The sequence below is a fragment of the Streptococcus sp. Marseille-P7375 genome (assembly GCF_902460365.1).
Taxonomy (GTDB): Bacteria; Bacillota; Bacilli; order Lactobacillales; family Streptococcaceae; genus Streptococcus; species Streptococcus cristatus_I.
Map to the genome: position 1 here is coordinate 1 of NZ_CABPTR010000007.1, position 57,671 is coordinate 57,671.

Below are 57,671 nucleotides of genomic sequence, written 5' to 3' on the forward strand. Positions count from 1 at the left end.
CGTCGGGCTCATAACCCGAAGGTCGTAGGTTCAAATCCTGCTCCCGCAATTTGGCTCGGTAGCTCAGTTGGTAGAGCAATGGATTGAAGCTCCATGTGTCGGCGGTTCGATTCCGTCTCGCGCCATATATCTTTAGAATTTCGGAAGGGTAGCGAAGAGGCTAAACGCGGCGGACTGTAAATCCGCTCCTTCGGGTTCGGGGGTTCGAATCCCTCCCCTTCCATGCTTAACGGGCATAGTTTAAAGGTAGAACTAAGGTCTCCAAAACCTTCAGTGTGGGTTCAATTCCTACTGCCCGTGTTTTGGAATATGGCGGGTGTGGTGAAGTGGTTAACACACCAGATTGTGGCTCTGGCATGCGTGGGTTCGATCCCCATCACTCGCCTATTTCTTTTGATTATTGGGGTATCGCCAAGCGGTAAGGCAAGGGACTTTGACTCCCTCATGCGTTGGTTCGAATCCAGCTACCCCAGTTACTTTGCCGGCGTGGCGGAATTGGCAGACGCGCTGGACTCAAAATCCAGTGTCCGCAAGGACGTGCCGGTTCGACCCCGGCCGCCGGTATAGTAATAAAGACAAGGTTTTCGAATCTTGTCTTTTTTTACAAATTTTTATTTTTGATTTGTTTGAGATTATTTATTTTATGATCATTCTTTTGCTTTATCTACAAATTTTTTCTGGCTGTTTAGATACAAGTAAGGATTCTTGTTTGTAATAGTAAATGACTTATCCAAGTCTTTCTAAGGAGAGAAGCATATGGCAATGATAGAAGTAGAGCATCTTCAGAAAAATTTTGTGAAGACAGTGAAGGAACCAGGATTGAAGGGGGCTTTGCGCTCCTTTATTCATCCTGAACAGCAGACCTTTGAAGCGGTCAAGGATTTGACCTTTGAGGTTCCCAAGGGGCAGATTTTAGGCTTTATCGGGGCAAATGGCGCTGGGAAGTCGACAACCATTAAAATGCTGACAGGAATTTTGAAACCGACATCTGGTTTTTGTCGGATTAACGGCAAGATTCCGCAGGATAATCGCCAGGATTATGTCAAGGATATTGGAGTGGTTTTCGGACAACGTACTCAGCTATGGTGGGATTTGGCTCTGCAAGAGACCTACACGGTCTTAAAAGAGATTTACGATGTGCCGGACTCGCTCTTCCACAAGCGCATGGACTTTTTGAATGAAGTCTTGGATTTGAAGGACTTTATCAAAGACCCCGTGCGGACTCTTTCACTTGGTCAACGAATGCGGGCGGATATTGCGGCTTCCTTGCTCCACAATCCTAAGGTTCTCTTTTTAGATGAGCCGACTATTGGTTTGGATGTGTCGGTCAAGGATAACATTCGTCGGGCCATCACCCAGATCAATCAAGAAGAAGAAACAACCATTCTCTTGACCACTCACGACCTGAGCGACATTGAGCAGCTCTGTGATCGGATTTTCATGATTGACAGGGGGCAGGAGATTTTTGATGGGACGGTGAGCCAGCTCAAGGAAACCTTTGGCAAGATGAAGACTCTTTCCTTTGAATTGGTGCCAGGGCAAAGTCACCTCGTCTCTCACTATGAAGGCCTACCTGATATGACCATTGATAGACAAGGAAATAGCCTCAATATTGAGTTTGATAGTTCCCGTTACCAGTCAGCTGATATTATCAAGCAAACCCTGTCTGATTTTGAAATCCGTGATTTGAAGATGGTGGATACGGATATTGAGGATATTATCCGTCGCTTCTACCGAAAGGAGCTCTAAGATGGTCAAATTGTGGCGACGTTATAAACCCTTTATCAATGCAGGGATTCAGGAGTTGATTACCTATCGAGTCAACTTTCTTCTTTATCGGATTGGCGATGTCATGGGTGCTTTTGTTGAGTTTTATCTCTGGAAGGCAGTCTTTGATTCCTCGCAGGAGTCTTTGATCCAGGGTTTCAGTATGGCGGATATCACCCTCTACATCATCATGAGTTTTGTGACCAATCTTTTGACTAGGTCGGATTCTTCTTTTATGATTGGGGAGGAGGTCAAGGATGGCTCCATTATCATGCGCTTGCTGCGACCAGTGCATTTTGCGGCCTCATATCTCTTCACCGAGCTTGGTTCCAAGTGGTTGATTTTTATCAGTGTTGGCCTTCCATTTTTAAGTGTCATTGTTCTGATGAAGATCTTTTCTGGGCAAGGTATTGTAGAAGTGCTGGGACTAACTGTCATTTATCTTTTTAGCTTAACGCTAGCCTACCTGATCAATTTTTTCTTTAATATCTGCTTTGGGTTTTCAGCCTTTGTTTTTAAAAATCTATGGGGCTCTAATCTGCTCAAGAATTCTCTGATTGACTTTATGTCGGGGAGTTTGATTCCCTTGGCTTTCTTCCCTAAGATTGTTTCAGATATTCTGTCCTTCTTGCCTTTTTCATCCTTGATTTATACTCCAGTTATGATCATTGTTGGGAAATACGATGCCAGTCAGATTCTTCAAGCGCTTTTGCTACAGTTCTTCTGGCTCATAGTGATGGTGAGCTTGTCTCAGTTGATTTGGAAAAGAGTCCAGTCATTTATCACCATTCAAGGAGGTTAGTATGAAAAAATATCAACGTATGCATCTGATTTTTATCAGACAATACATCAAGCAAATCATGGAATACAAGGTGGATTTTGTGGTTGGTGTGCTAGGAGTTTTTTTGACCCAAGGCTTGAATCTCTTGTTTCTCAATGTCATCTTTCAACACATTCCATCCCTAGAAGGCTGGACCTTTCAAGAGATTGCCTTCATCTATGGTTTTTCCTTGATTCCCAAGGGACTGGACCATCTCTTTTTTGACAATCTATGGGCACTGGGGCAACGCTTGGTGCGAAAAGGAGAATTTGACAAGTATCTGACTCGTCCTATCAACCCTCTCTTTCATATACTCGTTGAGACCTTTCAAATTGATGCCTTGGGCGAACTTTTGGTTGGTGGCATTTTACTAGCGACAACGGTGTCTAGCATTGCTTGGACTCTTCCCAAATTCCTGATTTTCCTAGTCTGTATTCCCTTTGCGACCTTGATTTATACTTCCCTGAAAATCGCGACTGCCAGTATCGCTTTTTGGACCAAGCAGTCAGGGGCTATGATTTACATTTTCTATATGTTTAATGATTTTGCTAAGTACCCGATTTCGATTTACAATTCCCTTCTTCGCTGGTTGATCAGTTTTATCGTGCCTTTCGCCTTTACGGCCTACTACCCTGCCAGCTATTTCTTGCAGGACAAGGATGGACTCTTTAATATTGGTGGTTTGATTCTAATTTCCCTTGTCTTCTTTTTCATTTCCTTGAAACTCTGGGATAGGGGCTTAGATGCCTACGAAAGTGCGGGTTCGTAAGAGGGAATATATAAAGTGTGAGATTTATATAGAAAGTCTATGAATAAGAGATCAATTAGATACAGTATAAAGACAGGGTTTGCTACCTTGTCTTTTCTAATATATTTTAAGATCTCTATCTTTCAAATTTTTATTTTTGCAATGAATAAATTCTACTTATCTTGCTAAAATGGTAGAATAGATTTAAGATTTGATAAGAAGGAGAGTCTAATGAAATTGAGATTGGAAAATAAAGAATCTGAACGTGTCCAAGAACTTGGGAATTTAATCCGAGCTTATAATCGCTCTAAACGGGAAGCTTCAACAAGTGATCCTCTCAATATCTTTGTCGAAGATGAGGACGGAAATTTAATGGGAGGCCTGGTATCCGAAACATTTGGTTATTGGCTTGAAATTGAGTATTTATATGTGTGTGAGGATTTACGGGGGCAAGGGCTTGGCTCGGATATTTTGCAAAGGGCGGAAGAGGAAGCTCGTGCCAGGAAGTGTAAGTATTCATTTGTGGATACCTTTCATTTCCAAGCGCCAGATTTTTATAAAAAGCATGGCTATGAGGAAGTGTTTAGATTAAAAGAATATCCCTATACAGGTGAGAGATACTATTATACGAAAGAGTTATAATTTATCAAAGGACAGATAGCAGATTTCTACCTGACAAATGTAGCAATTTTTGGTATAATATCATGAGGTGATTTTATGGCAAATTTGAATAGATATAAGTTTACATTTGGAAGCAAAACCTTAACTTTAACAACAGAACACGATAATCTTTTTATGGAAGAAGTGGAGCGGGTTGCCAAGGAAAAATATAAGGCTATTAAAGAGCAGATGCCTGCGGCAGATGATGAAGTCTTGGCCATTTTGCTGGCGATTAATAGTTTATCTACCCAGCTCAGTCGCGAGATTGAGTTTGATGATAAGGAAAAAGAATTGGAAGGCCTTCGTCACAAAATGCTCAGTGAGCTGAGAGAAAAGTCAGCTAATACAGGGGAAAGATAGTGTTTGCGATTATTATTTTACTAATATTGGCCTGGAGCTTTTATATCGGCTACTCGCGTGGTATTGTTTTGCAGGGCTATTATGCTACTGCAACCATGGTTTCCATGCTAGTGGCTGGAGCTTTTTATAAGAGTTTGGCCAAGTTTATCAGCCTTTGGGTGCCTTATGCTAGCGCTGCTAAAGGTAGCTCGACTTATTTCTTTGCAAGTTCTCAACTTTTCCATTTGGATAAGGTTTTTTATGCGGGGCTGGCTTATCTTCTTGTTTTCAGCCTTGTTTATATAGTAGGCCGCTTTTTGGGGATTTTTGTAAATTTAATTCCCTATCCGAATAAGTGGGATACGAAAGTTTTTAATATGGTCAGTGGGGCAATTGCGGTCTTCATCGCACTCTTTGTTATCGAGATGGGACTGACTATTTTAGCTACTGTGCCCATGTCCTTTATCCAAGAACGCTTAAATTCGAGTTTGCTGATTCGGTTTATTATCAATCATACGCCTGTAACTTCATCCATTTTACATGACCTTTGGGTCACAAAAATTATCGGATAATTAAGACTCAGTTGCCCTGTAGCTGAGTTTCTTTTTCAGTTTAAATCATATAGAAATAGAATGAACATGATGAATCATAAAATTTTAGAAACTTTGGAATTTGATAAAATTAAGGAGCTTTTTTCTCCCTATCTACTGACTGAGCTGGGAGAGTTAGAGTTAAAGCAGCTCCAGCCAAACAGCAAAAAAGAATCAATTGCTGCTGCTTTTTTGGAAATGTCCGATATGCGGCAGATTTTTGTGCAGCATCCGCACTTTAGTTTGGGAGCCATTCAGGATATTAGGGGTTTAACCAAGCGCCTAGAGCTGGATAGTGACCTGAATATCGAGGAGTTTCTGGCCCTCAAGCGGGTCTTGGCTGTGACGCATGAGCTGGTATCTTTCTACGGGGACTTAGAAAATATCCAATTGGAGCGTTTGGATCGTCTTTTTAACAATTTAGTAGAGTTTCCTAGTATTCAGGGAAGCCTGCAAGCTATCAATGATGGGGGCTTTCTCGAAAGTTTTGCTAGTGAAGAGTTGAGTCGTATTCGCCGGAAAATCCAAGAAAATGAAGTTCAGGTTCGAGATATTCTGCAAGAAATTCTCAAAACCAAGGGTGACATGCTGGCAGACCAAGTGGTGGCCAGCCGGAACGGCCGTAATGTACTGCCTGTGAAAAATACCTACCGTAATCGTATTGCAGGCGTCGTTCACGATATTTCAGCTAGCGGGAGTACTGTTTATATTGAGCCGCGGGCGGTGGTTAATCTCAATGAAGAGATTGCCAGCAGTCGGGCAGACGAGCGCTATGAAATTCAGCGGATTTTGCAGGCTATGTCGGATATGATACGGCCTCATGCGGCTGAAATTGCCAACAATGCTTGGATTATCGGTCATCTAGATCTGGTGCGTGCCAAAGTTCGCTTCATGCAGGAGACGGGAGCTGTGGTGCCAGACCTGTCGGAAAAGCAAGATATCCAACTGCTTAGTGTTCGCCATCCCCTGATTGAAAATGCAGTGGCTAATGACCTGCATTTCGGGCCAGACTTGACAGAGATTGTCATTACCGGGCCTAATACGGGTGGTAAGACCATTATGCTGAAGACTTTGGGCTTGGCTCAAATCATGGCCCAGTCAGGTCTGCCGATTCTGGCGGACAAGGGCAGTCGCGTCGGGATTTTCAGTCAGATTTTTGCAGACATTGGTGATGAGCAGTCCATTGAGCAGAGCCTGTCGACTTTCTCCAGTCACATGACTAATATCGTCTCTATTTTAGAGCAGGTTGATAGCGAGAGTCTGGTTCTGCTGGATGAGCTAGGAGCTGGAACTGACCCGCAAGAAGGAGCAGCTCTGGCCATTGCTATCTTGGAAGATTTAAGGCTACGACAGATTAAAACCATGGCGACAACCCACTATCCTGAGCTGAAAGCCTATGGGATTGAGACGGACTGGGTGGAAAATGCCAGCATGGAATTTGATACAGATAGTTTGCGGCCGACCTATCGCTTTATGCAGGGAGTACCTGGCCGCTCCAATGCCTTTGAAATTGCTCGGCGTTTGGGCTTGTCGGAAGTTATCGTTGGCCACGCCCAAGAGCAGACTGATACAGACAGTGATGTCAATCGGATCATTGAGCGCCTGGAAGAGCAGACGTTGGAAAGCCGCAAGCGCTTGGATAATATCCGCGAGGTGGAGCAGGAAAATCTCAAATTTAACCGAGCCCTAAAAAAACTTTACAATGAGTTTAACAGAGAAAAGGAAACCGAGCTCAATAAGGCACGCTTGGAAGCACAGGAAATCGTAGATATGGCCTTGTCAGAGAGTGAGAGCATTCTCAAAAATCTCCATGCTAAGTCCAGTCTCAAACCGCATGAGATTATTGAAGCCAAGGCTCAGCTTAAAAAGTTGGCACCAGAAACGGTTGATTTATCAAAGAATAAGGTGCTCAAGCAGGCTAAGAAAAATCGGGCGCCCAAGGTGGGAGATGATATCCTAGTCACCAGCTATGGTCAGCGGGGAACCTTGGTCAAGCAACTCAAGGACGGCCGTTGGGAAGCTCAGGTCGGTCTCATCAAGATGACTCTAGAAGAGCAGGAGTTCAACTTACTCAAGGCTGAAAAGGAGCAGCAACCTAAGCGCAAGCAGGTCAATGTGGTCAAGCGAACCAATACCAAAGGTCCAAGAGCCAGACTAGATCTGCGTGGCAAACGCTATGAAGAGGCTATGGAGGAGCTCGATGCCTTTATCGATCAGGCCCTTCTCAATAATATGGCTCAGGTGGACATTATCCACGGTATCGGAACGGGTGTCATCCGTGAAGGGGTGACCAAATATCTCCGCCGCAACAAGCAGGTCAAGTCCTTCGGCTATGCCCCGCAAAATGCTGGCGGCAGTGGCGCGACGATTGTAGTCTTTAAGTAAGAAGGATAAAGAAAAATGGCTGGTTAAGCCATTTTTTGTGCTATAATGTAGGCGTATAATAGATTGGAGGAAGAAGCCATGAGATTAAAACACGCATCAGATTCCTGCACGACTATTTTGGTGGGCAAGAAGGCTAGTTACGACGGTTCAACCATTGTGGCTCGTACAGAGGATTCACAAAATGGGGTTTTTACGCCCAAGAAATTTGTTGTAGTGGAGCCACAAGACCAGCCTCGCCATTATCAGTCAGTTTTGACATCCTTTGAGATGGATTTGCCGGACAATCCAGTCCGCTATACGGCAGTGCCAGATGCAGTTCCCAAAGATGGGATTTGGGGAGCTGCTGGGATTAACAGCTATAATGTTGCTGTCAGCGCAACGGAAACGATTACAACCAATAGCCGCGTGCTGGGGGCTGACCCTCTATTAGAATCAGGTATCAGCGAGGAAGATATTCTCACGCTGGTTCTTCCCTATATCAAAACTGCTCGAGAAGGGGTTCTTCGTCTAGGGAAAATCTTAGAAGAATACGGTACTTATGAGTCCAATGGGATTGCTATCTCAGATGTCAATGAAATCTGGTGGCTGGAAACCATTGGGGGGCATCATTGGATGGCGCGGCGCGTTCCGGATGATGCCTATGTGACCAACCCCAATCAGCTGGGCAGTGATTATTTTGAATTTGACAATCCTGAGCACTTCCTCTGTCATCCAAATCTCAAAAACTTTATCGAGGAAAACCATCTCAATCTGAATTACTCAGATGAGGGCTTCAATCCACGCTATGCTTTTGGCAGCCAGAAGGATAAGGACCGCCATTACAATACACCGCGAGCTTGGGATATTCAGCGTTTTCTCAATCCAGAAGTGGAGCAAGATCCAAGGAGTTTCTTCATCCCATGGTGCCGTAAGCCATACCGCAAGATTACGATCGAAGATGTCAAGTATGTCCTGAGCAGTCACTATCAGGATTCGCCTTATGATCCTTACGGAGCAGAGGGAGATCACAACAGTAGACGGGTCTTTCGGACTATTGGGATTAATCGGACAAGTCAGACAGCCATCTTGCAGCTACGCCCTAATCAACCGCAGGAAACGACTGGGATCCAGTGGCTGTCCTACGGCTCCATGCCTTACAATACAGCCGTTCCTTTCTTTACTCAGGTCTCAACTACACCAGACTATTTTGCCAATACGACGGACAAGGTTTCGACGGATTCTTTCTATTGGGCCAATCGTCTGATTGCTGGGCTGGCTGATGCTCATTTTAGCAGTCATGTCGGAGACTTGGATGAATATCAGGAAAAGACTATGGCCTGGGGTCATGAAATGATTGGTCGGGTAGACCGAGCTCTGGCTAAGGGCGAGGATGTGGACTTTGAAGCTGAAAATCAAGCCATGAGCGACAAGGTGCAAGAAGCGACAGACCAGCTCTTGGAGAAAGTTCTCTTGGATGCCAGCAATCTCATGACCAACCATTTCTCATTGAGTGATTAAGGTCCTACCCGTAGCAAATATTTTCTTTTCCTCTGGGTTTGGTGTACAATATTATCAAAAGTAAGCTATTCAAAGGAGAAGATTTATGGTAGCAGCAGTTACAGATGCAACATTCGCTAAAGAGACAAAAGACGGACTGGTTCTGATTGATTTTTGGGCAACTTGGTGTGGCCCATGTCGTATGCAGGCGCCTATCTTAGAGCAGTTGGCAGAGGAAGTTCATGAAGATGAACTGAAAATCCTTAAAATGGATGTGGATGAAAATCCTAACACTGCCCGTGAATTCGGCATTATGTCCATTCCAACCCTTCTGTTCAAGAAAGACGGTCAAGTCGTTAAGCAAGTAGCTGGTGTTCATACGAAGGAGCAACTGAAGGCGATTTTGTCAGAATTAAGTTAAGAAAGAAGCCTCAGGGCTTCTTTTTGCATTAAAAAACGTTTACATATTTAAAGTTTGTTATAAAATATTGACAAAAACCGAATATTATTTTAAAATAATAGAAAATTTAGAATAAACACCGAATGAAGTTTTTCAGAAATAAGTATTTGAGCCTTATGACTGTGAAATGGACGGAACTCTGGAGAGACCATGATTGGCACCGAAGGGGCAAGGCAGGCAACTGCTCAAACTCTCAGGTAAAAGGACAGAGCAAGGGAAGGACAAGAAACGGTCGTTCTCAGGCATCCAGAGTACATGTTTACACATGTACTTTTCTTTTTCTCGGTGTGGAAAAGGAGCAGAAGATTTATGTTGAAATTGCTGAATCAAATTGATTCTCTGGTCTGGGGACCTCCCCTCTTGATTTTATTAGTTGGAACGGGGCTTTATCTGACGCTTCGTCTGAGGTTGCTACAGATTTCGCGCCTTTCTCGCGCCTTTCGCTTAATTTTTGTTTCCGGTGAGGATCATCATGGAGATGTGTCTAGCTTTGCAGCTCTTTGTACAGCATTGGCAGCCACGGTTGGCACGGGGAATATTATCGGTGTAGCGACTGCCATAAAAGTTGGTGGACCGGGCGCCTTATTTTGGATGTGGCTAGCAGCTTTCTTTGGAATGGCAACCAAGTATGCCGAAGGTTTATTAGCGATTAAGTATCGTTCCAAAGATGCCCACGGAGCCGTTGCTGGTGGTCCCATGCACTATATTCTTTTGGGAATGGGCGAAAAATGGCGTCCGCTGGCTATCTTCTTTGCTGTAGCGGGTGTCTTGGTGGCTCTTTTAGGGATTGGGACCTTTACGCAGGTCAATTCCATTACAGAAGCTATGCAGAATACGATTCAGTTCCCTCCAGCTGTGACTGCCTCTATCTTGGCTATTTTGGTGGCTCTAGTTATTTTTAGCGGCATCCAGTCTATTGCTCGAGTGTCGACCAAGGTTGTGCCCTTTATGGCGGCTATTTATATCTTGGGGACTGTGACTGTCTTAGCGGTCAATCTAGATCGTTTGCTGCCAACTCTTCAGCTGGTCTTTAGTTCTGCATTTAGTCAGACGGCTGCTGTTGGTGGCTTTGCTGGTGCAACCATCCAGATGGCGATTCAAAATGGGGTCGCACGCGGGGTATTCTCCAATGAATCTGGTTTAGGATCAGCACCTATTGCTGCGGCGGCAGCCAAGACCAAGGAGCCTGTCGAACAAGGCTTGATTTCTATGACGGGAACCTTTATTGATACTCTGATTATTTGTAGTCTGACAGGTCTAACAATTTTAATCACAGGAGTTTGGGATGGCAATCTCAATGGTGTGTCCTTGACTCAGGCAGCCTTTGCGACTGTCTTTGCTAATTTTGGTCCAATCCTTCTATCCGTTTTTCTAGTTCTGTTTGCTTTTACCACTATTTTAGGCTGGAACTACTACGGTGAGCGCTGCTTTGAGTTCCTGTTTGGTGTCAAATATATTCGCTTGTACCGAATTATCTTTGTTGCTATGGTGCTCTTAGGGGGCTTTATTGAGCTAGAAGCAGTTTGGGTCATTGCCGATATTGTCAATGCCTTGATGGCCTTGCCAAATCTGATTGCTCTTTTGGCCTTATCTCCTGTTATTATTGCTGAAACCAAAAAGTATTTTGACAAGAAGGGCTAAGTTTCCATTTGCTGGATTTTTGAAAGAAGATTTTCTTGCTAAAGCTGCTTTGCCAGCTTTAGTTTTTTTATGGGTGAGAAATCTCTCGTCTTTTGTTATTGGTCAAAACATGGTATAATGAAGTATTAAGATTCTAGGAGGAAATGACATGCGTTGTCCCAAATGTGGCGGAAGCAAATCAAGTGTGGTTGACAGCCGGCAGGCAGAAGATGGAAATACAATCCGTCGCCGCCGTGAATGCGAGGAATGCCAGCATCGTTTTACAACTTATGAGCGCGTGGAAGAAAGAACCCTAGTCGTTGTCAAAAAAGATGGAACGCGTGAGCAGTTTTCTCGGGATAAGATATTTAATGGAATCATCCGTTCTGCTCAGAAGCGTCCAGTCTCAAGTGACGAGATCGAAGAATTGGTCAATCGGATTGAGCAAAAACTTCGCAGTCAGAGCGAAAATGAAATTGCCAGCGAATATATTGGCTCTCTGGTCATGGATGAGCTGGCCGAGCTGGATGAAATTACCTATGTCCGTTTTGCCAGTGTTTATCGGAGTTTTAAGGATGTTGGCGAGTTGGAAAGCCTTTTGAAGCAGATTACCAAGGGTTCTAAGAAGAAAAAGGAAAAATAATGGCTTATGAAACCAAATGATCATTTTTCTTTCTTGTCTAATAACCAGGTCAGTCAGGATATGAGCGGGCTGACCCGTTATTATCTACCTATTGTGGGCAAGGATGCAGTAGCGCTTTATCTTTATCTGGTTTCTTTTTGGGATGACGGAGCTCAGCAGCGACTTTTCAGCCATATTTTAAATCATCTTGATTTTGGTATGGAAGTATTGGAGAGGAGCTTGGAGCGCCTATCAGCTATTGGCTTGCTAGAGCTTCTCCAGACGGAGACGGGATTTTTCATCCGACTCTATCCAACCTTGTCCGCTGAGGACTTCTTTGCTCATCATGTGTACAGTAGTCTTTTGGAGAAAAAGATTGGTCAGGCGGCAGTAGATAAGCTACGACCGGAAAATCCAGCTGGGCAAAAGATCGGTGCTTCTTTTAGCCAGATCTATGGCATGGAAGAAGTCAGTCCGATGAGAAACAGTCGCCAGAATGATTTTGACTTGACGCATTTTAAACAGAGAATGGCTCAGGATGGCTTGCGTTTTGCAGATGAAAAATCGGATCTCTTGGACTTGTTTGCTATTGCGGAGCAGAAGAAATGGACGTGGTATGAGACCTATGTCTTAGCGCGTGAAACAGCTGTGTCACATGTGATTTCGACGAAACGGATGCAGCAAAAGATTCTGCAAAAACCAGTTTCGGGAGATTTTTCTCAGCAAGAGCAGTCTATTATCCGTGAGGCTAAAAGCAAGCAGCCCTTGTTCTTTTTGGCAGAAATCAAGAAAACCCGTCAGGCGGCCATTACGCGTAGTGAACGGAAGCTGATTCAGGATTTGGCAGAGATGGGACTGTTGGATGAAGTTATCAATATCATCCTGCTACTGACTTTTAATAAGGTAGATTCGGCCAATCTCAATGAGAAGTATGCCCTCAAGGTGGCCAATGACTTTTCTTATCAAAAGGTGACCTCGGCTGAAGAGGCAGTCCTGAAAATCCGTGAGCGCAACCAGCAGACGAATAATCGTCCTGCGCAAGTCAGCCCAGCTTCTGCTAAAAGCAATGTGCCGAACTGGAGTCAGCCAGATTACAAAAATGAAACTAGCTTAGAAAAACAAGCGGAACTAGAAGAACAAAAAAGAAGGCTTTTAGCGAGACTGGAAGAGGGAGGCGATTAAATGGAAAAAATAGGACAGAATATGCCTCATATGAATAGGGTGCGGCAGTTTGACTATCAGGAGCTGGTCAAGCAGATTATGGCCGATCCAGATGTGGCAGCCTTTATCCAGCAGGAAAAGCTGACCCAAGCTGAGATTCAGCGGAGTGTCTCCAAGTTTAACCAGTATATTACGGAGCGCAACCGCTTTTTGCTGGGGGACGAGACCTATATTGCTAAAGGATATAAGCCAATCTTGGTGAAAAATGAAGGCTATGCGGATGTTGACTATGAAGAGACGCCTGAGTTGATTGAGCAGGAGAGACAGGAGGCTATTAGAAGCCGTCTCAATCTTATCAGCCTACCAGCCAGTCTCAAGGAAGCAAGCCTAGCTCAGGTGGATTTAGACGATGTTGGCCGCTACAAGGCTTTTGAACTGTTGACCAACTTTGTTGCCGAGTTTCCGCATTATCAGAAGGCTGTTTATCTCTACGGGGATTTTGGAGTCGGGAAGAGCTATATGATGGCTGCTCTGGCGCATGATTTGTCAGAAAAACGCAGTGTTTCAACGACACTGATCCACTATCCAAGCTTTGTTTTGGATGTTAAGAATGCGATCAGTTCCGGCTTGGTCAAGGACAAGATTGACCAAGTCAAGACAGCTCAAGTGCTGATTTTGGACGATATCGGTGCAGAGCAGTCTAGCCCCTGGATGCGCGATGAGATTTTGCAGGTCATTCTCCAGCACCGTATGCAGGAAAATCTGCCAACTTTCTTTACTTCTAACTTTAGTTTTTCGGATTTAGAGCGTCACTTTGCTAGCTCTAAGAATGGCGATGAGACTTGGCAGGCCAAGCGGGTTATGGAGCGAATTAAGTTTCTGGCTCAGGAGGTACGCCTAGAAGGAGAGAACCGCCGATGAATGAAACAATTAACTTGATGAATGCTCACACGTCTGTTCGCCGCTTTACGGAGGAGCAGATTTCGGATAAAGAATTACATGCCATCATTAATGCTGGTCGAGCTGCGTCCAGCTGGAAGAATTTCCAGTCTTACTCTATCATTGTGGTGCGAAGCAAAGAGAAAAAAGAAGCTCTCTTTGACCTGGTGCCCCAAGAAGCCATTAGGCAGTCTTCGGCCTTCCTGCTTTTTGTCGGCGACCTCAATCGTGCCCAAAAGGGCGTTCACATGCATACGGAAGACTTTTATCCTGAGGGGTCGGAGAATCTCCTGATCAGCTCAGTAGATGCTGCTTTAGCTGGACAAAATACCCTGTTAGCAGCTGAAAGTTTGGGTTATGGTGGAGTAATCATTGGACTGGTTCGTTATGCTGCCAGTCAAATAGCAGAGCTTTTCAAGTTGCCGGACTACACTTATCCAGTCTTTGGGATTGCTCTGGGAACTCCCAACCAGAACCATGCAGTCAAGCCACGTCTGCCTTATGAAGCAGTGGTCTTTGAGGAAGAATATCGTGAACAGGATCGTTCAACTATCCAAGCCTATGACCGCGTTCAGACTGAATATGCCGGCGAGCGAGCTAAGGAAACCTGGAGTCAGCGCCTAGCTGCCCAATTTGGTCAGGAGCCAAATCAGGCTATTGACCAACTATTCAAAGAAAAGAAATTAGAAAAGTAGGACGGAGTTTGGCTCTGTCCTAAAGAATGAAAGAGGAAAAACATGGCCTTACCAACTATTGCCATTGTCGGCCGTCCTAATGTCGGCAAGTCAACGTTATTTAACCGGATTGCGGGTGAGCGGATTTCCATTGTGGAAGACGTGGAAGGGGTTACTCGTGACCGCATCTATGCGACGGCAGATTGGCTGAATCGTAAGTTTAGTATCATTGATACAGGCGGAATTGACGATGTTGATGCGCCTTTTATGGAGCAAATCAAGCACCAAGCTGAAATCGCTATGGATGAGGCTGATGTTATCGTTTTTGTCGTGTCTGGCAAGGAAGGTATCACGGATGCGGACGAGTATGTCGCTCGCATGCTCTATAAGACCCACAAGCCGATTATCTTAGCGGTTAATAAGGTGGATAATCCCGAAATGCGCAATGAAATCTATGATTTCTATGCGCTGGGCTTGGGCGATCCATTTCCAGTTTCTTCTGTCCATGGGATTGGTACAGGGGATGTTCTGGATGCTATCGTTGAAAATCTTCCACATGAGGAAGTGGTTGAAAATCCTGATATGATTAAGTTTAGCTTGATTGGCCGTCCTAATGTCGGCAAGTCTAGTTTGATCAATGCCATCTTAGGTGAGGATCGGGTCATTGCCAGTCCAGTGGCTGGTACCACGCGCGATGCTATTGATACGGTCTTTACGGATAGTGAAGGTCAGGAATTTACCATGATCGACACGGCTGGTATGCGCAAGTCAGGCAAGGTCTATGAAAATACGGAGAAATACTCTGTTATGCGGGCTATGCGGGCGATTGACCGCTCAGATGTCGTTCTGATGGTGCTTAATGCCGAAGAAGGAATTCGTGAGTACGACAAGCGAATTGCTGGCTTTGCCCATGAAGCTGGAAAAGGAATGATCATCGTCGTCAATAAGTGGGATACGCTGGAAAAAGATAACCATACTATGAAAGACTGGGAAGAGGATATCCGAGACCAGTTCCAATACCTTTCTTATGCCCCGATTATCTTTGTTTCTGCCCTGACCAAGCAGCGTCTCCATAAGCTGCCGGACATGATTAAGCAAATCAGTCAGAGTCAAAATACCCGTATTCCGTCAGCGGTGCTCAATGATGTTATCATGGATGCTATCGCGATTAATCCGACACCGACTGACAAGGGCAAACGTCTCAAGATTTTTTATGCGACTCAGGTAGCGACCAAACCGCCGACCTTTGTCATCTTTGTCAACGAAGAAGAGCTTATGCACTTCTCTTATCTGCGTTTCTTAGAAAATCAAATCCGCAAGGCCTTTGTCTTTGAAGGGACCCCAATTCACTTGATTGCAAGGAAGCGGAAGTAGGACTTGCTTCGGACTGTTTATAAAGAAAAAACAAGAGCGATTTCAGGGAATTCGTGGGCGGAAAGTTTATCCTTAAAACCCTAAACTTGCTAGCTCAAAATTGGAATAGACTGATGAGGGAAACTGAATTGGAAAAATTGAGTTTCTCTCATTTTTTGATGATGAGCTTTCTCCGTCTCAAGTCGGATTTGGGCTTAAAAAATGGTTTTTAAAAGAGTTTTAGCCTTAATTATGGTAAAATAATGTCTGAATACTATTAGCTATCAAATGAATTGAATGAGGTCTTTATGATGAAAATCGGAATCGATCAAATCGGTTTTGCGACCAGCAATTATGTTTTAAAATTAGATCATCTGGCTGAGGAGCGGGGCATTGATCCCAACAAGCTCAGCAAGGGATTATTGATGAAGGAGATCAGCATTGCTCCTTTAACTGAGGATATTGTCACTTTGGGTGCGACAGCGGCTGAGCAAATCTTGACTGTGGAGGACAAGAAGGCCATTGATATGGTCATTGTCGCAACAGAGTCTAGCATCGACCAAAGCAAGGCGGCTTCGGTCTTTATTCATGGTCTTTTGGGCATTCAGCCCTTTGCTCGTAGCTTTGAAATTAAAGAGGCTTGCTATGGAGCAACTGCTGCTCTAGACTATGCCAAGCTGCATATCAGACAATATCCAGAAAGCAAGGTCTTGGTTATCGCTAGCGACATTGCCAAATATGGGAAAGAGACGCCAGGCGAGCCGACTCAAGGTGCAGGCGCTGTCGCTATGGTGATCAGTCAAAATCCACGCATCCTTGAATTCAATGAAGATAATGTGGCTCAAACTCGTGATATTATGGATTTCTGGCGCCCAAATTACTCTACGACTCCTTACGTCAATGGTGTTTACTCAACCCAGCAGTACCTGGATTGTCTCAAGACGACTTGGAACGAATACCAAAAGCGTCATGGTTTAGCTTTGGGAGACTTTGCAGCGGTTTGTTTCCATCTTCCCTATCCAAAATTGGCGCTGAAGGGGCTGAATAAAATTATGGATAAAAGCTTGTCTCAGGAGGAGCAAAAGGGTCTGCAAGAAAACTTTGACAAGTCTATTCTCTATAGCCAAAAGGTTGGGAATATCTATACAGGCTCCCTCTTCTTGGGGCTCTTGTCTCTCTTAGAAAACTCTGAAGATCTTAAGGCTGGTGACAAGATTGCTCTCTTTAGTTATGGGAGTGGCGCTGTGGCCGAGATTTTTAGTGCCAATCTGGTAGAAGGTTATGAGAAACAGCTGACGACTAATCGTTTGGAGAAATTAAATCAACGTCAAGAACTGACGGTTGCTGCTTATGAAGAGCTTTTCTTTGCCGAAGCCCAGCTAGATGAAAACGGCTCAGCTGTTTTCTCTGACTACGATGACCAAATTTACGCCTTAGTTCAAATCGATCAACACCAGCGCAAGTATATCAAAGTTGAGAAATCATCATGAAAATAAATTGGACCGGATTTTCTAAAAAAACGCCTGCAGAGCGGCTAGAGTTTCTGAAAGCCCATGAGCTACTCCAGACTGAGAATTGGCAAAACCTTGCTAATCAAAGCCATTTACCGCTGGAGACAGCCAATCAAATGAGTGAAAATGTGCTTTCTATTCTGGCTTTGCCTTATTCGATTGCACCGGACTTTCTCATAGATGAGCAGGTTTATCAGGTACCTTTTGCAACAGAGGAGCCCTCTGTCGTTGCTGCTGCTAGTTTTGCAGCAAAAATCATTCAGCGCAACGGCGGTTTCAAGACCAAGATTCATAATCGGCAGATGGTTGGGCAGGTCGCACTCTATGATGTGCCCGATGTAGCTAAAGCCTTAGAGCAAATCCAAAATGAGAAGTCAGCTTTATTAGAATTGGCAAATCAAGCCCATCCTTCCATCGTCAAGCGAGGAGGTGGGGCGCGTGATTTGAGAACGGATTTCCTGGAGGGAGAGACGGACTTTCTAGTTGTCTACCTTGTCGTGGACACTCAGGAAGCCATGGGTGCCAATATCCTTAATACAATGCTAGAAGCCCTAAAAGAACGGTTAGAGGAGTTAACAGGTGGACAGAGCTTGATGGCTATCTTATCTAACTATGCGACTGAAGCGCTTGTAACAGCCTCTTGCGAAATTGATTTCCACTCACTCAGTCGAGATAAGGCAGAAGCCGAACGCACCGCCCAAAGAATCGCTCTAGCTAGTCAGTTTGCAAAGCAGGATCCTTATCGGGCCAGCACGCATAATAAAGGGATTTTCAACGGAATTGATGCAGTTCTTTTGGCGACAGGTAATGATTGGCGCGCTATTGAAGCAGGGGCCCATGCCTATGCTGCTCGCGATGGCCGTTATCAAGGATTGAGTAACTGGGAGGCCAATTTAGAGGAAAGAAAACTCTATGGCCAGTTGACTCTACCCATGCCGGTTGCGGCTAAGGGAGGCTCCATCGGTCTTAATCCAATGGTTGTCGCCAGTTTTGATTTATTGGGGCAACCGACAGCCAAAGAATTAGCTTCGATTATCGCTTCTGTCGGCTTAGCGCAAAATTTTGCGGCTTTAAGAGCGCTGGTGACTACGGGAATTCAGGCTGGGCACATGAAGCTCCAAGCTAAATCCCTAGCTTTATTGGCAGGTGCTCAGGAAGATGAGATTGCTACTGTCGTTGCAGAACTTCTTAAAGAGAAGCAATTTAGTCAAGCAAAAGCTAAGGAAATTCTAACCAAAATGCGTAAAGAAAAATGAGGCTGGGACAAAAGTCCTAGCCTCTCAATTGTCTTTGGATTGTCGAGCAAGCCGCAGTGGTTGAGTGGGCTCTACTAGGCTGATTTCATCAGTTTTTACAGCCCTACTCAACTGTGCGGAGGTGGGACGACGAAATCGAATTCTAACGAATTACCGATTTCTGTCCCACTCTCATTTTTTATAGTGAAGAGGATGTTTTTTAAGGTAGCTGTAAATCTTTAAAACAACCGTACCGCTAGCCATTCCGATAGAGATGACCAAAGCTAGGATAACGACCAAGGTAGCATTGACCATAGCATGACTGTAATCACCTGTCACAAAGAAGGCAGTTGTCCGGTAAGAAATATATCCAGGTACTAGAGGCGCTAGAATAGCCAAAATAAAGACGACAGCCGGCGTTCTATAGATGATGCTGAGGATTTGGCTGGCACAGGAACCAATGATGGCAGCCACGAAGGTTGCAATGATAACATTAGTCGGTCCCTTGAGCAAGAGATAGAGTAGCCAAGTAGCCATTCCTAAAACTCCGCCGGGAATCAGCATACTACGCTGGACATTTAGAACGATTAGAAAAGTGATGATAGCCAGTAGGCTGGCAAGGGCTTGCAGTAAGAAAGTCAAGATTGTCATAGGCTTATTTCATAAGAATGAGGGCGACAGAGGTGCCGGCGCCGAGAGCAAGGGTAATGAGGAGCGATTCGAAGAGCTTGCTCATCCCAGAATTGATATGGTTGGTCATGATATCTCTAACTGAGTTGGTCAGAGCGATTCCTGGGACGAAGGGCATGACAGCTCCTGCGATGATCAAGTCTGCTGTTGAATCGAATCCCGAATAGTAAGCCCAAATCTGGGCTAATAATCCGAAGACAAAAGCTCCAGCAAAGGCTGAAACAAAAGGAATTCGAATATATTTATCGACATAAAGAGAGAAAGAGAAGCCAAATAGAGTCGCGATACCGGCTCCAAGAGCATCGTAGAAATTTCCACCGAACATGATAGAAAAGAAAGGAGCACTGAGTGTAGCTGCTGTGATGAGTTCTCTTTTGCTATAGGGAACCCCTTTTGTTTTAAGCGCCTTTAGCTGTTCAAGAGCTTCTTCCAAATTGATTGCTCCACTGACTAATTGCCGAGAAACCTGATTGACATCGCAGACTTTCTCGATATTGTAGTTCATATGGATATTTCGCTTCATTCGAGAAATATTAGTATTTTCAATTGAAAAGAATATGGCAACGGGCATGGCTAAGGCATTGCAGTCCAGGATGCCTTGTGAATGGGCAATCCGGATCATAGTGTCTTCGACCCGATAAATCTCTGAGCCGCTTTGTAATAGCAAGGTCCCAGCTAGCATGATAACATCGACGGCCAGATTAAGATTTTTTTCATCTGTAGACATTTTCTCAGCCATTATATCCCCCTTTTTCATTTTACAATAACTCTATTATAACACAAATGCTTAAAGCTATCTCTCCAAAGTAAAAGAAAACCAGCTGATTTTCAGCTGGTTTTACAATTAGGAAAGAGGCTTAGCTAAGTGCGTCATCCATTGAAAGAACTTCGTGGAAGACACGTTGTGTCAATTCAGTTTTTTGTTCTGGAGTGAGGTATTTAGTGTTTACACAGTATCCAGAGATACGTACGATAACGTCTTCGCCAGACATGATCTTGTCGTAAACATCTTGCAAGTCCATAACGTTCAAGTTAACGTGTTGTCCACCGTTTTCAAAGTAACCATCAAGGATTGTTACCAAGTTATCAACTTGTTCGTCACGAGTCTTACCAAGAGCGCGTGGAGAAACTTGAGTTGTCAATGAGATACCGTCAGCTGCGTAACCAAAGTCTAGGCTAGCAAGTGAGTTCAAGTTTTGCAACCAGCCACCTTTAGCTTTGTTAGATGGGTTAGCACCTGGTGAGAAGAATTCAAGTTTAGACAAGTTCACAGAACCATCTTCGTTGAGGTATACACCTTTGTGGACTGGTGAGTTACCAGTTTGTTTAGAGTAAGCAACGTTAGATGTGATTGTCAAAAGTGATACAGTAGCTTCTGCGTCTTTGTAAAGTTTGTGGCTACGTAGACGAGTTGTGTAAGCTTCGATCAACCATTCTGCCAATTCGTTTGAACGTGGGTCATCTTCACCCCAACGTGGGTATTCACCGATTGTTTCGTAATCATAGATGTAGCCATTTTCGTCACGGATTGGTTTAACTGTAGCGTATTTGATAGCTGACAATGTATCAACAGTGTTAGCAAATCCACAGATACCGAATCCCATGTTGGCACGTTGTTTAGTTGGCAAGAAGGCCATTTGAACAGCTTCGTAGTTGTACTTGTCAGTCATGTAGTGGATGATGTTCAAAGCATCTACGTAAGTGTCAGTCAACCAGTCAAGAGATTTTTCAAAGTTCGCTTTAACTGATTCAAATTCAAGAACTTCGTCACGGATAGGATCGATGTCAAATACTTTGTAGTCTTTGTGAACATCGTCGTAACCACCGTTCAAACCAGTAAGAAGGGCTTTCAAAACGTTCACACGAGCACCGAAGTACTGGATGTTGTGGCGTTGATCTTCGTTTTCTGGGTCAAGTGGTGACACACAGCATGAGATACAGCTCATTTCTCCGTATCCGTCTTTAGCCATTGTTGTTACACCTTCGTATTGGATAGAAGAGTGTTTGTGGCTCATGTGCATACAGTAGCGACGGAATGAGTATGGAAGTTTGTCAGTCCAGAGAACTGTCAAGTTTGGTTCTGGAGAGTTACCGATATTGTCAAGAGTGTTCAAGAAACGGTAGTCCATCTTAGTAACACGGTGACGACCGTCGTTACCCATACCAGCCATAGAAGTGGTGATGAAAGTTGGATCACCTGAGTACAATTGGTCATAAGCTTTTGTACGAGCAAATTTAACTGTACGAAGTTTCATAACGAAATCATCAACAAATTCTTGGATTTCTGATTCAGTAAATGTACCACGAGCGAGGTCACGTTCTGCAAAGATATCCAATACGATTGGCACACGTCCTAGAGATGTTGCAGCACCGTTGATAACACGGCAGACAGCCATAAAGGCGATGTTAACCCATTGGATCGCTTCTTTAACGTTCATCGCTGGTTTACGAACATCAACTCCGTAAAGATCACCCAAGCGAACAACTTGTTGCAATGCTTGGTATTGAAGGTTTACTTCTTCACGAAGGCGGATTGTTTCTTCGTCGATTTCTTTGATTGCATTCCAGTCGTTGACTTTTTCTTGCATCAAGTAGTCTGCACCGTAAAGAGCAAGACGTGCGTAAACACCGATGATACGTCCACGTGAGTAGGCATCTGGAAGACCAGTTACAGTGTGAGCGTGACGAGCGCGGCGGATGTTAGAAGTATAAGCACGGAAAATACCGTCGTTAACAGTTGTCACATATTTTGTGAAAATTTCGTGAACAGCTGGATCAGGTTCATAACCATTTTCCTTCAAAGTTGTTTCAGCCATACGGATACCACCTTTTGGCATGAAGTTCAATTTGAAGAGTTCATCGTTTTGAATACCGTAAATTAGTTCGTTATCTCTGTCGATATAACCAGCAGGGATATCTGCAATAGATGTTGGACGAGTGTCCATTGGGAAACGAGTTTCTTCGTAGTGAGCTTTTGTTTCTTCTACGATTTTCTTGATGTGGAGTGAGCGCTCAGTAGGACCCGCCAAGAAGCTTTCATCTCCATCATAAGGTGTGTAGTTGGCTTGAACGAAGCGAGAAACACTTGCTTTCTCTTTCCAATCTTCACCTTTGAAGCCTTCCCAAGCTTTGTCAAAAATATCTTGAGCTTCCACAACTGTTTTAACAACCATTAGATTTTCCTCTTTATTCTAGCAACATAAACTGTTACATTTATAATTAAAGTATATCATAAGGTAATCGGTTTCACAAACGAATTTCAGTGCTAAAAGAGGCTTTCTTTTATAATACAGATTGATATTTTGTTGTAAACTGTTTTATAATTTTGAAAATGGTAAATGAAAATAGTAGAAAGAAGCTGATAAGTTGAATTATTTTGTACTTGCTTTGAACGTTACTATGTAGAAATGTGTCCAATACTGAAATTCCTATTTTAATACTTTGTCTATGCACCTCAGAAAGTTTCTCACATTTTCCGGTCTTGCTTTTGAATAAAAATCCTTTGAAACTTGCTTTAAAAATGATAAAATTTGCTAAAGAGCTATTCTAACTTATAGGAGACGGCATGCTAATTTTTCCGCTAATTAATGACACATCGCGAAAGATCATTCATATTGATATGGATGCTTTTTTTGCTTCGGTCGAAGAGCGGGACAATCCTAAGCTCAAGGGAAAGCCTGTGATTATAGGTAGTGATCCGCGTCAGACGGGTGGACGTGGTGTGGTTTCGACTTGTAATTATGAAGCCAGAAAGTTCGGAGTTCATTCAGCTATGAGTTCCAAGGAAGCCTATGAGCGGTGCCCGCAGGGGATTTTTATCTCGGGAAATTATGAAAAATATCAAACAGTTGGTTTGCAGATTCGAGAGATTTTCAAGCGCTACACGGATAAAATTGAGCCCATGAGCATAGATGAGGCTTATCTGGATGTGACGGAAAATAAGTTGGGTATCAAATCTGCAGTCAAAATTGCCAAGCTGATCCAGCACGATATCTGGAATGAATTGCAGCTGACGGCTTCGGCAGGCGTTTCTTATAATAAGTTTCTAGCCAAGATTGCCAGTGATTATGAGAAGCCGCACGGTCTGACGGTTATTTTACCCGAGGAGGCAGAGGCCTTTCTGGCGTCCATGGACATTGCTAAGTTTCACGGAGTTGGTAAGAAGAGCGTTGAAAAACTGCATGAAATGGGAGTTTATACTGGTGCAGATCTGCTCAAGATACCGGAAATGACCTTGATTGATAAGTTTGGTCGCTTCGGCTTTGATCTTTACCGAAAAGTGCGTGGCATCAGCAATAGTCCCGTCAAGTCCAATCGTATCCGTAAGTCTATCGGTAAGGAGCGAACCTATGCCAAATTGCTCCATGGCGAGGAGGATATAAAAAAAGAACTATCTCGTTTGGCAGCTAAGGTCGCTCTCAGCTTAGAGAAACACCAGAAAGCTGGCAAGACGGTTGTCCTAAAAATCCGCTATGCTGACTTTTCAACCCTAACCAAAAGGAGGACCTTGGAGCAAGAAACGAAAGAAGGAGAAATGATTGAGCGGGTTAGTCATGAAATCTATGACAGCCTGGAAGAGCAGCCGCGAGGCGTTCGCTTATTAGGACTGACAGTGACGGGGTTTGGATAAGATAGAAAAGAGTCTGAGGCAATTTGTCCCAGACTCTATTTTTATGGGAAATATTTGATAAGGCACTCTGTAAACTGTTAGGACAGCTTCAAAGGTAGACCTAGGCATCTGTTTCTATTTGGTTGTCATTGCCAAATATACTGTTGATATCTTCCTCGGTCAGTCCGATTAGAGGATCGATTGTTAGGATATTTTCCCCCGTCAGGATATAGTTTCCCACAGGCGATTCGCTGTTATCCACAGGAATGTGGATAAGTTCTTGAGGGGGTTCTATATCCCCAAAGCGCTCAATCAGATAGGTTTTGCGGGCTGTTCCGGTATTTTTTATGGCGTAGTCAAAGGCTGACTTTTCCCCAAGTAGGATCAGTTTGCTCTTGGCTCGGGTAATAGCAGTGTAGACCAGATTGCGCTGGAGCATGCGGTGGCTGCTTCGGGTAATGGGAAGGATAACCACGGGAAACTCGCTACCTTGAGACTTGTGGATGCTCATGGCATAGGCTAGGCGAATTTTGTACCATTCGCTGCGCTGGTAGCTAATTTCATTGCCGTCAAAGTTGATGGTTAATTCGTCCTGCTTGGACTCGGTGTACTTAGCTGGGAGCAGGTCGACGATGTAGCCTAAGTCACCGTTAAAAACATTGCTTTCAGCATCATTGACCAAGTGGATAACCCTGTCTCCTTGTCGATATTGGCAATCGGGTGCTTCAAAGGTCAGCTGGTCTTTTTCCACAGGATTGATGAGATTTTGCATGAGGCTATTAATCTGGTCAATGCCGGCCTGTCCGCGGTACATGGGAGCCAGCACCTGAACATCCTGAGCTGGGATGCCACTGCGAATAGCTGCGCTAGCAATTCGTTCAATCATGGGCGGGATGTGTTCATTTCGAGCTTCAAAATAAGAACGATCCGCTTTTTTCTCGGTAAAATCTTCTGGTAGTAGTCCTTTTTGGATTTGACTAGCCAGAGTGACAATGGTCGAATCTTGGCTCTGACGGTAAATTTTTTCCAGCTTGGTCTGGGGGATACTCGGTATTTGCAATAGGTCAGCTAATACCTGCCCAGGACTGACAGAGGGCAACTGCTCTGCATCGCCCACCAAGAGCAGTTTGGTATTGGAGGAGATATTGCTGAGAAGCTGGTTGGCCAGCCAAGTGTCTACCATGGAGAATTCGTCCACGATGATAAAGTCAGCATCCAGATAATCATCCAAATGACTGGTATCATCATCTCCAGTCATACCGAGATGTCGGTGAATCGTAGCGCTGGGCAGGCCAGTCAGCTCGTTCATACGGCGAGCAGCTCGCCCAGTCGGTGCAGCAAGGAGAATGGGTAAATCTGCCTTCTTTTTCAAATCCAAGTCTCGAAGCTGGCTATAGACGGAGATGATACCATTGATGACGGTTGTTTTTCCTGTTCCTGGTCCACCCGTCAGGATAAAGACTTTTTGTGTGATAGCGTCGAAAATGGCTTTCTTCTGAATCTGATCATAGTGGATGCCTAGGTCATCTTCAGCTTGGCTGATGGCACTGAGGATTTTTTCGTCTTCAAAGCGATCCTGATAGCCTTTTTCCAAGAGGCGGACCAGATTGCTGCGGATGCCTTCCTCGGCAAAGAAGAGGCTGTTTTCAAAAATCTTAGTCTCAACATTTTGGACTTTGTCTTCTTCAATCAGGTGAGCCAATTCATCGGCTACCAGACTAGGGTCTAGCTCTACTTGGCGCGAACTTTCCAGAAGCTCAATCGTATGAGCCAATAGGTCTCTAGCCTCCAAATAGGTGTCGCCAGTTTCCATGGACTGGGTCAGAAGGGTATGAAGCAAGCCAGCTCGAAAACGCTCAGGAGCATCACTTTCAATTCCCAACTTCTGGGCCAGCTGGTCAGCGATTTTAAAACCGATACCTTGGATATCTTCAACCAGTCGGTAGGGATACTGTTCGACAATTTCTAGCGTTTCTTCCTTGTAGGTTTCCTGAATCTGAAAGGCTAGTTTGTTGGGAATGCCGTAGGCGGCCAGTTTAGCTAAGACCAGCTCTGTTCCATAGTTGAGTTGCAGTTTGGCCACAAAGGATTCTCGGTTCTTGGCGGAAAGGCCAGTGATTTCTTTGAGTTTTTCTGGCTCAGCTAAAATCTTGTCAATGGTTTCCTCCCCATAGAGTTCCACGATTTTTTGAGCTGTCTTGACCCCGATACCTTTAAAGTTGTCACTGGAAAAATATTTAACCAGCCCCTTGCTAGTCGGTTTTGTCCTCTCGTAGCGGGAAATTTTTAGCTGCTGTCCGTACTTTGGATGTTGGACTAGGTTGCCCCAAAATGTATAATCCTCACCTTCGATAATATCGGCCATGGTTCCGGTCACGATAATCTCAAAATCATCAAAATCTTCACAATCTGTGTCTTGGATATCCAAGAGGAGGATTCGAAAGAAATTGCTGGGATTTTCAAAAATGATGCGTTCAATAGTGCCTGAAAAATAAAATTCTGTCATTGTTTATATATGCTCTTTAAAAAGCAAACCCAGCTGAGTAGTCAACTGAGTTTGGATGGGGGTATACTCTTAAGTATTAGTAAGTCTTGAAAGGTAGGATTGGCCAGATGCGGAATTTAGCTTCGCCTTGAATCTGACTGGATTTAAAGGCACCGACCTGCCGGCTATCCTTGGACACAATCCGATCGTCACCTAAAAGCAGGTACTCGTCATCTAGGAGTTTGATGGTAAAGACGGGGCTACCTTCTTTGTCCACTGTAAAGGCTTGGGCTTGAGAGGCTAGCTTGCGGAAGAAAGTTCCGTCGTCCGTGTAATCCTTGCCTACATAAGTAGACTGGAGCTTGTCCTTTTTGAATTTCTTGATGTATTCTGTTAAGTAAGATTCATCAGTTTTTTTACCATTGATATAAAGAGTGTCGTTTTCGTACTGAATGGTATCGCCCGGAAGGCCAATCACTCGCTTGACGACTTCTTTCTTTTTGCCGTCGTCATCCTTTTCAGAGGCTACAACAATATCGAAACGATCAATGGACTGGTGTTTCAAAACCATCAGATACTCCCCATTTGCTAAGGTTGGGTCCATAGAGTGGCCGTCTACCTTGACAGGTGCCCAGAGCAGCCAGCGAGTGAGTAAGATAACAGAGATAATCAGGGTAAAGACTCCCCACTCCTTGAGGAAGGCACGGAAGTCAAAGCGTTTGTTTTTCATAGTCTACCTTTCTAAGAGCTTTTTAGCTTTTTCTGTATTTTTAAAATGAAGTTTAGCGGTATGCTGGAGGCCAGCCATTCCATAGGCTTGGAGGATTTGGCTAGCAACCTGGTCACTCTTGCTTCCAGCTCCACTCGGAAGGGTGTAGCCAAGCTCTTGGCTCAGATTTTCCAGATTTTCCAGGAAGAGGTCGCGAGCGATAATGGAGCTAACAGCGACAGCTAGAAACTTTCCTTCCGCTTTCTCAATGAGGCTAACGGGATTTGGAAAATGATTCTTTTCATTTTGCAGGTATTTGTCATAATTCTGCTGGCTGGTAAAGGCATCGATGACGATTTTTTTTGGTGTCAGACCTTTTTGTAACAGCAGATAAATGGCTTGATTGTGAAGGGCCACCTTGACAGACACAGCATTGTAACCAGAGGCAATCACTTCATTATACTTTTCTGGTGACAAGAGTAGAGCTTGATGTTGGATTTCCTTTTTCAAAATCGGTGCCAGTTGGCGAATCTTGAGGTCGGTCAAGGTTTTTGAGTCGCCCACACCTAGATTATGCAGGAAAGTGTGCTGCTCTGGGCTAACGAAGGAAGCAACAACTGCTAAACCACCAAAGTAAGAGCCATTTCCGACCTCATCAGTACCGATAAGGGAGATGTTCTGAGAAGTCTTGCTGGTTTTCTCGACTTGATGGCCGAAAAAAGCAGCATAATGCCCAGCTTTTTCTCCTTGGAAAAGAACCTTGCCAGAAGTATAGATACTGACAGTTGCCTGGTTCAATTTCAGTAGATATTGGATATACTGATTTTTACTGGGCACAAGCTTGTCTCGATATTTCTGGATAAAAGCTTCAATTTCTTCTCGTTTAGGACTTAAAGTAATACTTTCCATAGCCCCTATTGTACCACAAAATGAAACTAGGGAGAATGGGAAAAAGAGGATATTTTAAATATTATAAAAAAATTACACATTTTTCTTTCAAACATGACATCGATGTCATGTTGAACCCGATAGGGTTGTTGTATAATATAGGTGTTGAAGCGATGTTTGAATAAAACTGACCACAAACAATATATTAACAAGGTTAAGAAGGCCTTGTAAAAAAGGAGAACACATATGGAAAACTTTGCTATGATGGACAACCAATTTGCTGCGTTGACTGAAGAAGAAATGATGATGATCGACGGTGGATGGTCATTCTACGGAGTCCCTGTTGATATTTTCACAGTATCATTGGCTATTTTGGGTGGCTCATTGGTTTCAGGTTTCTTTGTAGGACTTTTCAGCTAATTTAATATTTTAAATAGAAGAAGGTGAATTTCATGAACAAAGATTTTAAATCATTAGATCAAAAATTTATGCCTCTTACTGAAGCTGAATTGGTTGAAGTAGAAGGTGGATGGGTTGGTGGTGACCTTGTACGTGCCGTATTTGATATCGGTCGTGAAGTTGGTCGCACTGTACGCGGACTTGCTATTCGTGCATATGGTCGTATTCGTTCTAGAATTGGATCAGGATCTGGTTCTAGCAATCGTGGTGGTGCTAACAACGGTGGTGCTGCAAGTCCAGACGTTTTTAACTAATATTTTTTGTTTCGACATAGAGCCTCTTGTTCGTCTTGATTGGGACAAGAGGCTTTTTAGTGTAGAATGGTCTGATAAAGTTACTTTATGTCTGTTTTTTAAGTAATTTTATGTTTACATGGAGTAAATTGACTGATACCATTGGAAAAATACGCCACATTAGTGTATGATAGAGATATCTATTTTTTGCTTGTTATGAAAATTTTCCCCTAATTTATACTTGTTTTTTACTAGGGGGAGAACCGCTATGGATAAAGTTGACAAGCAGTTTGTGTTGAATAGTATGTTTACTAATTAGGAGTTTTTATGCGAGGGTCGTTCTCCATAAAAGCAAATTTACACTTTTGTGAATAAAGGAGTTTGTATGAGATTTACAAAGCGTCATTATAGGGCTCAAGTTGACGCGAGAGATTGTGGTGTAGCAGCGCTGGCCATGATATATGGTTATTATGGTTCCTATTATTCTTTGGCTAGTTTGCGTGAAATGGCCAAGACAACTTTAAGAGGAACAACTGCTTTTGGGCTAGTGAAGGTTTCGGAAGAGTTAGGTTTTGAAACACGAGCCTTTAAAGCGGATATGTCTTTATTTGACATGAAGGGCATCGTTTATCCTTTTATCGCCCATGTTATCAAAGATAAGAAATTGCTTCACTATTATGTTGTGACTGGGCACGATAAACATTCGGTTTATATTGCGGATCCAGATCCGGCTGTTAAAATGACCAAGCTTTCTAAGGAACAGTTTGCGCAAGAGTGGACAGGTGTCTCTATTTTCATCGCCCCAGCGCCAGAATATAGACCACACAAGGAAAAGAAAAATGGCCTCTGGTCTTTTGTTCCGATTTTAATGAAACAAAAGGGACTGATTGCCAATATCGTTATTGCAACGATGCTGGTGACGATTATTAATATCGTGGGCTCTTACTACATGCAGGGGATTATTGATACCTACGTACCGAATCAGATGAGGAATACCTTAGGAATTATTTCTCTCGGTCTAATAGTCGTCTACATTTTGCAACAGGTCCTAACTTATGCTCAGAGCTACCTGCTTCTCATTTTGGGCCAACGCCTTTCGATTGATGTGATTTTGTCCTATATCAAGCATGTCTTTCATCTACCCATGTCTTTTTTTGCGACGAGAAGGACAGGGGAAATCGTATCGCGCTTCAACGATGCTAATAGTATCATTGATGCCTTGGCTAGTACTATTCTGTCCATCTTTTTGGATGTCTCTATCGTTGTCGTTATGGCGATTGTTTTGTTCTCACAAAACTTCTATTTGTTCTTTATCAGTTTGCTCTCGCTGCCGATCTATATCATCGTGATTTTCGCTTTCATGAAGCCATTTGAAAAAATGAATCGTGATACGATGGAATCCAATGCCATTCTGTCTTCTTCTATTATCGAAGATATCAATGGTATTGAGACGATTAAATCCTTGACAAGTGAAGATTTCCGCTATCAAAAGATTGATAGAGAATTTGTTGACTATCTGAAGAAATCATTTGCCTATAGTCGGATGGAAAACATCCAAATCGGCTTGAAGAAGACGGCTCAGCTCTTGCTGAATGTTGCAATCCTTTGGATGGGAGCCCTTTTGGTTATGGACAATAAAATGACCTTGGGGCAGTTGATTACTTATAATACTTTGTTGGTTTATTTCACAAATCCGCTGGAAAACATTATCAATTTACAAACCAAGCTTCAGACAGCACAAGTTGCCAATAATCGCTTGAACGAGGTTTATCTGGTTGACTCTGAATTTATGGATAAAAAAGCGATCCGTGATTTGAGCATGACCAAGGGCGACATTGAGTTGAGAAATGTCAGCTACAAGTATGGCTATGGACGAAATGTTCTGTCGGATATTAATTTGACCATTGAAAGAGGCAGCAAGGTGGCCTTTGTCGGAATTTCTGGTTCTGGAAAGACGACTCTTGCCAAGATGATCGTGAACTTTTACGATCCAAACGAGGGAGAAATTCTGGTTAATAATATCAACCTCAATCAGATTGACAAGCATGTCTTGCGCCGTCATATCAATTACTTGCCGCAACAACCTTATGTTTTTAATGGTACCATCTTGGAGAATGTTCTCTTGGGTGCCAAGCCCGGAACGACTCAGAAAGAAATTATTCGGGCGCTGGAAATTGCAGAGATTCGTGAAGATATTGAACGGATGCCTTTAAATTATCAAACAGAATTGACATCAGATGGTTCAGGGATTTCAGGTGGTCAGCGTCAGCGTTTGGCCTTGGCTCGGGCTCTTTTGACCGATGCTCCTATTTTGATCCTTGATGAGGCGACCAGCAATCTGGATATCTTGACAGAGAAAAAGATTATTGACAACCTTTTAGAGTTGGACAAGACCATCATTTTCATTGCCCATCGATTGACTATTGCGGAGCGATCTGAAAAAGTTGTTGTTCTGGACAAGGGTGAAATCGTGGAGCAAGGAACGCATGAAGAGTTGGTTGCTCAGGATGGCTTCTATGCTCATCTGGTGAATAGTTAGAAAGGAGAAAGAAGATGGAAGAACATTACTTAGAGAGTGCCGAATTTTATAACCGTAGATATTCTAGCTTTTCTGTGCGCGTGATTTTACCGACTTTCTTCTTGTTGATTTTTGTGGTCTTATTCTCCCTCTTTGCTAAAAAAGAAATCACTATTACTTCAGGTGCTTCTATTGAACCTAGCAAGATTCTGGCTAACATCCAATCAACCAGTAACAATGCCATTGTCACTAATAATTTGAAGGAAAATAAAGTTGTAAAAAAAGGGGATCTTTTAGTTCAGTATAAGTCTGATAGTGAAAATACTCAAAAAGAAACCTTCTCCTCTCAAGTAGAAAGCTTGAAGGAGCAAAAACGTCAGTTGGAGCTGCTGCAAGAAAGTCTGAAGACGGGGACTAGCCAGTTTTCAGGAGAGGATCGCTTCGGCTATGAGCAAGCATTTAATGATTACAAGAATCAAGCTGCGAGTATCCGTAGCAATACCGAACAGCAAAATTCGACCATTGCTTCTCAAAATTCAGCAGCTAGCAATTCACAAGCAGAGCTGGGGAATTTGATCAATGAAACAAATGCTAAATTAGCAGATTATCAGACTCTTAGAAATGCTATCCAAAATGGGACAAGTGTCCCTTCGACTAATGCTGGCTATAGCATCTATCAGGCTTATGAGACACAAGCGGCTGCAGATAGTCAAGGTCAGCTAAAGAGTCAGGTTCTTTCGCAAATTGATAGTCAAATTTCTCAGTTTGAATCAGCTCTTGCAGGTTATCGAGTGCAGTATGCGGGCTCTGGTGCTCAGCAGGCCTATTCTGGTAGCTTGGATAGCCAGCTTGAGTCTTTGAAAGCTCAGCAGTTGACTAAAGTTGGTCAAGAATTGACGGCCTTGAATCAAAAGATTTTAGAAGTTGAAAACAATCTCAAGGTGCAAGGTGGTATCACTCAAAAGGGCATGATCACAGCAACTGAAGATGGTATTCTCCACCTAAATCCTGAAACAGCAGGAGCGAATCTAGTTCCTGAAGGGAAGTTGCTCGCTCAGTTGTATCCTGTTTTGACCAAGGAAAAAAAGGTCGTTATCACAACCTATGTGACCTCAAAAGATGTTGCTAGTCTGAAAAAAGGTGAGACTTTGCGTTTCACTGCAATGGATGGAAATAATAAAGAATTTGTTCTCAAATCTAAAATTTCAAACATTGACAACAATGCGACGAAAACGGAAAAAGGCAACTTCTTCAAGGTGGAAGCTGAAATAAGCTTAACGGATGTCCAAGCCAAGAAGATACGTTACGGTATTGAAGGTCGTGCAGTAGTCATCACAGGAAGCAAAACCTACTTTGACTATTACTTGGATCAATTCTTGAGAAAGGACTAAAGGAAGAATAGTCGATAAGTTTTGATTGAAGTTTTTATCTCGCAAATATGAAAAAACCATGGTTGTGCCATGGTTTTTGTTGTTATGAGAAAGTTTTCTATTGCCAGATATCCTGTATTTGTGAAATTTGAGCTTGGGCTTGTTTTTCGAAAATCTTGTATTTATAAGTCAAGTCTTGAGCCATTTCCTTAATATTGTCTCGCTGTTCTTGGATAATGGCGAGATTGTGCTGGATGTTAGCTAAATTATCTTGAATTTTATCCAAGATATCGGATGTTTCGACGACTTCTTGGTTAATTGCCTTCCGATTTTTGACCAAATGGTAGCTGGACCAGGCTGCGCCTGTGAAAAGCATGAGATTTGAAAATTTCATAGTCCCTCCCTAGGCTTGAGCAATCTTTTCAGCCAATTGAGCCAAGGCTGGAAAATCTGGTTCGTGGGCTTCAAAGCTGATTTGTAGACCGTCTGTCTCTTCATAGCGAGGAGCTAGGTGGACATGGGTATGAAAGACGGTCTGACCGGCGATTTCTTCGTTATTGTTGATGATATTCATACCAGCTGCACCTGTGGCTTTCATCACCTTTCTAGCAATGCCAGGTACACGAGCGAAGAGCTGACTAGCACTGTCTGCATCCATTTCCAAAAGATTTCTGAAATGCTGCTTGGGAACGACCAAAGTATGGCCTGGAGTGACCTGGGAAATGTCTAGAAAGGCGACTACTTGGTCATCTTCATAAACTTTAGAAGACGGAATTTCCCCTGCGATAATTTTACAAAAAATACAATCAGCCATAAATGATACCTCTATTCGCTAGATTTTGTTATAATATAAGAACTATTATACCAGATTTGGAGAAAATATGTTAGAAATCAAAGAGCTTACGGGCGGTTATGTAAATATCCCGGTTTTAAAGGATGTCAGCTTTGAAGTGGGCAATGGCCAGTTGGTTGGTTTGATTGGTCTCAATGGTGCTGGTAAATCCACTACCATCAATGAAATTATCGGTTTATTGACACCTTACAAGGGAGAAATTCGGATTGATGGTTTGCAGCTGCGAGAAAACTCTAGTGCCTACCGTAAGAAGATTGGCTTTATCCCAGAGACGCCGAGTCTTTATGAAGAGCTAACCCTGCGCGAGCATATTGAAACGGTGGCCATGGCCTATGATATCGAGCAGGAAGTCGCTTTTGAGCGCGTGGAGCGCCTCTTAACTATCTTCCGACTCAAGGATAAGTTGGACTGGTTTCCAGTGCATTTCTCTAAGGGGATGAAGCAGAAAGTCATGATTATCTGTGCTTTCGTGGTGGATCCTAGTCTTTTTATCGTGGATGAGCCCTTTTTGGGACTGGATCCAGTAGCTATTGCAGATCTTATCCAGCTCTTGGATGAGGAAAAGAAAAAAGGTAAGTCCATCCTCATGAGTACCCACGTTCTGGATTCGGCTGAGAAGATGTGTGATAGCTTTGTGATTTTGCATAAAGGGCAGGTGCGTGCTAAGGGCAATCTAGCTGAGTTGCGAGGACAATTTCAGATGCCGGAAGCTAGTCTCAATGACATCTATCTTGCCTTGACGGAAGAGGCTGCGCTATGAAAGAAGTATTTGCTAAACGCAAGCAAGATTTCCGTCAGCGGTGTCTGAAGTATCTGCGCTATGTTCTCAATGATCACTTTGTTCTGTTCTTATTGATTTTTCTCGGATTTTTGGCGGTTCAGTACAATCAATTGCTGCGGAATTTTCCTAGTCAGTCTTGGCCGATCGTAGCCGGATTAGTCTTATTCTCTGTGCTCATTCTTCCTTTTGGGAATACCGCAACCTATCTGGAAAAGCCAGATATGCTCTTTTTGCTGGTGCAGGAGCAGGCGGTCATTGAGTTTGTCAAGGGACAAATCCAGCGTTCGTATATTCTCTTTGGTCTGCTGCAAACCTTGTTGCTGATCTTGTTAGCGCCGTTGTTTTTGGCCTTAGGTTTGCCAATCTGGGGCTTTGGGCTGTACTGCCTCCTTATGTTATTGCTAAAATGGCTAGTCTTTCAGTTCAAGGGGCGTCGCTTTTTCTTGTCTGACTGCCTTGATTGGCAATATGCAATCGCAGCTGAGGAAGGTCGTAAGCAGAAAGTTCTTCGTTTCTTTGCCCTCTTTACAAATGTAAAAGGCATTTCTAATAGTGTCAAAAGAAGAGCTTACTTGGACGGGGTGACGAGGTTTTTACCTAAGACCCATGCCAAGACTTGGCAAAATATGTTTCTGCGCTCCTATCTTCGCAATGGCGATTTATTCCCTCTGACCTTGCGTCTTCTACTTTTAGCCCTCTTAACGATTGTCTTTGTCAGCCAGTCTTGGATTGCTGCAGGTTTTGTCGTCCTTTTCAACTATCTTCTGCTTTTTCAGTTGCTGGCTTTGTATGAAGCCTTTGATTATCAGTATTTAACCCAGCTTTTCCCGCTGGATAGTAAGTCTAAAATCAAGGGAGTAAGACAGGTTATCACAGGGGTTGGACATAGTGTTTTGCTTTTTGAAACGCTAGTGGCAGTGCTCTTTTTTCAAGATAAGATGGCAGTGTTAGCAATGCTTGGAGCGACGATCTTTTTGTATCTAGTCTATTTGCCATATAAACTAAAAAGATTGGTTGACTAAAAGAATGAAAATTAGTAAAATAGTGAGGAAACTTTTTAAGGAGGGGAATCATGGTCTTGGTTGATAACGAGCTAGCCCTGACACCAATAGCTGGTAAGAGCGGAAAGGCCTATATGGGAACTTATCCAGACGGGGGGCGAGTTTTCGTCAAGATGAATACGACCCCGATTCTGGCAGGCTTAGCCAGAGAACAAATTGCTCCGCAACTTCTGTGGAGTCGACGCTTGCCAGACGGCAATGTCATGAGTGGGCAAGAATGGCTTTCAGGTGCCATTTTAACTCCTAATGATATGTCTAAAAAGCAAGTGATCAATATTTTAACGCGTTTGCATCGATCGAAGCCTCTGATGACTCAGTTAGCCAAATTGGGTTATATTTTAGAAACGCCAATCGATCTAATCAATAGCTGGCTCAATCAAGCGCCGGTCGTTTTGAGGAACAATCAGTATCTGCAGTCTATTATTCGGGATTTGCGGCAAACGGTACCTGCTTTTCGTGAGGACTATGCGACGATTGTCCATGGTGATGTACGGCATAGCAACTGGTTTCAGACGGATAGTGGCTTGATTTATTTGGTGGATTGGGATTCGGTTCGCTTGACGGACAGGATGTTGGATGTTGCTCATATATTGAGTCACTATATCCCAGATACCAATTGGCAGGAGTGGCTGACCTACTACGGTTATAAGTACAATGACAAGGTTATCAAAAAACTGTATTGGTTTGGTCAATACTCTTATCTGATGCAGATTGCTAAATATTACGAAAACAATGATTTAGAAAATGTGAACCGGGAGATTTACGCTCTACGCAACTTCCGTTCTAAGTATGGAAAGGTAAGATGAGAGTAAGAAATCGTAAGGGAGCAACAGAGTTATTAGAGGCTAACCCCCACTATGTGGTTCTAAATCCAGTTGATGCCAAGGGAAAGTGGCAAGAAATTTTTGGAAACGACCATCCGATCCATGTTGAAGTTGGAAGCGGTAAAGGGGCTTTCATTACAGGGATGGCTAAGGCTAATCCAAACATCAATTACATCGGGATTGACATTCAGAAGTCTGTCCTTAGTTACGCCTTGGACAAGGTTTTGGAAGCTGATGTACCCAATATTAAGTTGCTCTGGGTGGATGGTTCGGAATTGACCAACTATTTTGCAGATGGAGAAATTGACCGACTTTACCTGAATTTCTCTGATCCATGGCCTAAGAAACGGCATGAAAAACGTCGCTTGACCTATAAGTCTTTCTTGGATACCTTCAAGCAAATTTTGCCAGAAAAAGGTGAAATCCACTTCAAAACGGACAACCGTGGCTTGTTTGAGTACAGCCTGGTCAGCTTTTCGCAGTATGGCATGGTTCTCAAAGGTGTTTGGCTGGATCTTCATGCCAGCGACTTTGAAGGCAATGTCCTAACCGAATATGAGCAAAAATTCTCTAGCAAGGGTCAGGTTATTTACCGAGTCGAAGCAGAATTTCAATAAAAATAAAGAGAGTCCTAAATAGATTTTCTATCTCAATGTCGGGTTTTATGACCGATTTTTGTTGAATAGAGCCCTGTGGGGGCTCTTTTTTATTTTGTTTTGATCATCAAACTATAAAGATTATTTTTGTTGTTTTCATTCTCTTAAAACGGCGTCGCTAAAGCTTTTTGCTATCCCTATAATATGATATTACACTTTTGTTACAGAAAAAAATTAGATAGTAAAATCCTTGATATAATAGGAAAAAAGCGGTATAATTATTGGTATGGTTTAATGTCTAAACTTTGACATTAGAACCACCAATCATATGTTATAAAATACTTTGCTGCTCAGGCGTTAAGGTGTTGAGTAATAAGTGGTTGAACTATATTTTAAAAAGGAGAGATGTTCATGGATAAAAATGCGAGACGCAGATTAAACCGTGCGAGTGCTGAGAAACGACTTCGATACTCAGTCCGTAAGTTTAATGTGGGCGTGGCTTCTGTAGCAGTCGCAGCTTTCATGTTCTTTGGGGGGAATGTCGTTTCAGCCGATACGTTAGCTAAGACGGATTCTTCAAGCACCTCTACGGAGAAAACGACCTCTGTGCCAGATTCAGGAGAAGATTCGGGAGCGAATGATTCTGACTCCGAGTCGGCCATAGAAAAGAATTCTACCGTAGCAACTGTCGCTGAAAGCAACGCAGTTTCAAGTGTAGCATCTACAGCATCTTCTACCTCTGCTGAAGACCTATCAAGCAAAGTGGAAGAAAAAACTGTTAAATCAGAAGTTGCTTCAAAAAGTGAAGCAGCTTTAAAAGAAGCTACTTCACAAGTATCTAAAGCTTCAGTAGCGACTAGCCAATCAACTGCTGCAACTCAGTCTGAGGCTCGAGTTAGCCCAGCTACTTCAGCTACTGCAGAGTCAACTGCAGTTTCATCTGAAGCAGCTACAGAATCAGCTGCCGCTGTAGAACCTGCTAAGGTATCAGTTGAAAAGGCAGCTAGTCAAGCAGCTAGTTTGGCAACAGCTAGCCAAGCAACAAATGCAGTAGCCAAAAGTGAAGCTAATTCAACATTAGCAGCTGCTCAAAGCGAAGTAAATAAAGGTTACGCTGATTTCCGTAAATCAGGAGAAAGTGGCTTCCGTTCGTTTGACCCACAAACAGGAAAAACAACTGTAACGAAAGAAAACTTCCTTGACTACTTCAGATTGAATGGTTCAGCTACCTATAATTCATACGATGGTATCGTAACCCTTACTCCAGATGAAGAACACAAGACAGGTAACTTCAGTCTGAAGAGTAAGATCAATATGAACCAAAGCTTCAAGCTGACTGGTGGAGTTAACCTTGGTGATAAAACTCAAGATCGTTATGGTGCCGATGGTATCGGTTTTGCCTTCCATACAGGGAACACAACAGATCTAGGGGCAAATGGTGGTAACCTGGGTATCGGTGGTTTGCGTAACGCAACTGGTTTCAAACTGGATACTTTCTGGAACGTCTTCACACCACCAAGAGGGAATCGTTTTGATACTAGCAACACGGACTCTTTCCAATATGGTTGGGATAAAGACCCTCAACTGGGACAATTTGGTGCCTGGGTAAATACCACTCATAAAAAGGTTCGTGGTGGTGGTATCTTCACTGGTGGTGAATATGATCGTTGGTGGGCTGAGACAGATGCTAATAGTGCTCAACGTCTGGACTCAAGTGACCTAGATGGTCGTTTCCACAGATTTGCTATCCAGTATGATGGTGTAACCAAGGAATTAACTATCTCTTACGAAAGTAATCTTGGTATTAAGCAATGGAGGAAAACAGTTTCTACTCCAGAAGAGCTGATGTCCATGGTGGTTACGGCTACGACTGGTAACTACAAGAACTTGCAACAGTTCCAAATCAAACGTTTTGATTTCTATCAAAGTGCCTCTGTTGACGTACGTTATGAAGATGAGCAAGGTCGAGAAATCGCTGAAGGTTCAGTAACTTATCCAAAAGGTGCCTATAAAGGTAAGCCTTATACTACTGAACAAAAAACAATCCCAGGTTATGGCTTTGTTCGGATGAAGAATGGTAGTTTGCCACCTTCAGGAACTCTGGCTGACTGGGGTACCAACGGTACAGTAACCTACGTTTACCGTAAAGGTGCTACAGATGTTAAGACAGAGAAGAAGACTGTCACTCGTAATATTTATTATAAATACAAACCAGGTGTGACAGGACCAACACTTCCGCCAACTTACACTCAAACAGCTGAGTTCACTCGAACTGTGACAGGTGGTAGACCAGGTCCATGGAGCCCTTCATCTAAGAATTTTGCGCCTGTAGATTCTCTAAATGTACCAGGATATACACCAGATATAGCGACAGTTCCAGGACTTACAGTAAATCCAGGTTCTACTCCAAGTGATGTAACGGTTTACTACGACAAGAATGCTCCAAGAGTAACAACAGAAACAAAAGATGTTACTCGTACAATCGCTTACGAATATGAAGATGGTGTGACTTCAGGTCGTCCAGCACTTCCACGTGAAGTACAACAAAATGTACAATTTACTCGTCAAGTGTCAGAAGACCCAGCGACTGGTAGAAAGACATACGGCAATTGGACACCAACTCGTCAAACTGTACCTGCAGTTGATACACCAGCAATTAAAGGCTTTACACCGAATAAAACTCGTGTAAATTCAGCTTCTGTTTCACCAACAGATCCAAGCTGGCGTGAAATCGTTTCATACCGTAAGAATGATCCAAAAGTAACAACAGAAACAAAAGACGTTACTCGTACAATCGCTTACGAATATGAAGATGGTGTGACTAGAAATCGTCCAGCACTTCCGCAACCAGTTGAACAAACAGTTCAATTTACTCGTCAAGTATCAGAAGATCCAGTAACTGGTCAGAAAACATACGGTAATTGGACTCCAAATACTCGTACTGTAGATGCGGTTGACAGCCCAGAAGTGTCCGGATTCACACCAAATAAAGCACGTGTAAATTCAGCTACTGTTTCACCAAGAGACCCAAGCTGGCGTGAAATTGTAAGCTATTCAGCTGCAGATCAAAAGGGAAGCATCGTTTACCGTACAGATGGTAAAAATGGTGTTCCAGCTAAGACCCTTCACACAGACAACGTAACTGGTAAATCAGATACACCTGTAAACTATACAACAACTGCGAAAATTAACGAATTTAAACAGTTGGGTTATGATCTTGTTAGCGACGGCTTTACTAAAGCCGGCGGTCAAAGATTTGACAGTAATAACAATGTAGATCAAACATGGGAAGTTGTTCTTACTCCACGTATTGAGACAAAACAAGAAACGAAAGATGTTACTCGTAACGTTCGTTACCAATACAAGGATGGAGTAACCACAGGTCGTCCAGCACTTCCTCGCCCAGTTACTCAAACAACAACATTTACTCGCCCAGTTTCTGTGAACAAGGTGACAGGTGTTGAAACTCCTGGTCAATGGAACAAGCCAAGTGAAGAACTTCCAAAGGTTGATTCTCCAGCAGTTACTGGTTTCACTCCAGACAAACCAAGTGTTCCAGCTTCAACTGTTACTCCAACATCTCCTAACGAAGATGAAGTAGTAAGCTACAGCCAAGATGATCAACGTGGTATCATTGAGTATGTAACAGATGGACAAAACGGTGTTCCAGCGAAGACTCTTTATACTGACGGTGTTACAGGTAAATCAGGTGAAGATGTTGTTTATTCAACTGCTAACCGTATCACTCAACTTCAACAAGCAGGTTACAAACTTGTAAGTGATGGCTTCACTCAACCAAGTGGTCAGAAGTTCGATAACGATAAGACAAAAGACCAAGTATGGAAAGTTGTCGTTACTCCGGTTATTGAAACAAAACAAGAGAAGAAAGATGTTACTCGAACTATCCAATACCAATATGGTGACGGTGTAACAGCAGGACGCCCAGCGCTTCCTAAGACAGTTACTCAAACAACATCATTCACTCGTCCAGTTTCTGTTAACAAGGTAACAGGTGTGGAAACTCCTGGCGCTTGGGATAAACCAAATGCTAACCTTCCAGAAGTAAACACTCCTGCTATTACAGGCTATAGCCCAGATAAACCAAAAGTTCCAGGTGTAACTGTTGACCCTACTACTGGAGATTCAGTTGAAGTTGTCAACTACAACTTGGATGAACAACGTGGTTCTATCAAGTACGTAACAGATGGTAAGAATGGCGTTCCAGTTAAGACTCTTTATACAGATTCTGTTGCTGGTAAGTCAGGTGAACCAGTAGCTTACTCAACTGTAAATCGTATCACTCAACTTCAACAAGCAGGTTACAAGCTTGTGAGCGATGGCTTTACTCAACCAAATGGTCAGAAGTTCGATAACGATAAGACAAAAGACCAAACTTGGACAGTTGTTGTAACACCACGCTTGGATGACAATACGAATCCAGCTGATTTGAACAGCAAGGTTACACGTACCATCAAGTATCAATACGCAGATGGTCAAACAGCGGGTCGTCCAGCTCTGAAAGCTCCTGTCACTCAAGAAGCAACCTTCACACGTACTGGTAAAATAAATGCTGTAACTGGTGAAAAGACCTTCACAGCATGGACACCAGCTACGAAAGAATTGGCACAAGAAGCTACACCAGTCGTAACTGGATTCGTGGCAGATAAGGCCAATGTAGCAGCGAAGACAGTGAAAGCTGGCGATGCTAACAGCGAAGAAGTTGTACAATACAAGAAGCTCGGTTCATATGTACCAAATGTACCAGACGGACTTCCAAAAGTACCAAACCTTCCATATCCAAACGATCCAACAGATCCAACAAAACCAGGTACTGATCTTCCAGTGGTACCAAATGTACCAGGCACAACACCAGTCGGCCCAGATGGCACAACACCATTGACACCGAAAGATCCGAGCGATCCAAGCAAGGGTTACAACCCACCACCAATTCCAAGTGATCCAACTCAGGATACACCAATCAACTACGTTAAAGATGGTCAAAAAGCGATTATCACATTCGTAGACCAAGATGATAACAACAAGGAAGTTGGTAAGGTCGTTGAAAGCGGTAAGTCAGGTGAGCCAATCGGAACAACTAACTACGCAACTCGTCTGAAAGAATTGACAGACAAGGGTTACGAAGTTGTGAACGATGAGTTCAAGGGACCTAAGACCTTCGATAACGATGATAAGAAGGACCAACAATTTGTGGTTACTCTTCGTCATGGTAAAGAAGCAATCAAGGATCCAGCAGAACTCAACAAGAAGGTTACACGTACCATCAAGTATCAATACGCAGATGGTCAAACAGCGGGTCGTCCAGCTCTGAAAGCTCCAGTGACTCAAGAAGCAGCCTTCACACGTACAGGTGAACGTAACCGTGTAACTGGTAAGGAAACCTTCGGTGCATGGACACCAGCTACGAAAGAATTGGCACAAGAAGCTACACCAGTCGTAACTGGATTCGTGGCAGATAAGGCCAATGTAGCAGCGAAGACAGTCACTCCTGATGATAAGGATAGCGAAGAAACAGTTAAGTACAGCAAACTTGGTTCATACGTACCAAATGTACCAGACGGACTTCCAAAAGTACCAAACCTTCCATATCCAAACGATCCAACAGATCCAAGCAAACCAGGTACTGATCTTCCAGTGATTCCACATGTACCAGGAACTACACCAGTAGGCCCAGATGGCACAACACCATTGACACCGAAAGATCCGAGCGATCCAAGCAAGGGTTACAACCCACCACCAGTTCCAAGTGATCCAACGAAGGATACACCAATCAACTTCGTGAAGGATGGTCAAAAAGCAATTATCAGCTTCGTAGACCAAACTGACGGTAATAAGGAATTGACTAAGGTTGTCGAAAGCGGTAAGTCAGGTGAGCCAATCGGTACAACCAACTACGCAGCTCGTCTGAAAGAATTGACAGACAAGGGCTACGAAGTTGTAACGGATGAGTTCGCAGGACCTAAGACCTTCGATAATGACGATAAGAAGGATCAAACCTTCACCGTTACTCTTCGTCAAGGTACAGAGAAGATTACAGACCCAGCTAAGCTCAACAAGAAAGTATCACGTACCATCAAGTACGAATACGCAGATGGTCAAACAGCGGGTCGTCCAGCTCTGAAAGCTCCAGTGACTCAAGAAGCAGCCTTCACACGTACAGGTGAACGTAACCGTGTAACTGGTAAGGAAACCTTCGGTGCATGGACACCAGCTACGAAAGAATTGGCACAAGAAGCTACACCAGTCGTAACTGGATTCGTGGCAGATAAGGCCAATGTAGCAGCGAAGACAGTCACTCCTGATGATAAGGATAGCGAAGAAACAGTTAAGTACAGCAAACTTGGTTCATACGTACCAAATGTACCAGACGGACTTCCAAAAGTACCAAACCTTCCATATCCAAACGATCCAACAGATCCAAGCAAACCAGGTACTGATCTTCCAGTGATTCCACATGTACCAGGAACTACACCAGTAGGCCCAGATGGCACAACACCATTGACACCGAAAGATCCGAGCGATCCAAGCAAGGGTTACAACCCACCACCAGTTCCAAGTGATCCAACGAAGGATACACCAATCAACTTCGTGAAGGATGGTCAAAAAGCAATTATCAGCTTCGTAGACCAAACTGACGGTAATAAGGAATTGACTAAGGTTGTCGAAAGCGGTAAGTCAGGTGAGCCAATCGGTACAACCAACTACGCAGCTCGTCTGAAAGAATTGACAGACAAGGGCTACGAAGTTGTAACGGATGAGTTCGCAGGACCTAAGACCTTCGATAATGACGATAAGAAGGATCAAACCTTCACCGTTACTATNGATGGTCAAAAAGCAATTATCAGCTTCGTAGACCAAACTGACGGTAATAAGGAATTGACTAAGGTTGTCGAAAGCGGTAAGTCAGGTGAGCCAATCGGTACAACCAACTACGCAGCTCGTCTGAAAGAATTGACAGACAAGGGCTACGAAGTTGTAACGGATGAGTTCGCAGGACCTAAGACCTTCGATAATGACGATAAGAAGGATCAAACCTTCACCGTTACTATGCGTCAGGTTGTAGTACCATTCGATCCGAATAATCCGCCGAAACCAGATACTCCAATGGATCCTAAGAATCCAGATGGACCTAAGTGGACAGATGATAAGATCAAGTCAGCTCAACAAGAAGCTGTGAAAGAATTGAGCCGTACGATCAAGTATGTATACGAAGATGGTAAAGAAGCAGCACCAAGCTTCACAGACAGCGCTAAATTCACGCGTATTCTGAAGATCAACGTCGTAACGAAAGCGATCGTAGAAAAAGGCCCATGGACATCACAAGATGACGTGATCAAGGGACAAACTTCACCAGACATCAAGGGTTACGTAGCGGACAAACCAAGCGTAGCAGATGTGAAGGTTACAGCAGACTCAGCTAAACCAGCTGATGAAGTCGTAACTTACAAGAAGGCTGATCAAAAAGCAACCATCACCTTCGTAGACCAAGCTAAGAAAGAATTGGCTAAGATCTCAGAAGGCGGTAAGTCAGGCGAACCAATTAGCCGTGACCAATACCTTGCGAAGTTGAAAGAATTGACTAACCAAGGTTACAAGGTTGTGAACGATGAGTTCAAGGATCCACAAAACTTTGATGATGATGCAAGCAAGGACCAAAACTTCACTGTTCAATTGGAAGAAGGCGTAGTACCATTCGATCCGAATAATCCACCGAAACCAAACGATCCAATGGATCCAAGCAATCCGGATGGACCTAAGTGGACAGATGATAAGATCAAGTCAGCTCAACAAGAAGCTGTGAAAGAATTGAGCCGTACGATCAAGTATGTATACGAAGATGGTAAAGAAGCAGCACCAAGCTTCACAGACAGCGCTAAATTCACGCGTATTCTGAAGATCAACGTCGTAACGAAAGCGATCGTAGAAAAAGGCCCATGGACATCACAAGATGACGTGATCAAGGGACAAACTTCACCAGACATCAAGGGTTACGTAGCGGATAAAGCAAGCGTAGCAGATGTGAAGGTTACAGCAGACTCAGCGAAACCAACTGATGAAGTCGTAACTTACAAGAAGGTAGAAGTTCCACCTACACCGACACCAACTCCGGAACCAAAACCAACTCCTACTCCGGAGCCAAAACCAGAACCAAAACCAGAACCGAAACCTGTTCCACCAACTCCAGCTCCGGTACCAAATAAACAAGTACCGAACAAGCCAGTGGAACCGAAAGTTCCTGGAACTACTGCTCTGCCAAATACAGGTGAGAAATCATCTTCAGCAGCAGTACTTGGTTTAGGAATTGTTGCGACACTCGCAGGTGTCAGCTTGATTAAACCAAGATTGAAAGAAGAAGATTAATTCTTTCTAGCTTGGATAGTAATCACTGAAGAGTTGTGAACGATTAGTTAACAGCTCGCAAAAATCGATAACTTCGTAAAGAAGTTATCGATTTTTTATTTATTTGATTAGCAGACTTTGGTAGTAAGAAATGAGAGAAGATTCTAGTAAAATAGGAGATTTACTGGAGAATGATAGGGATATCACCTCAAAGTTATTGGTATTATTCATTTTACTATCGAGAGAATGTAATGACTGATCTCGGTATTTTAAAAGGTATAAGGAACTAGTACTCTAATTTTTTCTATATCTAGTTCGTACTTCAGCAGATAATTTTAGGGAATTGGGGACTTTCCTGTTTTTGTTGGATGATTTTTCGCCTTTCCTGTGTTATAATAAGGAAGATTAAAAATGTAGAATAGTTAAAGGAGAAATTCCAATGGGACGTAAGTGGGCCAATATTGTAGCTAAGAAAACAGCTAAAGACGGCGCAAACTCAAAAGTTTATGCTAAATTCGGTGTAGAGATCTATGTAGCAGCGAAAAAAGGTGAACCAGATCCTGAGTTGAACACAGCCCTTAAGTTCGTTATTGATCGCGCTAAGCAAGCGCAAGTGCCAAAGCATGTTATTGACAAGGCGATTGATAAGGCTAAGGGAAATACAGACGAGACCTTTACAGAAGGTCGTTATGAAGGCTTTGGGCCAAATGGCTCTATGTTAATCGTTGATACATTGACTTCGAATGTCAACCGAACTGCGGCCAATGTCCGTGCAGCCTTTGGGAAAAATGGCGGAAACATGGGAGCTAGTGGCTCTGTGTCTTATCTTTTTGATAATAAAGGCGTTATCGTTTTTGCTGGTGATGATGCAGATAGCATCTTTGAATTGCTTTTAGAAGCAGATGTAGATGTGGACGATGTAGAGGCTGAAGAAGGAAGTATCACTGTTTATACAGCGCCGACTGACCTACATAAAGCAATTGTAGCTTTGCGTGAATCTGGTATCCAAGAATTCCAAGTGACAGAGCTGGAAATGATTCCTCAGTCTGAAGTGGAATTAACAGGAGAAGATTTAGAAACCTTCGAAAAATTGTATAGCGTCCTTGAAGACGATGAAGATGTCCAAAAAATCTACACCAACGTAGATGGATTCTAATTGAATAACATAAAAATACAGTCTGATTTAGTATAAGCTGCGTTCTAAGGCAGTTTCTAAATCAGACTGTATTTATTTTTAGTTAGTTAAGTGAAATTTTTTTAGGAATTGTTCCTGTTCCTCTTTGATAGCTTCTGTGGGATTTTTCACAGCAAGAATCATCTCAATCATTTCAGGATTGGCCTCGCGTACTAGCTGACTGAGAGCCCAGATGGCCGTAGCGATATGGATAGGATTTTGCCCTTTATCGATAATTTCTAGTAGTTTGGGAATAGCAGAGCGGTCATTGGCATTGGCTAGAGCAATGATGGCATTGCGTTGCAAGATGTTTTTTCCCCGCCAGCTACCTGCTATATGGCCAAATTTTTCCTTAAATTGACCATTAGAAAGTTCCAAGAAAGGTAGGAGCTCTGGATGGGCCAGTTCGGGGTCGATCTCAGTTGCGAGTGGATTGTCTAAACCTTTATTATAGGGGCAGCAAATTTGGCAGATGTCGCAACCATAGATGACTGTCTTGATTTTTTTGCGAAATTCTAGACCCATGATACCCTTATCTTGGGTTTGAAAAGATAGGCAGCGCTTGGCGTTCATAGTCCCATCGCCAATGAGACAGGAGGTAGGACAGGCCGTCACGCAGCGATTGCAGTCTCCGCAGTCATAGTCGACAGGCTGGTCAGGTTCGATGTCCAGATTGGTAATGAGCTCACCCAAAAACATGTAGGAACCAAATTCCTTGGAGATAACCAAGCCGTTCTTTCCGATAAAGCCTATTCCTGCTCGCCGGGCTACAGCGGTGTCGACCAAGGCTCCTGTATCTACCATGCCTTTATATTCAAAGTCGGCAGTTAACTCCTCAATTCCCTTTGCAAGCCGATCTAGCTTGTCCTGTAGGACATAGTGGTAATCCAGTCCCCAGCTGTTGGGAGTGAACTTTCCTCGTTTGTAGGCTGTTTTTTGTGGCTGTTGTTTGAGCTTGTGGGGATAGGCGACTGCGATAGAGATGATGGTCTTAGCTGAGGCCAAACTCAGCTTGGGCTTAATTCGCTCCTCGATGTTTTTATGTTCAAATCCTGAATTTCGACCTTCTTCTACAGCCAAGCGCAGCGACTTTTCCAGATAGTCAAAGTCATCCGCTGTCGTAAAACCAATTTTAGAAATGCCAATTTCTTTTGATAATTTGATAATTTCTTCTTTGATATTCATTGCTATTATTATATCGAAATTATGAGAATTATGCGAGAAACTACTTCGTGAAAATCATGATTATTTAGCAAATTTGAGTGCAAGAAGAGTTAGGCAGATAAGCGTGTAAATAGAGAAACGACAGCCTTTTAAGCCAATTGCTAAATGGATTATTTCTTGAAAGATAAGGGGAAACATGCTATAATGAGAGGAAACATTTATAAACAGAACATAGCGAGTAAGGAATAAAATGGCTAATATTTTAAAAAAAATCATCGAAAATGATAAAGGTGAAATAAGAAAATTAGAAAAGATGGCGGACAAGGTCATGTCCTATGAAGACGAAATGGCAGCCTTGACCGATGAAGAATTGCAAGCAAAAACGGTTGAATTTAAGGAACGTTATGCTAATGGTGAAACTTTGGATCAACTTTTGTTTGAAGCATTTGCAGTTGTCCGCGAAGGAGCTAAGCGTGTCTTAGGTCTTTTCCCATATAAGGTTCAGATTATGGGGGGGATTGTCCTTCACCATGGTGATGTGCCAGAAATGCGTACGGGGGAAGGAAAAACCCTAACAGCGACTATGCCTGTTTACCTGAATGCTTTATCTGGCCAAGGAGTTCACGTTGTTACAGTCAATGAATACTTGTCTGAGCGTGATGCGACTGAAATGGGTGAACTTTATTCTTGGTTGGGACTTTCTGTTGGTATCAACCTAGCATCTAAGTCACCAATGGAAAAAAGAGAAGCTTATGCTTGTGATATCACCTACTCAACCAACTCTGAAATTGGTTTTGACTACCTGCGCGATAACATGGTGGTTCGGGCTGAAAATATGGTACAGCGTCCGCTTAACTATGCCTTGGTTGATGAGGTGGATTCTATCTTGATTGACGAAGCGCGTACGCCATTGATCGTGTCAGGACCGACAGCTTCTGATACGAATCAGCTTTATTACAGAGCGGATAGCTTTGTGAAAACACTTCAAAAAGATGACTATATCATTGATATCCCATCTAAGACGATTGGTTTGTCAGATTCTGGTATTGACAAGGCTGAAAGTTACTTTAACTTAGAAAATCTATACGACCTTGAGAATGTTGCTTTGACTCACTTTATCGACAATGCCTTACGTGCTAACTATATCATGACCTTAGATGTGGATTATGTCGTGAGTGAAAAGCAGGAAATCCTCATCGTTGACCAATTTACTGGACGTACAATGGAAGGTCGTCGTTTCTCTGATGGACTCCACCAAGCGATTGAAGCCAAAGAAGCTGTGCCTATTCAAGAAGAATCAAAAACATCTGCTTCGATTACTTACCAGAACCTTTTCCGTATGTATAAAAAACTATCAGGGATGACAGGGACTGGTAAAACAGAAGAAGAAGAATTCCGCGAAATTTATAATATCCGTGTAATTCCAATTCCAACTAACCGTCCGGTTCAACGTATTGACCATCCAGATTTGCTGTATCCTAGCTTGGAAGCGAAGTTTAAAGCAGTCGTGGAAGACGTCAAGGAACGCTACAAAACAGGTCAACCTGTCTTGGTCGGTACAGTATCGGTTGACACGAGTGACTATCTTTCCCAAAAATTAGTGGCTGCAGGAATTCCTCATGAAGTTTTGAATGCTAAAAACCACTATAAAGAAGCACAGATTATCATGAATGCTGGTCAACGTGGTGCTATTACCATCGCGACCAACATGGCTGGACGTGGTACCGATATCAAGCTAGGTGAAGGTGTCCGTGAATTGGGTGGACTTTGTGTTATTGGTACAGAGCGCCATGAAAGCCGCCGGATTGATAACCAACTTCGTGGACGTTCAGGTCGTCAAGGGGATCCAGGTGAATCACAATTCTACCTATCTCTCGAAGACGATTTGATGAAACGCTTTGGTTCTGAGCGTATTAAGGCCTTGCTAGACCGGATGAATCTGAGCGAAGAAGAGTCTGTCATCAAGTCTCGGATGCTAACGCGTCAGGTGGAAGCAGCCCAAAAACGGGTTGAAGGAAATAACTACGATACTCGGAAGCAAGTCCTCCAATATGACGATGTCATGCGCGAACAACGTGAAATTATCTATTCTCAACGCTATGATGTCATCACAGCAGACCGTGATTTGGCTCCAGAAATTCATGCTATGATCCGTCGGACGATTAATCGGATTGTAGATGGAAGCAGTCATTCAGATCATGATGAAAAGATAGAAGCGATTCTGAATTTTGCTAAATATAATCTTGTAGCAGAGGATTCTATCTCAGCTGATGATTTAGAAGGTAAATCAAATCAAGAGATCAAAGATTACTTGATGGAGCGAGCTTCTGAAGTTTATGCCAATCAGGTTTCTAAACTTCGTGATGAAGAAGCAGTTCAAGAGTTCCAAAAAGTGCTGATTCTACGAGTTGTAGATAATAAATGGACAGATCATATCGACGCCTTGGATCAATTGCGTCAGGCTGTGGGGCTTCGCGGATATGCTCAGAACAACCCAGTTGTTGAATATCAGGCAGAAGGTTTCCGGATGTTTAATGATATGATCGGCTCTATCGAGTTTGATGTGACTCGTCTCATGATGAAAGCACAGATCCATGAGCAAGAACGTCCACGTACAGAGCACAGTATCAGCACGACAGCTACTCGAAACATTGCTGCCCAAAACCCAAATCTTCCAAAAGATGTTGATTTATCCTCTGTAAAAAGAAATGATTTATGTCCATGTGGTTCAGGTAAGAAATTTAAAAACTGTCATGGTCGCAAGAAGTAGTTTATAAGGAGAGAAGATGACCTTTAAAGCAACTAGTCAACCAATCAATGTAGCAGAAGTGCGTCAGCTTGCTAAGTTAGAAGGTTCTATTTTGGCTCGTAAGCAAGAACGAGATCGCCAACTAGAAGCTATTATCTGCGGTGAGGATGATCGCATCCTTTTGGTTATCGGTCCTTGCTCCTCAGACAATGAAGAAGCTGTCTTGGAATACGCTAAGCGTTTGGCAGCTCTTCAGGAAGAAGTCAAAGATCGGATCTTTATGGTCATGCGGGTTTATACAGCCAAGCCACGGACCAATGGTGATGGCTACAAGGGCTTGATTCACCAGCCTAATGCGACATCGGCACCTAGCCTAATCAACGGTATTAAGGCGGTTCGCAATCTGCATTACCGCGTGATTTCAGAAACTGGAATGACGACGGCTGACGAGATGCTTTATCCAGAAAATCTTCCCCTAGTAGATGATTTGATTTCCTATATGGCGATCGGTGCTCGTTCTGTTGAGGATCAGCAGCACCGCTTTGTGGCCAGTGGAGCGGATTTCCCAACTGGCCTGAAAAATCCAACATCTGGCAATCTAAATGTCATGTTTAATGGCATTTATGCGGCTCAGAACAAGCAGAGCTTCCTCTTTGCAAATCGAGAAGTAGAGACGAGCGGAAATCCTTTGGCCCATGCGATTCTGCGCGGTGTCATCAATGAATATGGGAAGAATATTCCGAACTACTATTATGATAATCTGCTGGACACAATCGCCCAGTATGAAGCAATGGGATTAGAAAATCCATTTATCATCATCGATACCAACCATGACAACTCTGGCAAGCAGTATTTGGAGCAAGTCCGTATTGTCCGTCAGACTTTGATCAACCGCGACTGGAATAATAAAATCAAGAAGGTTGTTCGTGGCTTTATGATTGAATCTTACTTGGAAGATGGCCGACAAAATGAACCAGAAGTCTTTGGCAAATCTATCACAGATCCATGCCTAGGCTGGGATAAGACAGTCGAACTCGTCCATGAGATATACGACACACTAGGTAAATAATATGGCATTTATAGAAAAAGGTCAGGAAATTGACATCGAGCAGATCAAGTCTGCAACGATTTTGTCAGACCAAGCTCTGAAAAAGAAACATCAGCGTGATCAGGAATTAGCCGCCATCATCAAGGGAGAAGATCAACGTTTGCTCTTGGTTATCGGACCCTGCTCATCTGACAATGAAGAGGCGGTATTGGAGTACGCTCGCCGGTTGGCCGACCTCCAGCAGAAAGTAGCGGATAAGATTTTTATCGTCATGAGGGTCTATACTGCCAAGCCTCGGACCAATGGGGACGGCTATAAGGGGCTCGTTCACCAGCCAGATACTTCAAAAAGTCCAAGCTTGATCAATGGGTTAAAGGCAGTGCGCCAGCTTCATTACCGAGTCATTACTGAGACAGGCTTGACTACTGCTGATGAAATGCTCTATCCTTCCAATCTAGTGCTGGTAGATGATTTGGTTAGTTATCATGCCGTAGGTGCTCGATCGGTTGAAGACCAAGAACACCGCTTTGTAGCGTCTGGCATTGACGCTCCGGTTGGTATGAAAAATCCAACATCTGGCAATCTTGGGGTCATGTTTAATGCCGTCTATGCTGCTCAAAATAAGCAAATCTTCCTTTATCATGGTCAGGAAGTAGAAACGTTAGGAAATCCTCTTGCGCATGTGATTTTGCGTGGTGCGTTAGATGAGTACGGTAAGAACAAGCCTAACTTCTATTACGAAAATCTTCTGGATGTGATTAAACGCTATGAAGAAATGAAACTAACCAATCCTTTTATCCTGATTGATACCAACCATGATAATTCTGGAAAGCAGTATTTGGAGCAGATCCGGATTATCCGTCAGACTCTGATCAACTGTGCTTGGAATGAGCAAATCAAGAAGGCTGTGCGTGGATTCATGATTGAGTCCTATTTGGAGGATGGCCGCCAGAATGAGCCAGAAGTCTTTGGTAAGTCTATTACCGATCCTTGCTTGGGCTGGGATAAGACAGAAGAGCTCATTCAGGAAATCTATGATACCTTAGAAAAAGAAGCTTAAAAGAAAGGATTAGGAGGCTTTGGTAGAAGTCTGCTAATGAATATAGGCAAGCTCATACTCTACGAAATCTAATTTTGATGATGTTAAACCTCTTTGATGCATTTCAGTGTCATTTTCATCGGTTTGCCTTGTCGAAATTAGATTTTCTTTCAATCTCCTTGGGAGAAGAGCCTTGTCTTGTATTCTTAATAGAAGTATGATAAGAGGACATGGAATAGATATAGAAGAGATTTCTAGCATTGGTCGGGCCTATGAGAAGAATGAGCGCTTTGCTGAGAAAATCTTGACAGCTCAGGAGTTGGCTCGGTTTGGCTCCTTAAAGGGAAAGCGCAAGCTGGAATATTTGGCGGGTCGCTGGTCAGCTAAAGAAGCCTTTGCCAAGGCTTGGGGGACCGGTATTGGCCCTGTGACTTTTCAAGATTTGGAAATTTTAAATGATGATAAGGGGGCACCTTATTTTAGTAAGTCTCCCTTTGCTGGTTCGGTATGGCTATCAATCAGTCATGCCGGAAATCTAGTAACCGCCAGTGTGATTTTGGAGGAAGACAATGAAAGCTAGTCTACATAGACCCACTAAAGCAGTCATAGACCTGTCTGCTATTGCATTTAATATTGAGCAAATTGCGGCTCATATTCCCCAGTCGGTCCAGAAGTGGGCAGTAGTCAAGGCCAATGCTTATGGACATGGTGCGGTTCCTGTCTCTCAGTACGTCCAGCCCCTTGTAGATGGTTTTTGTGTGTCTAATATTGACGAAGCCCTCGAACTACGAGAAGCTGGCATTGCTAAATCCATTCTTATTTTGGGTGTTTCCTCACTAGAGGCTGTGTCTTTAGCGATCCAGCAGCAGATTACTTTGACAGTGGCCAGCCTAGCTTGGTTGGAGGAACTCTTGAGCCAGCAAGCTAATCTGACGGGCTTGACTGTTCATATCAAGATTGATTCAGGCATGGGACGTATTGGCTTCCGTGATAGTCAAGAAGCCCAGCAGGCAATTAGTCGCCTGCAAGCAGCAGGTGCTGTGGTAGAAGGAATTTTCACTCATTTTGCAACTGCAGATGAATTAGATACAAGTCATTTTGTAGCCCAATTAAGTCGATTTAAAGAGGTCTTGAGTGAGTTAGCTTTCTTGCCGCCAGTTGTGCATGCTAGTAACTCTGCAACAACTCTTTGGCATAGTGAAACGATTATGAATGCTGTTCGGCTGGGCGATATTATTTATGGGTTGAATCCTAGCGGACGAGTGCTGGACTTGCCATATGCGGTTAAACCAGCTTTGAGTTTAGAATCTGCCTTGGTTCATATCAAAGAAATTCAAGCGGGAGTCCATGTTGGCTATGGGGCAACCTATACCAGTGATAGCCAGCAAATCATTGGAACCATTCCTTTGGGTTACGCTGATGGCTGGACCCGGGATATGCAGGGCTTTGATGTCTTGATCGATGGTCAGCGCTGTCCAATTGTCGGTCGTGTTTCCATGGATCAGATCACGGTGCGTCTGCCTCGAGTCTATCCTTTGGGAACGAAGGTGGTCTTGATTGGCCAGAGCGGCGCCGAGCTTATCACAGCAACGGATGTGGCAGACAAACGTGGTACGATCAATTATGAAGTGGTCTGCTTAATCAGCGATAGGGTACCGAGAGAGTATAAAAAGTAAAAGACAATCAAGAAGAAGGAAAGGAGACAGGATGAATCTGCACCAGGCTTTGACGGCTCTGCCAGGAGTGGGGCCAAAATCGGCTGAAAAATTTAAAAAACTAGGCCTTGAGAGCCTGCAGGATCTCCTGCTCTATTTTCCTTTTCGCTATGAAGATTTTAAGAGTAAGAATGTCCTTGATTTAGAAGATGGAGAAAAGGCGGTCATTTCGGGGATCGTCGCGACTCCAGCTAATGTTCAGTATTATGGCTACAAGCGCAATCGCCTGCGTTTCACAATCAAGCAGGGAGAAGTCGCGATTGCAGTCAATTTTTTCAATCAGCCTTATCTGGCAGATAAGATTGAGCTGGGAGCAACGGTGGCTATTTTTGGTAAATGGGATAAAGCCAAGGCTAGTCTGACGGGGATGAAGGTGTTAGCTCAGGTCGAAGACGACTTGCAGCCTGTTTATCGAGTTGCCCAAGGGATCAGTCAGGCCAGTCTAGTTAAACTGATTAAGGCGGCCTTTGACCAAGGTCTAGATCAGTTATTGGAGGAAAATCTCCCTACTATCCTTCTGGAACGCTACCAGCTTTTGGGGCGCACTCAAGCTGTGCGTGCCATGCACTTTCCTAGGGACTTAGCGGAATACAAGCAGGCTGTGCGTCGAGTCAAGTTTGAAGAACTTTTTTATTTCCAGATGCAACTGCAGGTTCTGAAGCATGAGACCAAGGATGTCAGCCAGGGACTGGCTATTCCTTGGCAGGAAAAAATGCTGGCTCAAAAGAAGGCTGAGCTGCCTTTTGCCCTGACGGAAGCTCAGGAGCGGAGTCTGGAAGAAATTCTTAGTGATTTGCAATCGCCTGGCCACATGAACCGCCTCCTGCAGGGAGATGTTGGTAGTGGTAAGACCGTTGTGGCTGGTTTGGCCATGTATGCCGCCTATACGGCAGGTTACCAGTCGGCTTTGATGGTTCCGACAGAAATCTTGGCTGAGCAGCATCTGGACAGCCTGGCTCAGCTCTTTCCTGAGCTGAATTTGGCCCTCCTGACTGGTGGCATGAAAGCCGCTGAACGCAGAGAGACTTTAGCTGCCATAGAGTCGGGGCAAGTAGATATGGTGGTCGGCACTCATGCCTTGATTCAGGAAGGGGTAGTTTATCATCGACTTGGCTTAGTCATCATTGATGAGCAGCATCGTTTTGGGGTGGACCAGCGTCGGATTTTGCGGGAAAAGGGAAATAATCCAGACGTTCTCATGATGACAGCCACGCCGATTCCTCGAACTTTGGCTATTACCGCTTTTGGCGATATGGACGTCTCCATCATTGACCAGATGCCGGCTGGCCGCAAGCCCATCATTACTCGCTGGGTCAAGCACGAGCAATTAGAAGTGGTTTTGGACTGGATGAAAAAAGAGCTGGCCAAGGGCGCCCAAGTCTACTTTATTTCTCCCTTGATTGAGGAATCGGAGGCTTTGGATTTAAAAAATGCGATTGCTCTAGAGGAAGAACTTAAGGCCTACTTTGCCAATCAGGCTCAGGTGGCTCTCCTTCACGGTCGTATGAAAAATGACGAAAAAGAAGCCATTATGCAGGATTTCAAGGATGGGAAAACGGATATTCTAGTGTCAACTACAGTTATTGAAGTCGGCGTCAATGTTCCGAATGCGACCATCATGGTTATCATGGATGCTGATCGCTTCGGACTCAGCCAGCTTCATCAGCTGCGGGGCCGAGTTGGTCGGGGAAATAAGCAATCGTATGCCGTTCTAGTTGCCAATCCCAAGACAGAGTCTGGCAAGAAACGGATGAAAATCATGACCGAGACAACAGATGGCTTCGTTCTGGCTGAGGAAGACCTCAAGATGCGTGGCTCTGGTGAAATTTTCGGTACCCGTCAGTCTGGTATTCCAGAGTTTCAGGTGGCGGACATCGTGGAGGATTATCCCATTCTGGAAGAAGCGCGCAAGGTAGCCAGTCAAATAGTCGCCAATCCTAGCTGGCGGCAGGATGCCAACTGGCACCTAGTATCCCTGCATCTAGAAAAACGCGATTATCTGGACTAGCTAGATAAAGTTTGGATTTATTTGTTTAAGCTTTCTGCAAGAAAATTCTAAGCCTTCCTTAAGCTTTGAGGTCTATAATAAAAGTATCAAAAGAAACGAGGTGGCAAAAATGAAAGTAGCAGTTAAAGTAACCTATAAAAAAGAATTCAAACAGATGCGCCGCGTGAACAAGACTTATGGAATCTAATAATTCCAAGTGAAAGATAAAAGAAGATACCTCCGGAAGAAATTCTGGAGGTATTTTGCTATTGAATCAAGGCTTTCTTGCAATTTATGTTATAATATAGAATAACTATGATAAAAGGAGCTCAATTATGTTTCCAGATGACAGTTTGACTTTACATACAGACTTATACCAAATCAATATGATGCAGGTTTATTTCAACGAAGGTATCCATAATAAGCGTGCTGTTTTTGAAGTCTATTTTCGCAAGAATCCTTTTAATAATGGCTATGCCGTTTTTGCGGGCTTAGAGAGGATTGTGGCTTATCTGAATGATTTGACATTCAGTCAGACGGATTTGGACTATTTAGCGTCTTTGGGCTATAATGGAGCTTTCTTAGAGTATTTACGCGATTTCAAGATGCAGCTGACCGTGCGTTCAGCTAAAGAAGGAGATTTGGTTTTTGCCAATGAGCCGATTGTTCAGGTCGAAGGACCGCTGGCTCAATGTCAGTTGGTGGAAACAGCGATTTTAAATATCGTGAATTTCCAAACCTTGATTGCGACCAAGGCAGCTCGCATCCGCTCTGTGATCGAAGATGAGCCGTTGATGGAGTTTGGTACCCGTCGTGCTCAGGAAATGGATGCGGCGATTTGGGGTACGCGGGCGGCCGTTATCGGTGGAGCCAATGGCACCAGCAATGTTCGAGCAGGTAAGCTCTTTGATATTCCCGTTCTGGGGACGCATGCCCATGCACTTGTGCAGGTTTATGGCAATGATTACGAGGCTTTCAAGGCTTATGCAAGTACTCATCGGGACTGTGTGTTCTTGGTAGACACCTACGATACGCTTCGGATCGGGGTTCCTACGGCCATTCGTGTAGCGCGTGAATTTGGGGATAAAATCAATTTCTTAGGTGTGCGGATCGATTCTGGAGACTTGGCCTATATTTCTAAAAAAGTTCGCCAGCAGTTAGATGAAGCGGGCTTCCCAGATGCTAAAATTTACGCTTCCAATGATTTGGATGAAAATACCATCCTCAACTTAAAAATGCAAAAGGCCAAGATTGATGTCTGGGGCGTGGGAACTAAGCTCATTACTGCCTACGATCAGCCAGCTCTGGGTGCTGTTTACAAAATTGTAGCGATTGAAGATGAGAATGGACACTTACGCAACACCATCAAGCTCTCCAACAATGCTGAAAAGGTTTCGACTCCGGGCAAGAAGCAGGTTTGGCGGATTACCAGCCGTGAAAAAGGCAAGTCCGAGGGCGATTACATCACTTATGATGGTGTGGATGTCAATCATCAGGAAGAGCTCGAAATGTTCCATCCGACTTATACTTATATCAATAAAACAGTCAAGAATTTTGATGCGGTGCCGCTCTTGGTGGATATTTATAAAGAAGGTCAGCTCGCTTACGATTTGCCGAGTCTGTCTGAGATTCAGGACTATGCCCGCCAAGAATTTGACAAACTCTGGGACGAATACAAGCGGGTCCTCAATCCACAAGATTATCCGGTCGATTTGGCGCGTGATATTTGGCAGGACAAGATGGACTTGATTGACCAGATGCGCAAGAAAGCCTACCAGACAGGAGCAGAAAAATGAGCCTACAAGAAGAAATCATCCGCCAACTAGGCGTCAAACCAGTCATTGATCCAGAGGAAGAAATCCGCAAATCGGTGGACTTTCTCAAGGCCTATCTGAGAAAGCACCCTTTTTTGAAAAGTTATGTTTTGGGCATTTCTGGTGGTCAGGACTCAACCTTGGCTGGCCGCTTAGCTCAGCTGGCTGTAGAGGAAATGCGGGCCGA

General features: G+C 43.6%; 45 protein-coding genes, 6 tRNA genes and 1 riboswitch (1 of these 52 running past the window's edge). Of the genes, 42 read left to right on the forward strand and 9 right to left on the reverse strand.

Annotated elements, in window-relative coordinates; genetic code table 11:
• The first annotated feature begins 52 nt into the window (after nucleotides 1-52).
• The 23 genes from FZ954_RS11135 (at nucleotide 53) to FZ954_RS11245 (ending at nucleotide 18,381) form a co-directional block, all read left to right on the forward strand.
• Nucleotides 53-125, forward strand: a tRNA-Phe gene (locus FZ954_RS11135).
• A gap of 17 nt (nucleotides 126-142) precedes the next feature.
• Nucleotides 143-223: transfer RNA gene (locus FZ954_RS11140), tRNA-Tyr, on the forward strand.
• Nucleotides 224-229: 6 nt separating this feature from the next.
• Nucleotides 230-300, forward strand: a tRNA-Trp gene (locus tag FZ954_RS11145).
• A gap of 12 nt (nucleotides 301-312) precedes the next feature.
• A tRNA-His gene (locus FZ954_RS11150) sits at nucleotides 313-385 on the forward strand.
• 16 nt (nucleotides 386-401) lie between these two features.
• Nucleotides 402-473, forward strand: a tRNA-Gln gene (locus FZ954_RS11155).
• A 7-nt stretch (nucleotides 474-480) separates the two neighbouring features.
• Nucleotides 481-564 (forward strand) — tRNA-Leu (locus FZ954_RS11160).
• Nucleotides 565-756: 192 nt separating this feature from the next.
• Nucleotides 757-1,749 carry an ATP-binding cassette domain-containing protein gene (locus tag FZ954_RS11165; RefSeq protein WP_148878397.1) on the forward strand — a complete coding sequence of 331 codons (993 nt, stop codon included), beginning with the start codon at nucleotides 757-759 and terminating at the stop codon, nucleotides 1,747-1,749.
• Nucleotide 1,750: 1 nt separating this feature from the next.
• Nucleotides 1,751-2,569 (forward strand): ABC-2 family transporter protein, encoded by an 819-nt coding sequence (locus FZ954_RS11170; RefSeq protein ID WP_148878398.1) that lies wholly within the window; start codon nucleotides 1,751-1,753, stop codon nucleotides 2,567-2,569.
• 1 nt (nucleotide 2,570) lies between these two features.
• On the forward strand, nucleotides 2,571-3,356 hold the full coding sequence (locus tag FZ954_RS11175) for an ABC transporter permease (protein ID WP_148878399.1): 786 nt from the start codon (nucleotides 2,571-2,573) through the stop codon (nucleotides 3,354-3,356).
• 210 nt (nucleotides 3,357-3,566) lie between these two features.
• Entirely contained in the window at nucleotides 3,567-3,977 is a 411-nt protein-coding gene (locus FZ954_RS11180) for a GNAT family N-acetyltransferase (RefSeq protein ID WP_148878400.1), read from the forward strand.
• 75 nt (nucleotides 3,978-4,052) lie between these two features.
• Nucleotides 4,053-4,355 carry a hypothetical protein gene (locus FZ954_RS11185; RefSeq protein ID WP_148878401.1) on the forward strand — a complete coding sequence of 101 codons (303 nt, stop codon included), beginning with the start codon at nucleotides 4,053-4,055 and terminating at the stop codon, nucleotides 4,353-4,355.
• Nucleotides 4,355-4,906, forward strand: coding sequence for a CvpA family protein (locus tag FZ954_RS11190; RefSeq protein ID WP_148878402.1), 552 nt, complete (start codon nucleotides 4,355-4,357; stop codon nucleotides 4,904-4,906). Before FZ954_RS11185 ends, FZ954_RS11190 begins: the two co-directional genes overlap by 1 nt.
• A 69-nt stretch (nucleotides 4,907-4,975) precedes the next feature.
• Nucleotides 4,976-7,309 carry an endonuclease MutS2 gene (locus tag FZ954_RS11195; protein WP_148878438.1) on the forward strand — a complete coding sequence of 778 codons (2,334 nt, stop codon included), beginning with the start codon at nucleotides 4,976-4,978 and terminating at the stop codon, nucleotides 7,307-7,309.
• 78 nt (nucleotides 7,310-7,387) lie between these two features.
• Complete coding sequence (locus tag FZ954_RS11200) at nucleotides 7,388-8,806, forward strand: C69 family dipeptidase (RefSeq protein ID WP_148878403.1); 1,419 nt, start codon at nucleotides 7,388-7,390, stop codon at nucleotides 8,804-8,806.
• Between the two features lie 85 nt (nucleotides 8,807-8,891).
• A complete protein-coding gene (trxA, locus tag FZ954_RS11205; protein WP_148878404.1) occupies nucleotides 8,892-9,206 on the forward strand; it encodes a thioredoxin in 315 nt (104 codons plus the stop codon).
• A gap of 168 nt (nucleotides 9,207-9,374) precedes the next feature.
• Nucleotides 9,375-9,464, forward strand: a riboswitch (glycine riboswitch).
• A gap of 90 nt (nucleotides 9,465-9,554) precedes the next feature.
• Nucleotides 9,555-10,886 (forward strand): sodium:alanine symporter family protein, encoded by a 1,332-nt coding sequence (locus tag FZ954_RS11210; protein ID WP_148878405.1) that lies wholly within the window; start codon nucleotides 9,555-9,557, stop codon nucleotides 10,884-10,886.
• A 148-nt stretch (nucleotides 10,887-11,034) separates the two neighbouring features.
• A complete protein-coding gene (gene nrdR / locus FZ954_RS11215) occupies nucleotides 11,035-11,508 on the forward strand; it encodes a transcriptional regulator NrdR (RefSeq protein WP_005591110.1) in 474 nt (157 codons plus the stop codon).
• A gap of 6 nt (nucleotides 11,509-11,514) precedes the next feature.
• Complete coding sequence (locus tag FZ954_RS11220) at nucleotides 11,515-12,669, forward strand: DnaD domain protein (RefSeq protein ID WP_148878406.1); 1,155 nt, start codon at nucleotides 11,515-11,517, stop codon at nucleotides 12,667-12,669.
• Nucleotides 12,670-13,569, forward strand: coding sequence for a primosomal protein DnaI (gene dnaI / locus FZ954_RS11225; RefSeq protein WP_148878407.1), 900 nt, complete (start codon nucleotides 12,670-12,672; stop codon nucleotides 13,567-13,569).
• Complete coding sequence (locus FZ954_RS11230) at nucleotides 13,566-14,282, forward strand: NADPH-dependent oxidoreductase (protein ID WP_148878408.1); 717 nt, start codon at nucleotides 13,566-13,568, stop codon at nucleotides 14,280-14,282. Before dnaI ends, FZ954_RS11230 begins: the two co-directional genes overlap by 4 nt.
• A 42-nt stretch (nucleotides 14,283-14,324) precedes the next feature.
• Nucleotides 14,325-15,635, forward strand: coding sequence for a ribosome biogenesis GTPase Der (gene der / locus FZ954_RS11235; RefSeq protein WP_048765864.1), 1,311 nt, complete (start codon nucleotides 14,325-14,327; stop codon nucleotides 15,633-15,635).
• 290 nt (nucleotides 15,636-15,925) lie between these two features.
• Nucleotides 15,926-17,104 carry a hydroxymethylglutaryl-CoA synthase gene (locus tag FZ954_RS11240; protein ID WP_148878439.1) on the forward strand — a complete coding sequence of 393 codons (1,179 nt, stop codon included), beginning with the start codon at nucleotides 15,926-15,928 and terminating at the stop codon, nucleotides 17,102-17,104.
• On the forward strand, nucleotides 17,101-18,381 hold the full coding sequence (locus FZ954_RS11245) for a hydroxymethylglutaryl-CoA reductase, degradative (RefSeq protein WP_148878409.1): 1,281 nt from the start codon (nucleotides 17,101-17,103) through the stop codon (nucleotides 18,379-18,381). Before FZ954_RS11240 ends, FZ954_RS11245 begins: the two co-directional genes overlap by 4 nt.
• A 171-nt stretch (nucleotides 18,382-18,552) precedes the next feature.
• On the opposite strand, the gene FZ954_RS11255 is transcribed toward FZ954_RS11245, so the two are convergent.
• The 3 genes from FZ954_RS11255 to pflB form a co-directional block, all read right to left on the reverse strand.
• Nucleotides 18,553-19,011, reverse strand: a complete 459-nt coding sequence (locus FZ954_RS11255; RefSeq protein WP_045498515.1) for a threonine/serine exporter family protein — start codon at nucleotides 19,009-19,011, stop codon at nucleotides 18,553-18,555.
• Between the two features lie 4 nt (nucleotides 19,012-19,015).
• Entirely contained in the window at nucleotides 19,016-19,789 is a 774-nt protein-coding gene (locus tag FZ954_RS11260; RefSeq protein ID WP_148878410.1) for a threonine/serine exporter family protein, read from the reverse strand.
• A gap of 118 nt (nucleotides 19,790-19,907) precedes the next feature.
• Nucleotides 19,908-22,223 (reverse strand): formate C-acetyltransferase, encoded by a 2,316-nt coding sequence (pflB, locus tag FZ954_RS11265; RefSeq protein WP_005591101.1) that lies wholly within the window; start codon nucleotides 22,221-22,223, stop codon nucleotides 19,908-19,910.
• A gap of 392 nt (nucleotides 22,224-22,615) precedes the next feature.
• On the opposite strand from pflB, the gene dinB reads away from it, so the two are divergent.
• Nucleotides 22,616-23,680 (forward strand): DNA polymerase IV, encoded by a 1,065-nt coding sequence (gene dinB, locus FZ954_RS11270; RefSeq protein ID WP_125389690.1) that lies wholly within the window; start codon nucleotides 22,616-22,618, stop codon nucleotides 23,678-23,680.
• Between the two features lie 100 nt (nucleotides 23,681-23,780).
• Here dinB and FZ954_RS11275 read toward each other — a convergent pair whose 3' ends face one another.
• From FZ954_RS11275 to rnhC, 3 genes are all read right to left on the reverse strand, one after another.
• Nucleotides 23,781-26,165, reverse strand: a complete 2,385-nt coding sequence (locus tag FZ954_RS11275; RefSeq protein ID WP_148878411.1) for an ATP-dependent RecD-like DNA helicase — start codon at nucleotides 26,163-26,165, stop codon at nucleotides 23,781-23,783.
• A 76-nt stretch (nucleotides 26,166-26,241) separates the two neighbouring features.
• A complete protein-coding gene (gene lepB, locus FZ954_RS11280) occupies nucleotides 26,242-26,874 on the reverse strand; it encodes a signal peptidase I (protein WP_148878412.1) in 633 nt (210 codons plus the stop codon).
• A gap of 3 nt (nucleotides 26,875-26,877) precedes the next feature.
• Nucleotides 26,878-27,762, reverse strand: a complete 885-nt coding sequence (gene rnhC, locus FZ954_RS11285; protein ID WP_187423372.1) for a ribonuclease HIII — start codon at nucleotides 27,760-27,762, stop codon at nucleotides 26,878-26,880.
• Between the two features lie 225 nt (nucleotides 27,763-27,987).
• Here rnhC and FZ954_RS11290 point away from each other — a divergent pair, with 225 nt between their 5' ends.
• The 4 genes from FZ954_RS11290 (at nucleotide 27,988) to FZ954_RS11305 (ending at nucleotide 32,342) form a co-directional block, all read left to right on the forward strand.
• Complete coding sequence (locus FZ954_RS11290) at nucleotides 27,988-28,161, forward strand: class IIb bacteriocin, lactobin A/cerein 7B family (protein ID WP_148878414.1); 174 nt, start codon at nucleotides 27,988-27,990, stop codon at nucleotides 28,159-28,161.
• Between the two features lie 68 nt (nucleotides 28,162-28,229).
• On the forward strand, nucleotides 28,230-28,454 hold the full coding sequence (locus tag FZ954_RS11295; protein WP_257000647.1) for a hypothetical protein: 225 nt from the start codon (nucleotides 28,230-28,232) through the stop codon (nucleotides 28,452-28,454).
• A 364-nt stretch (nucleotides 28,455-28,818) separates the two neighbouring features.
• Nucleotides 28,819-30,972: a peptide cleavage/export ABC transporter ComA gene (comA, locus tag FZ954_RS11300; RefSeq protein ID WP_148878415.1), complete on the forward strand. Its 2,154-nt coding sequence runs from the start codon at nucleotides 28,819-28,821 to the stop codon at nucleotides 30,970-30,972.
• A 14-nt stretch (nucleotides 30,973-30,986) separates the two neighbouring features.
• The gene (locus FZ954_RS11305; protein ID WP_148878416.1) at nucleotides 30,987-32,342 is read left to right on the forward strand and encodes a bacteriocin secretion accessory protein; all 1,356 of its coding nucleotides are present in this window, start codon (nucleotides 30,987-30,989) and stop codon (nucleotides 32,340-32,342) included.
• Nucleotides 32,343-32,439: 97 nt separating this feature from the next.
• Here the strand turns inward: FZ954_RS11305 and FZ954_RS11310 are convergent, their stop codons facing one another.
• Both FZ954_RS11310 and FZ954_RS11315 read right to left on the reverse strand, forming a co-directional pair.
• Nucleotides 32,440-32,715 carry a hypothetical protein gene (locus FZ954_RS11310; RefSeq protein WP_148878417.1) on the reverse strand — a complete coding sequence of 92 codons (276 nt, stop codon included), beginning with the start codon at nucleotides 32,713-32,715 and terminating at the stop codon, nucleotides 32,440-32,442.
• A 9-nt stretch (nucleotides 32,716-32,724) separates the two neighbouring features.
• Complete coding sequence (locus tag FZ954_RS11315) at nucleotides 32,725-33,135, reverse strand: HIT family protein (RefSeq protein WP_148878418.1); 411 nt, start codon at nucleotides 33,133-33,135, stop codon at nucleotides 32,725-32,727.
• A gap of 67 nt (nucleotides 33,136-33,202) precedes the next feature.
• Here FZ954_RS11315 and FZ954_RS11320 point away from each other — a divergent pair, with 67 nt between their 5' ends.
• The 6 genes from FZ954_RS11320 (at nucleotide 33,203) to FZ954_RS11345 (ending at nucleotide 45,950) form a co-directional block, all read left to right on the forward strand.
• Nucleotides 33,203-33,934, forward strand: a complete 732-nt coding sequence (locus tag FZ954_RS11320; RefSeq protein WP_148878419.1) for an ABC transporter ATP-binding protein — start codon at nucleotides 33,203-33,205, stop codon at nucleotides 33,932-33,934.
• Nucleotides 33,931-34,977, forward strand: coding sequence for an ABC transporter permease (locus FZ954_RS11325; protein WP_148878420.1), 1,047 nt, complete (start codon nucleotides 33,931-33,933; stop codon nucleotides 34,975-34,977). The genes FZ954_RS11320 and FZ954_RS11325 overlap by 4 nt, the downstream gene beginning before the upstream one ends.
• A 50-nt stretch (nucleotides 34,978-35,027) precedes the next feature.
• Complete coding sequence (gene ccrZ, locus FZ954_RS11330) at nucleotides 35,028-35,822, forward strand: cell cycle regulator CcrZ (RefSeq protein ID WP_005591081.1); 795 nt, start codon at nucleotides 35,028-35,030, stop codon at nucleotides 35,820-35,822.
• Nucleotides 35,819-36,457, forward strand: coding sequence for a tRNA (guanosine(46)-N7)-methyltransferase TrmB (trmB, locus tag FZ954_RS11335; RefSeq protein ID WP_148878421.1), 639 nt, complete (start codon nucleotides 35,819-35,821; stop codon nucleotides 36,455-36,457). Before ccrZ ends, trmB begins: the two co-directional genes overlap by 4 nt.
• Before the next feature lie 390 nt (nucleotides 36,458-36,847).
• The gene (locus FZ954_RS11340) at nucleotides 36,848-44,815 is read left to right on the forward strand and encodes a mucin-binding protein (protein WP_187423373.1); all 7,968 of its coding nucleotides are present in this window, start codon (nucleotides 36,848-36,850) and stop codon (nucleotides 44,813-44,815) included.
• Between the two features lie 418 nt (nucleotides 44,816-45,233).
• Nucleotides 45,234-45,950: a YebC/PmpR family DNA-binding transcriptional regulator gene (locus tag FZ954_RS11345; RefSeq protein ID WP_045498557.1), complete on the forward strand. Its 717-nt coding sequence runs from the start codon at nucleotides 45,234-45,236 to the stop codon at nucleotides 45,948-45,950.
• Between the two features lie 78 nt (nucleotides 45,951-46,028).
• On the opposite strand, the gene queG is transcribed toward FZ954_RS11345, so the two are convergent.
• Nucleotides 46,029-47,153 (reverse strand): tRNA epoxyqueuosine(34) reductase QueG, encoded by a 1,125-nt coding sequence (gene queG, locus FZ954_RS11350; protein WP_148878423.1) that lies wholly within the window; start codon nucleotides 47,151-47,153, stop codon nucleotides 46,029-46,031.
• Nucleotides 47,154-47,382: 229 nt separating this feature from the next.
• On the opposite strand from queG, the gene secA reads away from it, so the two are divergent.
• The 8 genes from secA to nadE all read left to right on the forward strand — a co-directional run.
• Nucleotides 47,383-49,902 (forward strand): preprotein translocase subunit SecA, encoded by a 2,520-nt coding sequence (gene secA, locus FZ954_RS11355; RefSeq protein WP_148878424.1) that lies wholly within the window; start codon nucleotides 47,383-47,385, stop codon nucleotides 49,900-49,902.
• A 16-nt stretch (nucleotides 49,903-49,918) separates the two neighbouring features.
• Nucleotides 49,919-50,950 (forward strand): 3-deoxy-7-phosphoheptulonate synthase, encoded by a 1,032-nt coding sequence (locus tag FZ954_RS11360; RefSeq protein ID WP_148878425.1) that lies wholly within the window; start codon nucleotides 49,919-49,921, stop codon nucleotides 50,948-50,950.
• A 1-nt stretch (nucleotide 50,951) separates the two neighbouring features.
• Nucleotides 50,952-51,989, forward strand: a complete 1,038-nt coding sequence (locus FZ954_RS11365; protein ID WP_148878426.1) for a 3-deoxy-7-phosphoheptulonate synthase — start codon at nucleotides 50,952-50,954, stop codon at nucleotides 51,987-51,989.
• Between the two features lie 196 nt (nucleotides 51,990-52,185).
• The gene (acpS, locus tag FZ954_RS11370; protein ID WP_045498572.1) at nucleotides 52,186-52,548 is read left to right on the forward strand and encodes a holo-ACP synthase; all 363 of its coding nucleotides are present in this window, start codon (nucleotides 52,186-52,188) and stop codon (nucleotides 52,546-52,548) included.
• On the forward strand, nucleotides 52,538-53,644 hold the full coding sequence (gene alr / locus FZ954_RS11375) for an alanine racemase (protein WP_148878428.1): 1,107 nt from the start codon (nucleotides 52,538-52,540) through the stop codon (nucleotides 53,642-53,644). Before acpS ends, alr begins: the two co-directional genes overlap by 11 nt.
• 31 nt (nucleotides 53,645-53,675) lie before the next feature.
• On the forward strand, nucleotides 53,676-55,691 hold the full coding sequence (gene recG, locus FZ954_RS11380; protein WP_148878429.1) for an ATP-dependent DNA helicase RecG: 2,016 nt from the start codon (nucleotides 53,676-53,678) through the stop codon (nucleotides 55,689-55,691).
• A 314-nt stretch (nucleotides 55,692-56,005) separates the two neighbouring features.
• Entirely contained in the window at nucleotides 56,006-57,466 is a 1,461-nt protein-coding gene (locus FZ954_RS11385; RefSeq protein ID WP_148878430.1) for a nicotinate phosphoribosyltransferase, read from the forward strand.
• A protein-coding gene (nadE, locus tag FZ954_RS11390; protein WP_148878431.1) for an ammonia-dependent NAD(+) synthetase crosses the window boundary here: on the forward strand, nucleotides 57,463-57,671 show its start. It continues 616 nt past the right edge of the window; only the first 209 of its 825 coding nucleotides appear in the window; it begins with the start codon at nucleotides 57,463-57,465; its stop codon lies off the right edge, out of view. The genes FZ954_RS11385 and nadE overlap by 4 nt, the downstream gene beginning before the upstream one ends.

Coding starts and splice junctions, on each gene's coding strand:
- FZ954_RS11230 (WP_148878408.1), top strand. CDS start 13,566: ATGAATGAAACAATTAACTTGATGAATGCTCACACGTCTGTTCGCCGC.
- FZ954_RS11165 (WP_148878397.1), top strand. CDS start 757: ATGGCAATGATAGAAGTAGAGCATCTTCAGAAAAATTTTGTGAAGACA.
- FZ954_RS11365 (WP_148878426.1), top strand. CDS start 50,952: ATGGCATTTATAGAAAAAGGTCAGGAAATTGACATCGAGCAGATCAAG.
- rnhC (WP_187423372.1), bottom strand. CDS start 27,762: ATGGAAAGTATTACTTTAAGTCCTAAACGAGAAGAAATTGAAGCTTTT.
- FZ954_RS11200 (WP_148878403.1), top strand. CDS start 7,388: ATGAGATTAAAACACGCATCAGATTCCTGCACGACTATTTTGGTGGGC.
- FZ954_RS11175 (WP_148878399.1), top strand. CDS start 2,571: ATGAAAAAATATCAACGTATGCATCTGATTTTTATCAGACAATACATC.
- lepB (WP_148878412.1), bottom strand. CDS start 26,874: ATGAAAAACAAACGCTTTGACTTCCGTGCCTTCCTCAAGGAGTGGGGA.
- recG (WP_148878429.1), top strand. CDS start 53,676: ATGAATCTGCACCAGGCTTTGACGGCTCTGCCAGGAGTGGGGCCAAAA.
- FZ954_RS11170 (WP_148878398.1), top strand. CDS start 1,751: ATGGTCAAATTGTGGCGACGTTATAAACCCTTTATCAATGCAGGGATT.
- FZ954_RS11305 (WP_148878416.1), top strand. CDS start 30,987: ATGGAAGAACATTACTTAGAGAGTGCCGAATTTTATAACCGTAGATAT.
- FZ954_RS11210 (WP_148878405.1), top strand. CDS start 9,555: ATGTTGAAATTGCTGAATCAAATTGATTCTCTGGTCTGGGGACCTCCC.
- alr (WP_148878428.1), top strand. CDS start 52,538: ATGAAAGCTAGTCTACATAGACCCACTAAAGCAGTCATAGACCTGTCT.
- queG (WP_148878423.1), bottom strand. CDS start 47,153: ATGAATATCAAAGAAGAAATTATCAAATTATCAAAAGAAATTGGCATT.
- FZ954_RS11325 (WP_148878420.1), top strand. CDS start 33,931: ATGAAAGAAGTATTTGCTAAACGCAAGCAAGATTTCCGTCAGCGGTGT.
- FZ954_RS11295 (WP_257000647.1), top strand. CDS start 28,230: ATGCCTCTTACTGAAGCTGAATTGGTTGAAGTAGAAGGTGGATGGGTT.
- FZ954_RS11180 (WP_148878400.1), top strand. CDS start 3,567: ATGAAATTGAGATTGGAAAATAAAGAATCTGAACGTGTCCAAGAACTT.
- pflB (WP_005591101.1), bottom strand. CDS start 22,223: ATGGTTGTTAAAACAGTTGTGGAAGCTCAAGATATTTTTGACAAAGCT.
- FZ954_RS11315 (WP_148878418.1), bottom strand. CDS start 33,135: ATGGCTGATTGTATTTTTTGTAAAATTATCGCAGGGGAAATTCCGTCT.
- FZ954_RS11275 (WP_148878411.1), bottom strand. CDS start 26,165: ATGACAGAATTTTATTTTTCAGGCACTATTGAACGCATCATTTTTGAA.
- FZ954_RS11195 (WP_148878438.1), top strand. CDS start 4,976: ATGAATCATAAAATTTTAGAAACTTTGGAATTTGATAAAATTAAGGAG.
- FZ954_RS11220 (WP_148878406.1), top strand. CDS start 11,515: ATGAAACCAAATGATCATTTTTCTTTCTTGTCTAATAACCAGGTCAGT.
- acpS (WP_045498572.1), top strand. CDS start 52,186: ATGATAAGAGGACATGGAATAGATATAGAAGAGATTTCTAGCATTGGT.
- FZ954_RS11245 (WP_148878409.1), top strand. CDS start 17,101: ATGAAAATAAATTGGACCGGATTTTCTAAAAAAACGCCTGCAGAGCGG.
- FZ954_RS11240 (WP_148878439.1), top strand. CDS start 15,926: ATGAAAATCGGAATCGATCAAATCGGTTTTGCGACCAGCAATTATGTT.
- trxA (WP_148878404.1), top strand. CDS start 8,892: ATGGTAGCAGCAGTTACAGATGCAACATTCGCTAAAGAGACAAAAGAC.
- trmB (WP_148878421.1), top strand. CDS start 35,819: ATGAGAGTAAGAAATCGTAAGGGAGCAACAGAGTTATTAGAGGCTAAC.
- dnaI (WP_148878407.1), top strand. CDS start 12,670: ATGGAAAAAATAGGACAGAATATGCCTCATATGAATAGGGTGCGGCAG.
- FZ954_RS11385 (WP_148878430.1), top strand. CDS start 56,006: ATGTTTCCAGATGACAGTTTGACTTTACATACAGACTTATACCAAATC.
- secA (WP_148878424.1), top strand. CDS start 47,383: ATGGCTAATATTTTAAAAAAAATCATCGAAAATGATAAAGGTGAAATA.
- FZ954_RS11260 (WP_148878410.1), bottom strand. CDS start 19,789: ATGGCTGAGAAAATGTCTACAGATGAAAAAAATCTTAATCTGGCCGTC.
- FZ954_RS11320 (WP_148878419.1), top strand. CDS start 33,203: ATGTTAGAAATCAAAGAGCTTACGGGCGGTTATGTAAATATCCCGGTT.
- nrdR (WP_005591110.1), top strand. CDS start 11,035: ATGCGTTGTCCCAAATGTGGCGGAAGCAAATCAAGTGTGGTTGACAGC.
- FZ954_RS11185 (WP_148878401.1), top strand. CDS start 4,053: ATGGCAAATTTGAATAGATATAAGTTTACATTTGGAAGCAAAACCTTA.
- FZ954_RS11310 (WP_148878417.1), bottom strand. CDS start 32,715: ATGAAATTTTCAAATCTCATGCTTTTCACAGGCGCAGCCTGGTCCAGC.
- FZ954_RS11345 (WP_045498557.1), top strand. CDS start 45,234: ATGGGACGTAAGTGGGCCAATATTGTAGCTAAGAAAACAGCTAAAGAC.
- der (WP_048765864.1), top strand. CDS start 14,325: ATGGCCTTACCAACTATTGCCATTGTCGGCCGTCCTAATGTCGGCAAG.
- FZ954_RS11290 (WP_148878414.1), top strand. CDS start 27,988: ATGGAAAACTTTGCTATGATGGACAACCAATTTGCTGCGTTGACTGAA.
- FZ954_RS11255 (WP_045498515.1), bottom strand. CDS start 19,011: ATGACAATCTTGACTTTCTTACTGCAAGCCCTTGCCAGCCTACTGGCT.
- ccrZ (WP_005591081.1), top strand. CDS start 35,028: ATGGTCTTGGTTGATAACGAGCTAGCCCTGACACCAATAGCTGGTAAG.
- FZ954_RS11360 (WP_148878425.1), top strand. CDS start 49,919: ATGACCTTTAAAGCAACTAGTCAACCAATCAATGTAGCAGAAGTGCGT.
- dinB (WP_125389690.1), top strand. CDS start 22,616: ATGCTAATTTTTCCGCTAATTAATGACACATCGCGAAAGATCATTCAT.
- comA (WP_148878415.1), top strand. CDS start 28,819: ATGAGATTTACAAAGCGTCATTATAGGGCTCAAGTTGACGCGAGAGAT.